Origin of the sequence: Acinetobacter sp. YH12128 (assembly GCF_013418655.1) — a bacterium.
In the GTDB taxonomy this organism is placed as follows: Bacteria; Pseudomonadota; Gammaproteobacteria; order Pseudomonadales; family Moraxellaceae; genus Acinetobacter; species Acinetobacter amyesii.
In genome coordinates this window covers 1-57671 of the sequence record NZ_VPBO01000023.1, presented here as the reverse complement: position 1 = coordinate 57671, position 57671 = coordinate 1, and the positions used below count along the sequence as shown (strand labels likewise).

The window sequence follows — 57671 nt, the reverse complement described above, 5'->3', positions numbered from 1 at the left end:
TGGTAGATATGACTATGGTGGGCGGACTGATTGTAATGGTGATGTTTTCAGGCTATGAAAACTTTGTTTCGCAATTAAAAATTAATGAATCGACCAATCGCTTGAACTGGCTCGGCACCATGGATGCCAATTCATTAAAACTCAAAGTTGCAGCATCAATCGTGGCAATTTCTTCGATTCATTTATTACGTATTTTTATGGATGCGAAAAACATCCCTAATGACAAAATCATGTGGTACATCATCATGCATTTAACCTTTGTTTTTTCTGCTTTTATGATGGGATATTTGGATAAAATCAGTAAGCACTAATCTAAAAACAAGTCCAATGAAGCCATTTGCGATCATGGCTTCTCGTCAAATTTTAAATCTAGTTATTCATCTAGTTCACTCATTTGCCTTAAACGCTCAAGATCCAATATCACGATTTGTCCATAATTCCACGCGATCACTTGTGTTTGGACAAATTGCTGCAGATGTTTATTCAACGTTTGGCGTGAAATATTAAAAGACTCTGCAAATTCCTGCTGACTGAGTCTCAAAGGAATTTCCTGCCGACATCCATATTGCTCATAGAGTCGAATCAAATGTCTAGCAATACGCTGCTCTAGCGTTGCCGTTCGCAAATAACGATTATGCTCAAACATCAAATACATGCGTCGACTGAGAGATTGCACGACATTCCAAAGCGCCTTCGGATCACGCTGTAAAACTGCTAAAAACCTTGTTCCAGAAATGATTGCCACCTCGACGTGTGTCGCAGCAAAATAATCATAATTCAAAGGCTTTTGTTGTAAGAGTGCGACAAAATTAAATACCGACTGGCGACGAATATAATCATTGACAATCAATTCACCATTATTTTGCAACCAACCAATTTGTAGCGTACCTGAAAGCAAAATATAAATATCTTGCACGATTTGTTGTTGTTTTAAGATGTGCTGCTGCGCATGAAACCGTGAATATTTCACCTGTTGCACAAGCTGTTCTAAAGTCTGATCGCTAAAGCCCTGAAAGATGTCTTCATTACGTAAAATTTGCAACAAATGCTGTTGGGCGGTGTTCTTTTGATCGCTCACGTCTATAAAAAAATGCCTAAGATCTCATTGATCTTAGGCAAGTGCTTAAAAATGTAAAACCATTGTTTTTCGCATTATTTATCTGTTTTTATGCTGTTTTAAATGACGCTCTCATACTTAAGATGCTTTCTCATAAATACGGCCTGCTTCTGAACGCAAGTTTGAAATATCGGTGTTTTGAATATTTTTCAGTACAGTACTCGGCTGACCATTTACATCGACAGGTACATCACCCTCAATGGTGACACGTGAGGCGATACGTAACTCATCACCATAGTCATTGATGGCACGATGCTGCGTTGCACGATTGTCCCAAATGGCAACATCACCAACCGCCCAGCGCCAACGCACAATATTTTCCCATTGCACGATTTGCTCTTGAAACAGTTTAAATAAACGACGTGACTGTGCCGGACTATATCCACTGAAGCGTTTAAAGAAGTGACCTAAAACCAAACTTTTTTCACCTGTTTCAGGATGTACACGCACCAATGGATGCTCGGTTTCCACTTCTACCGCGGTACGGAATAAATGGCGACCTTCTTCATTGTACTGACCTTTGGGAGTCGCATAGTCATAACTATTACTATGCACCGCGCGTAATTGTTCCGCCAGTTTTTGCAGCTCCGGACTTAAATCTTCATAAGCCGTCACGGTATTGGCCCAAACTGTATCGCCACCATGTTCAGGTGCAACTACATTTCTTAAAATTGTGGCTTTGGGATAATTGGGTAAAAATGTAATATCGGTATGCCATGAATCTGCGCGCCCACCACGTGAGTCAATTGACAACGTATGTGCTGTACCATCTTTGAGTGGCACACTTGGGTGATTCAACGGATTTCCTAAAAGTCGTGCAAAGGCTTCTTGTTCTAAATCGGTGAGATCTTGCTGCCCACGCACAAATACAACTTTATATTTTAATAGTGCATGATTAAATTCATCGACCACGCTTTTGTCTAAACTTCCAGACAACTGAATGCCAGAAATTTCGGCACCAATACGACCGGTTACAGGTTTTACTTCAATATGCTGATATTGATAGTCTGGATTGTAATGATTCGATTCTAATTGTGTCATAGGGCTCTACCTTATTCTTCAAATTATTAAGCAACGATGGTGTTGTTGAAATAAAGTGTGCCGACTTCGTGCCCATGACTCTGTCAATTATTTGACAGTTTTCCCAAGTTAAACTGCTATGGTTGTAATGAAATCTGCTTAACAACATTTACACATTTCATATCTAAAAATGCAATAAAGAAAAAATAAAAAAGCCATCGGTATCGATGGCTTTGTGTGCGGAATTTATCTGTACATCGCAGCGGAATTATAGATAATTCCCTTCACGCTCAGGTTGATAGAGCACTTTAATGATTTTGACTTTCATGGTATGACCATCAGGCTGCGGCCATTCTATTTCCTGCCCTTCAGCCAAACCTAAAATGGCAGCGCCCACTGGAGCCAAAACATTGACTTGACCTTTATCGCCACGAAAATCATGTGGATAGACCAGTGTAATTTCGGTTGCTTCTGTCGCAGGTGCAATGTTAATGAGAACTTTGGCATTCATACTCACCACATTGGCAGGGACATCTTGTGGAGCAACCACTTCAGCGCGCGCCATCTCATCTTCCAAATGCTCCATCGTCGGCGTCAACTTAGACTGATGCTCCAACATGGTTTCTAAGCGATGTAAATCTTGTTCTGAAAGAATAATATTGGGTTTTTTCATATAAAGTTCCTTTGCGACCTTGCCAACAGATCTATAGCGATGGGCAAATTTTTTGTTATCTCTTATTCCGTTATATCAGAAATATAAATGTTTAGATAACTTTTGAATTTTTCTGATGACATAAAAAAAGCCCCCTTGAGGGGGCTTTTCTCAAGTCTGTTTTATTTTGCGTAAACTGGGAATTTAGCGCAAACAGCAGCAACTTTTTCTTTCACTGCAGCAATCACAGCTTCGTCACCTTTGCTGTCTAGAACGTCAGCGATCCAGCCTGCAAGGTCACGTACTTCAGCTTCGCCAAAACCACGTGTTGTTACAGCAGGAGTACCGATCCGGATACCAGAAGTCACGAATGGAGAACGTGGATCGTTTGGTACTGAGTTTTTGTTCACAGTAATGTGAGCAGCACCTAACCAAGCATCGGCATCTTTACCAGTAATGTCTTGTTTAATTAAAGATAATAAGAACAAATGGTTCTTAGTACCGCCAGAAACAACATCATAACCACGTTCGATTAGAACTTCAGCCATTGCTTGCGCATTCTTAACAACTTGTTGTTGGTAAGCTTTATATTCAGGCGCCATTGCTTCTTTGAAGCAGATCGCTTTAGCCGCTACAGCGTGAACTAAAGGACCACCTTGGTTACCTGGGAATACAGCTGATTGTAATTTTTTCTCGATTTCTTCGTTTGCTTTCGCAAGGATTAAACCAGAACGTGGACCACGAAGTGTTTTATGAGTAGTCGTTGTTGTTACGTCAGCAATTTGTACTGGGCTTGGGTAAACACCAGCAGCAACAAGACCAGCTACGTGAGCCATATCTACGAATAAGTAAGCACCAACTTTGTCCGCGATATCTCGGAAACGTTGCCAATCAACAACTTGGCTATACGCAGAGAAACCAGCCACGATCATTTTTGGCTTGTGTTCTTCAGCTAAACGTTCAACTTCTTCATAGTCGATTTCGCCAGTTTCTGGGTTCAAACCGTATTGAATTGCGTTGTAAGTTTTACCAGAGAAGCTAACTTTAGCACCGTGAGTCAAGTGACCACCGTGAGCCAAGCTCATACCTAAAACTGTATCGCCTGGGTTAAGTAGCGCAAGGTAAACTGCAGAGTTTGCTTGTGAACCAGCGTGTGGTTGAACGTTTGCATAATCTGCACCAAACAATTCTTTAGCACGGTCAATGGCCAATTGTTCGATCACGTCTACATACTCGCAACCGCCATAGTAGCGTTTACCAGGGTAGCCTTCTGCATATTTGTTAGTAAGTTTTGAACCTTGAGCTTCCATTACTGCAGGTGAACAGTAGTTTTCTGAAGCGATTAACTCAATGTGCGCTTCTTGGCGAGCATCTTCATTCGAGATCGCTTGAGCTAATTCAGGGTCAAATTGAGCAATAGAGGTGTTGGCAAACATTAGCGAGGTCCTATTAAATTAGGGCTTTTAAGCCGTGCTAAGATTGGCGCGTATTGTAGCATGAAGTTTTAGAAATAAGAGAGGGAAGTTTGTGCTGTTTTTAAATAAATAATGCCCGTGTTGAATGTACACGAGCACTATTTAAGTCAAATCAACTTATTGATTTGGCATGAGAGTCTCTACATCTTGCACAAAATTTGCCAGATTATCGGTATAAATACTAATATGATCTGCTGTCGCTTGCTCACGATAGTCAATTGATGTTCCAGGCTTAGCCAGGCTAATCATAAATTTAGTCGCATCTGCTGGAATGGTCTGATCCGCTTTACCTTGATAAATGATGATCGGCGTTTTCACCGCTGTCGTTAAAGGCTGTGAACCTTCACTCATAAAGTTTTGGATTGGCTTTAAAGTTAAGAAATCTGACTGCGTGCGTCCATAGTTATCCAAAGTCGTGTTCTGACTCGCATAACTGAGCATGTCATCTTGAATTAACTTGGTTAACTCACCTGAACACACTGTTTCAGCTTGAGGTGCAATCGCAGCCAAATGTCCACTAAATACTTTTGAATAATCCACACTGTTTTTATGTCCTTGCATACCGGCAATGATTTGCGCAGTAAAACTGTCTAAAGGTGCATAGATCATACTTTGCACAGTTGCAGGTTTACCTACTGCTAACTTCTCGCCTGCGTCAAGAATGAGCGCAAGATTATTTGCAGGTGCTATGGCAATCGTTCCCTTATAATTTAAGTCAGCACGCGATGCGAATTCAGCTGCACCTAATACGGCTTGACCACCTTGAGAATGTCCGATCGAAAGCCAATCCTTCGACACCGTTTTACCTTGACTGGTTAAGTAACTTCGAGCAGCGACAACGGCATCGGTAATCGAAAAGGCTTCACTTTTTAGATTCAGATAAGGATGGTTTTCACGTCCACTAGGTTCCCCTAATCCTTCATAATCAGGTGCCACAACGACATATCCTTTTGCCAATAACATTTGCAATAAATATTCAGTGCCTTGCAAACCTTGTCGGCTCGGTGCGCATTTATCAGCCACACCGGTCGTTCCATGTGCCCAAGCCACAATTTTCCAACCACCTGCCGGAGCAACAGTTTTTGGGGTAAAGACTAAGGCTGTGGCTTGAACAACTTTGCCATCTACTCCTAGCATTTTATAGGTCATCAAACGGCTGTCTGCACTCACAGCAGACATATTGTCTTGACTATAGGCGGTTGTAGTTACCACTGGATTTTTGATCTGATTGAGATCAGCGTTTGTTTCAGGGTTACTAAATTGTTGGTCATTACTATCATTACCGCAGGCTGCTAAAAATAGCGCACTGCTGACTAAAACCGTTAAACGCAGCATTTTCATTCCATGATCATTTTGTTTGTTGTTTTAAAGTCAATTTTTCATTGAATATGAATCATTAAATACATGGAACAAACTTTTGTTCAAGCCTAATTTTTAAGCAACTACTCTTATTTTAATATACTAAAATAACCTTGAATTAACACTTTGTTTTAACTTGATATTAATCAACAGTATCCGAATACATCAGCCACCCCGATCTCAGAAAAATGGCTGAACTTATATTTCTGATCATTGGATACAGATTGGGCTATTTTTCGGAGGTTAAAGCAAAATGTAAAATCAACAAAAATGCTGTACCCCCTGCCAACTACACAAACATATGCACAAAAGTAAAGCCGAAAAACCACCATGCCATTGATCGTGAACATACTCTAGTGCTTAATCCACTTAGCGACATTTTTGGATATCAAGATGGACAAAAGCCTTTAAAACAAGTCGATTTAGAAGATGGTTTAGCTTTGTCCCGCTGTAAAGGTTTTATTTCGGCAGATGCGATAAAAGCAGATTATTTAAACACTGCGCAGCCATCTTCATAATATTCCTACAAATAATCACAGCATGGGTTTGTCAGTATGGATGTGATCATGTACATTCATAAACATTATTCAACATGCTGGAACTGGACATGCAAGCCATCATTCTCGACACAGAAACCCATACACTAAATGGACAACCCATCGAGATTGCCTATGCTCCAATTCAGGTGGCAGATGCCAAAATCACCTTAGATAAATCTAAAATTTTTGATCAACTATATCGTTGTGATGAAGCGATTTCTTTTGCAGCGATGGCTGTTCATCATATTTTAGAATCAGATCTTGAAGGTCAGCCCCACTACAGCAGTTTTGAACTCCCATCAGAGACGACATATATCATTGGGCATAATATCGACTACGATATTCGAGCGCTCGAAAAATGCGGTGTAGATAGTTCAAAAATCAAAGCCATTTGTACCCTTGCGCTAGCTCGTCGTGTTTGGCCTGATGCAGAAGCGCATAATATTTCTGCCTTGATATATATGATCACCAAAGGCAGTGAAAAAGCCCGTGAAATGATCCGTAAAGCTCACCGCGCAGATATGGATATTATTTTAACTGCCAATATTTTGATGCATATTGTGCATCACTTAAAAATCAACAGCATCGAAGAATTATACGAAGCTTCGGAAGATGCTCGCATTCCACGCAGTATTAATTTTGGTAAACACCGTGGTACCGCAATTGCAGAATTACCTGCGGACTATGTGCAATGGCTATTACGTCAAGATGACTTAGACCCTTATTTGCGCAAAGCTTTAGAAAACTCTGCTGTCATTACTCTATAAATCATTGATTGTTTAATATTTTCTTAATATTACTGTCATTATCACTGCATAGGATTGCCTTAATTCTTTTGAGCTATGGAATTAAGGCATGTTCAACTATCAAAAAACTGAGCTGGGTTTTCAAACTTTAAAAGACCGACAGCTCGCATTAAATGCAAGACAACGTCGTCTGCTACTCTTAATTGGTAGTGATGACTTTAACCAAATGCCAGTGCATTATCAGCAGCGGATTGCTGAAGAGACATTGCTCGAGCAACTAATGGAACTTGGGCTGATTCAGCCAATTACAGCACATGATCATCAACGCCTTCAAAAATCCGATTTTTCTGCTTTTAATACTCCTAAAAAAGCGCCTAGCAATACGTCCGATCTCAATAACCTTAGCCTTGCATCTGATCTCACAGCGCAAGAACATGTGACTTTTAATGAACTTTCAATGCCTACAATGGAAGTTCCTCAGACTCAGACACAGTACGCACTGACGACCTCCCTACCAATGGATGCGATGGGCTCTACACCCCATCAATTCCCACAATCCACACCTGAAACTACGACAACAAACAATCCTGTATTGCCAGAAAAAACCGTTGATTTCATCGAGCACGATTTTGATGAGTTACAGAATTTTATGTGCAGTTACTTACAGCGTTATTGTGGGCTGATGGCAAAAAAATTAATGCTTAATATTCAACAGGCCACGGACATTGCAGAATTAAAAGCCTGTCAGATGCAATGGATAACCTGTCTAAATGAATCCAATATTCAACCTAAACTCTTACAACATGCATTACAGCAAATTAATTACAGTCTAAAAAATCTGCAACAACTGGTTTAACTTAGAGACTTTTCCTCACTTCTCATTCAAAAAACAACTTAATGAGGTGAGTTATTCTTCACAAATATCAATATAAAGAATTGAATTTTATTAACTTTATCGATTCACTTATTTCTTTTATGGTTTTAACTGCTGTTTTATACGACCTTCCCCTAATGTCAATCAACAGTAAAAAATCGCAAGAATAAAACCGACCTCCCAGCGTTTGAGCATGTCAATGTCACAACAATTTTGTTTAGAATTTGATTCTTTCGATAATCCTATGCAACTCAGCAAAATTGGCAATTGGGTATTTACCTTCTTAACCTCACAAGACGAATTGCCTAATGTTCAATTGGCCATTACCTATGTCATGCCACGAAAAATTAGTGATGAATTACAACCTCGACGAGTGGTCATTCAAAATACCGCCATTGAAACAATTTGGCGTATAGAACAAGTCGAATGCTTCAACAGCCAAACGAACCAAGAACTCACCTTTACAGCAGCGGAACCTCAAGCTCAATTGGTTTTAAACAGTATCATTGAGGAATTTGCCCGTTATGATGTCCCATTGGTATTCAAGCCGCTTTAATTTAAAGCGAATTCCAACTTATTTTTCATAAAGATTTAAGCTGTCTCAATGATTTAACCAAAGTTAGCTAGACAGACATTAAATGAAAAATAATCCATACAGATTATTATTGCTCAATTCGTATACACTATTCCTGCTCAATAATTTTTGACCATGGATAATAAAAATGAATTTAGCCAATTATTCTAATGATCAGGCACTCATCCTTTTCAACCTATATAGCAGCCTAGAACAATGTCTAGATGCGATTGGACATCTGCACCTTGGCCCTAAACTAGTGCTGACCGACCATGATGTATCGAAAGATCATATGATCGTGCAACGTTTTCAAGCTGGGGTTTTAACTCAAGAAATCCAAGTACGTAAACAAGACGTTGAACTGTCTTCTAGCAACCCGATGACGCGCTATCAGTTACTTTCATATATTTTGAATCAATTTAAAGCAGATCAAACAGCTTAAATTTCAGTCTCTAAAAATAAAAAACTCACCATAAGGTGAGTTTTTTTTATTCATTCAATTTAAGCTTCTAAAAGCTTGTAAATACTGTCCGATTTTTGACTTTCAAAAAGTAGTTCGATACTGGGTAGGATGATTTCACCTGCAATAATGATATGTTCAATGCGATGAAATAGCGCTCGAGAATCTTCTTCTGAAGGATTACGCACCAAAGCTTGTGCTTCATAAACCTGACTAAATTGGTCTTTCACTTTAATATCGATCATCTGTGTCATAGTGACGTCTCTACTTGTTTTAATAATTGAATTTTTTATATCACACCTTTACGCAACAACCTGCTTTGTAAATGTTAGATTTCATGGCAATGTAAACTTATTTTACTTTAGTAAATATATATCAATAACATAGATTGACTATTTAATTATTGTTTGACAAAAACACTATATTTTCACATTTTGAAAGACATTAAAAAGCCCGCATTGCTGCGGGCTCTATGTTGGAAGGCTAGTGCTGATTTCTTGTTTGTAACATTCAAAAACATCTTAAATATTACTAAACTCAACGAGCTGTCATTGATCCGTCCAACTTATTGGTAGCGTCGTTTTATGACCTACCGTGATTTAAATATAGCACTTTTTTACCCCTTGCCAAGGGGGCGTGACACTTCTAAACATTTGATCAAATAAAATACAATTGATATTTTTTCAAAATAAGCGATCATAGCTCGGCCCAATGCTTGTGAAAGATTTAAATAAATAGGCCATTAAAAATAAATTCAACACTATCAATCTATAAACATTCTTTTCTCTTACTTTTAATTCAACCTTTGACAACCCTTGCATTAATTTCTGACTTGAATTTTAAGTCTGATATCCATTTTTAGCATTGCTTAAAAATACTAATGAATAAGATTGCCGTCTCAAATTAAAATCTAAGACAAAAAAAAGCCTCTGTATCACTACAGAGGCTTTTTTGAATATGGCGGAAGCGGTGAGATTCGAACTCACGGAGGACTCGCGCCCTCGTCGGTTTTCAAGACCGGTGCATTAAACCGCTCTGCCACGCTTCCATGTGCGCCATAATACGGAGGTTTTATTCATCTGACAAGTAAAAATTACAACTAAACCTTTCAAATGAATATTGTTTCGCCAAATCCTTAAAGTTTAGCCGCGAGCTCCGCACCTTCACGTATTGCGCGTTTTGCATCTAACTCTGCTGCTAGTTTTGCACCACCAATAATATGGTAATTGGCAAGGGTTTTCTCACCCTGTTCTGGCATCAAATGCTTTACCGATTCCTGACCTGCACAAACGACAATCGTATCTACACGTAATAATTGATCATGCCCTTCATATTCAACCCAAAGACCTTCATCAGTAATGGCTTTGTATTGAACACCACGCAGCATACGAACCGCATTTTTCTTTAATTGTGCACGATGTACCCAGCCTGATGTTTTACCTAACCCAGCACCAATTGCAGTTGTTTTACGTTGTAATAAGTAGATTTCACGAACAGGAGGTTCGAGCTCAGCAGCCTGCATACCACCTTCTGTTATGTAGTTTGGATTTGGATCAACACCCCACTCCCGCTGCCAATCCGCTAAAGGCATTGGTTGTGGCTGATGTGGTGGTTTGAGTAAAAATTCAGATACATCAAAGCCAATGCCGCCTGCACCAATCACAGCAACTTTATTGCCCACAGCTGCGCCTTTCAGCACTTCTGCATAAGACAAGACATTCGGTGCATCACTACCTTCAATTTTTAAGCTGCGAGGAACCACACCTGTTGCAATAACAACTTCCTCAAACCCTTCACGTTCAAGCTGTTCACGGTTTACACGCGTATTTAAACGCAAATCCACACCCGTTTTTTCGATTTGAACTTTAAAGTAGCGAATCGTTTCGTGAAATTCTTCTTTGCCCGGAACGACTTTCGCCAAATTAAATTGACCACCTACCTCTGCACCAGCTTCAAATAGTGTCACCGCATGGCCTCGGCTTGCCGCTACCGTTGCAGCAGACATCCCAGCAACGCCACCACCGACGACTGCAATACGCTTCGGTTTTTTGGTCTTTAAAAAAACCAATTCAGTTTCATATGCCGCTCGTGGGTTGACCAAACACGTCGCACGCTGATTTTTAAAAGTATGATCTAAACAGGCTTGGTTACAGGCAATACAGGTATTAATTTCATCGACACGGTTGGTCGCCGTTTTATTTACCCAAAACGGATCTGCCAAGAATGGACGTGCCATCTGCACCATATCCGCCTTGCCTGAAGCTAAAATTTCTTCAGCAGTATCTGGCATATTGATACGGTTGGACGCAATGACAGGGATCGCAACATGTTTTTTGACTTCAGCGGTATAGTCCACAAACGCTGCGCGAGGCACTGAGGTCACAATTGTCGGAATACGTGCTTCATGCCAACCAATCCCCGTGTTCAATAACGTCACACCTGCTGCTTCCAATGCTTTAGCAACAGTAATGACTTCTGCCATGGTGTTCCCATCATGAACCAAATCAAGCAATGACAAACGGAAGCAGATAATAAATTTCTCACCCACTTCAGCACGTATTGATTTTACAATATCAACCGCAAGGCGCATACGATTTTCAATTTCACCACCCCAACGGTCTGTCCGTTGGTTGACATGACGGCTTAAAAACTGATTCAGCAAGTAGCCTTCTGAACCCATAATTTCTACACCATCATAGCCGGCCTTATGTGCAAGGCTTGCCGTTTTGACATAATCATCAATGGTTGAAAGAATTTGTTTGTCCGTTAATTGACGCGGTTTAAACGGTGAAATCGGAGATTTAATCGGACTTGCTGACACTGCAAAAGGCTGATAGCCATAACGCCCAGCATGCAAGATTTGCATTAAAATTTTGGCGCCATGTTTATGTACGGCATGGGTCACCAAGCGATGCGGAGCGATATCACCTAACGTATTCATGGTACCGCCAGCAGGTAACAGCCAACCTTGACGGTTTGGCGAAATACCGCCTGTAATAATCAGGCCGACACCACCTTTCGCACGCTCACCAAAATAAGCTGCAAGCTTAGGATAATTATAAAAACGATCTTCCAGCCCACTATGCATGGACCCCATCACGACACGGTTTTTAATCGTGGTAAAACCCAAATGTAAAGGCTTTAAAATATTTGCATAGCTAGTCGTTGTCATGCTGAATCCTTATTTTGGCTTTGCAACTTGTTGCATAACACTTTAGCGGTTTTTTTATATTTTGGGATGACAATTTAGAAAATATTCTTCGCCTTTATGGTCAATACCTCCGGATATATTAATCCTTTAACCATAAAAAAAGCCGTGTACTTTCACATCACGGCATGTTGTTTTTTAAAGCATTATTTCCAGTTTTTCAGCTTGCTGGTTTGTCCAATCCCCACATTAAAGCTATTAGTCGGATCCAGCTTTTGATAATGATTTTTTAATGCAGGCTTCGCCACATACAAATGTCCAACATTGTGTTCCGCAGGATATTCAGCGCCACGATCATCGAGTAAATGCCACATTGCATGTTCCATTGCCAAAGGGTCTACACCTTTTTTCACAATATAATCTTGATGAAAAACATGACAGAGAAAATGTCCATAATAAAGTTTATGGATAATTTGCTCATCCATGGCTTTCGGCAAAGTTTCCACCCATTCACGATCATTGCGACGTAATGCAATATCTAAAGCCACTATATCTTCAACTTCTGAACGATGCGTATCACGATAACGAATGGCAGCACCTGCCACCGCAAAACGATGTAAAAATGCCTTGCTTCCTTCTTCATCCGTACATTTAAAATAATTACCTGAGGTTTTATCTAAAAAATACGTTTTCAAATACTCATCAACTTGATCAACATCCTGATTTTCAATACGAATCATCAAATGATGCTCATATAAATCACGAAATTCATTCATACGTTTTGGCAGATGATTCGGTATAAATTTAGTGACGAGTTGTAAAACTTTATCCGACAAACCTCGCAAGCCCAGTTTTTCTAAATAGCCATCGACTTTATCTTTCATGGCAAAAGCAGCAGGAACTTTTGCAGTGCCAAATTTTTCAATAAATACAAAAGAGTCTTTGCCATATTCAGCCCCAATATCGTATGCCACGCGATGAATGTACTCACCCGCAATCGGGAGGCGTGCAAGATCTTTTAATAGAAAACGACGAATTTCTGTTAAGTCATCTTGCGAATTGGTTCCCACATAAAACACCTGACTAGGAATTTTTTCAAAGGTATCTAAGCGTACTGCAAAGACGCAGACCTTACCTGCTGAACCTGATGCTTCAAATAGTCGACTCGGATCTGCATTAAAACGTGCAGGTGTATTTTCATCGACTTGTTTAACATCATGTGAGTAGCGTTGATCTGATGCACAGCAACTTGAATTATTCACAATGTCATTGATTTGATAATTTTTATTTTCCAGCGCTGTGAGGATTTCTTCAGGCGTATTGCCAAGATTGACACCTAGATGATTGACCAACTCTAACTCACCTGACTCATTCACTTGTGCATACAGTGCAAGCTCTGTATAGGCAGGACCGCGGCGTACCAAAGCCCCCCCTGAGTTATTGCATACGCCGCCCAAAACCGATGCGCCAATACAAGAAGAACCAATCACCGAATGAGGTTCACGATTATATGGCAGCAAATCTTTTTCAAGTTTGTCTAATGTTGCACCCGGTAGACAAATCACTTGCTTGCCTTCATTAATCACTTGGATGCCAACCAAACGGCGAGTACTTATCAGCACCACAGGACGGTCATAGTCATCACCAAAAGGCGTTGAACCACCTGTCAAACCAGTATTGGCGGCTTGCATAATCACAATACAATTTGCATCCACAGCCGCTTGCAACACATGCCATTGCTCAAGTAATGAGCCCGGTGTAACCACAGCCAGTACTTTCCCTGCACCGTAACGACGACCTTGGCGGTATAAACGTGTATCTTTATCTTCAGTTAAAACGTGTTGCTTACCGACGATGTTGATGAGGTTTTGAATGGTTTGTAATGATTGAGTTTGCATGCTCGTAGAATTTTCCATTTTCAATATTTTCTCTCCTCGCTAAAGAGGAATTGCATTGTTGTGCAATGAAAAAATATTGATTTAAATAATTTAAACAACGTAGGTTTATTTGCACATATCAAAAGTTTTTAGTCATTGTTATTAAAATCTATAATGAATACCCCTTCTCCCTTTGGGATGAGTAGCAGTGCTACGCAAGAGGGTTAGGAGAATTATTCAATAAATACCTCTCGCTAACCCTCTCCTACAAAGAGAGGGAACTTTCATTGCTAATTTTTTTGATGACGAATAACTTTCCAAGAGATCTATTCAAAAAATCACCCAGCCAACTCTTTCTCTAACTTCACTAAACAGTCAGACGTAATATCAGCAATGGTTTTCGCGCCCGTTAAAGTCATGGCAACACGCATTTCTTTATCAATCAGTTCTAAAAGATTTGAAACGCCCGCTCCACCCGCAGCACCTAAAGCATAAACAAAGGCACGACCAAGCATACAGGTATCTGCACCCAACGCCAGCATACGCACAACATCTAGACCATTACGAATACCCGAATCCGCGAGGATTTTAATATCACCTTTGACTACATCTGCAATTGGTGGAAGTGCGCGTGCAGAAGATAAAACGCCATCGAGCTGACGACCACCATGGTTTGAAACCACAATCCCATCTGCACCGAAACGCACTGCATCTTTGGCATCTTCAGGATCCAAAATTCCTTTAATGACCATTGGCCCATCCCAAAACTCACGAATCCACTCAAGGTCTTTCCACGAAATAGACGGATCAAAGTTAGAACCTAACCAACCAATATAATCTTCCAAACCTGTTGGTTTACCCAAGTATTTAGAAATATTCCCCAAGTCATGTGGACGACCTAACAACCCCACATTCCACGCCCAGTGTGGGTGGAAACACGACTGCATATAACGACGCATGGCTGCATTTGGACCACTCATCCCCGAGTGCGCATCACGGTAACGCGCGCCCGGAACAGGCATATCCACGGTAAACACCAGAGTTGAACAGCCAGCTGCTTTGGCACGTTCTAAAGCATTTTTCATAAAGCCACGGTCACGTAGCACATATAACTGAAACCACATGGGACGCTGAATCGCTGGCGACACCTCTTCAATAGGACATACTGAAACGGTAGACAGCGTAAATGGAATGCCCTTTTTATCTGCGGCTACTGCTGCTTGAACTTCGCCGCGGCGTGCATACATTCCCGTTAAACCCACAGGTGATAAAGCCACAGGCATTGATAAGGTTTCATTAAACAGTTGGGTTTCTAAACTCAGCTGTGACATGTCATTCAGCACACGTTGACGCAACGCTATTTTTGATAAATCTTCTACATTACGCTTTAAGGTATATTCGGCATACGCCCCGCCATCGATGTAATGAAATAAAAATGGCGGTAAACGACGACGTGCCGCTTCACGATAGTCATTGGCAGAAGAAATAATCATGCTTATATCCTGTTTAATCGACTGGCACGCTGACGACGAGCTTCTTCTTCATCAATCATGCGCACCTGTTGTACTACAAACTCAATGTGTCCACAGACTGCTTTACGTGCAGCTTCAGGATCACGACGTTCAATTGCATTCATGACTTGGAAGTGCTGATCATGCAATTGATCAAATCGGTGTGCTTCGCTATAAACTTTTCGACGACCTAAAACGACATTAAATTGCAACAGATCAAATAGACCACGCATCATCTGAATCAACACTAAATTATGTGATGCTTCAGCAATTGCTAAATGAAATTTGGCATCTGCACGCGCTGCTTCATCGTCATTCCCTAAAGCCTGAAAATGATTGATCTGATCATAATAATGTCGGATATGTGCCAAGTCCTCTGCTGTAGCACGTTGTGCCGCATACCATGCAGTACCACCTTCTAAAATAATGCGCGCCTCTTGCACATCAAAACGGTAGGCAGGGTCTTCACTAATCAAACTGCTGATGGGCTGCACAATTTGATAACTCGACCAAGTCGCTGGTAATTGCTTTAAAAAAGTCCCCGCACCCACTTTACTGACCAACACGCCCATGCTAGTCAATTGAGAAATCGCCTCGCGTAAAGAGGTGCGTGAGACGCCAAGTTGTTCACACAATTTCCGTTCAGCAGGCAGACGATCTCCAACTTGCATATTGCTTTGTTCAATCAATACACGAAGACTTTGAACAGTTTTATCAGAGACTTTCATCTGCTTTCCTTAACGTTGTTACACAATTCGTGTTATGGAATCATCCAAGGGAACACATAAGCTTGTAGGGTGATTAAAATCCCCATCATGATTGTGAACGTTATACTGTGTTTTACGGTAAAACGGAATAAATCCGACTCTTTACCTACCAACCCGACTGCCGCACATGCAATTGCAATTGACTGTGGTGAAATCATTTTCCCTGTCACACCGCCACTGGTATTAGCAGCAACGAGTAATACTTCTGGCACACCGATTTGTTGTGCAGTAGTCGCCTGCAATGCTGCAAATAGCGCATTGGCTGACGTATCTGAACCCGTGAGGAATACACCAAGCCATCCTAAAAATGGCGAGAAGAAGGTAAAGGCTTGACCTGTATGTGCAAGGGCCAAAGCCAAGGTCGAAGACATACCTGAATAGTTGGCGATAAAAGCAAAAGACAACACCATCCCAATCGAATAAATTGGAATTTTTAATTCATTAATGGTTTCACCAAAGGTCACAATCGCGTCTTTCGGCTTCATTTTTAAGAAAATAATGGTAATGATCGCAGCAATGACAATTGCCGTACCTGTTGCCGAAAACCAATCAAATTTATAGATGGCATCGTAGTCCTTCATTTCAGGTACGACTGGCGGCATCTTTTGAACCAATTGGTGTAAGAATGGCACTTTGATCGAAATAACCAAATCATGTAAAGCACCGTCTTTGGTAAATAAATCCTTAAACGGTTTAATACTCCAGATCGTGACCATCACCGTTAAGATCGCAAATGGCGACCACGCTTTTGCAATTTGACCCAAGCTATATTTTTGCTGTTTTTGTGCAGCCACATCTTCACTCATCGTCGCATCTTGATCTGCAAAGCGGAAAATATGTTTAGGCTGCCAATATTTAAATAAAATCGTTAATGACACTAAAGAGGCAATCGCCGCAGTAATATCGGGTAATTCAGGACCGACAAAGTTCGAGGTTAGGTACTGTGCAATCGCAAAGCTACTCGCCCCAACCACAACCGCAGGCCAAGTTTCCTTCACACCGCGCCAGCCATCCATAATCGCCATAATCCAAAACAGTACAATCGGCACCATAAATGGCAGCTGTCGACCAACCATCTGACTGATTTCCATCGTATCTACACCAGACACTTGTCCAGCAACGATAATTGGAATACCCATCGCACCAAAAGCCACTGGCGCAGTATTGACGATCAGACAAAGACCTGCCGCATATAAAGGTTTAAAGCCTAAACCTACCAATAGTGCTGCGGTAATCGCCACAGGAGCACCAAAGCCCGCAGCACCTTCTAGGAAAGTACCGAAAGCAAAGCCGACTAATAGCATCTGTAAACGTTGATCTTCAGTAATGGAAAGTATCGAAGAACGGATGATGTCAAACTGCCCTGTTTTGACTGAGATTTTATACAGGAACACCGCACCAATAATGATCCATGCGATCGGCCATAAACCATAGAAAAAGCCGTAGACCATCGAAGCCAATGCCATAAGCGCAGGCATGTCATAGGCAAATAAAGACACCAACAGTGCCAGTACAACGGTCATCGTACCTGCCACACTGCCTTTTAAACGAAATACAGCAAGCGCCAAGAAAAAAAAGATAATCGGAATGAGCGCAATTAAACTTGATATCCATATATTCCCCATTGGGTCATATATTTGCTGCCATTGAAGCATTGTCATCTCCTTGAAATGCTTACTAAGATTTAATTATTGAGCAATATCAGCATGTGGTCTTTTTACATTGGTATGACCAATATAAATATTAAAAACATAAAAACTCATACTATTGCTGAAATACTCCGCAATTTTTAATTATTTCAACTCAATCATTCAAGCTTTTCTTATTTTTGGTATGACCAATATAAAATACAAAAACATTATTTTTCCGTTTAAAAACCTCCATATCAACTTTTAAATAATTGTTTTGTAGTTATTATTTATGAATGTATTTTATGAAATATACTTTAGTCTAATAACCACGCTTTGTTTGACCTCAGTCTCATTTCAATGAAAAGCATAAAAACCAAATTAACTCAATATTGGTATGACCATTTATTTAAATCTAATAGATTTCTTTATATTTGCATCCTATTCCATTCAGAAAATGCATTTTCCGCCTGCAAAAACTAGATGAAGTATTCAACAATAGATTTCAACGATCATTTTTTTCCACCTCATCGCTTGTATCTCATGATTTTTTAGAAAAACCCCGCAGAAAAGTGCTACAATCATGCACATATATGTATTCTTTCAGGCCACCCATTCTCGGTGCCTATATTTATATCGTTAGGATTAACAATGACTGATAATGCAACTATCTTGCAGAATGTCCCAGTTGGCAAAAAAGTTGGTATTGCCTTCTCTGGTGGTCTAGATACTTCAGCTGCGCTTTTGTGGATGAAACAAAAAGGTGCAGAACCTTATGCTTACACAGCAAACTTAGGTCAACCTGATGAAGACGACTACGATGCGATTCCAAAAAAAGCGGAAGCGTATGGCGCAGTTAAAGCTCGCTTAGTTGATTGTCGTTTACAACTTGCATTAGAAGGTATTGCGGCTATTCAATGTGGCGCTTTCCACATTTCAACTGGTGGTATGCCTTATTTCAACACGACTCCTCTTGGTCGTGCAGTTACAGGTACGATGCTTGTAACCGCAATGAAAGAAGATGACGTAAACATCTGGGGTGACGGTTCGACTTATAAAGGTAACGACATTGAACGTTTCTACCGTTATGGTCTATTGACTAACCCAGCACTTAAAATTTACAAACCGTGGTTAGACCAAACCTTTATTGACGAATTAGGTGGCCGTGCAGAAATGTCACAGTTCCTAATCGACAACGGTTTTGACTATAAAATGTCAAAAGAGAAAGCGTACTCAACTGACTCAAACATGTTAGGTGCGACTCACGAAGCAAAAGATCTTGAATACCTTAATGCGGGTATCAAAATCGTAGACCCAATCATGGGCGTTGCTTTCTGGAAAGATGACGTAGAAGTTAAAGCTGAAGAAGTTTCTGTAACTTTCGAAGAAGGCTTCCCTGTTGCATTAAATGGCAAACGCATCGAAAACCCAGTTGAGTTCATTCTTGAAGCCAACCGTATCGGTGGTCGTCATGGTCTAGGTATGTCTGACCAAATCGAAAACCGTATCATTGAAGCAAAATCTCGTGGTATTTACGAAGCTCCGGGTATGGCGCTTCTTCATATTGCTTATGAGCGTCTTGTGACTGGTATTCATAACGAAGACACCATCGAACAATACCGTATTAACGGTCTGCGTTTAGGTCGTCTTCTTTACCAAGGTCGTTGGTTCGATTCTCAATCATTAATGCTTCGTGAAACTGCGCAGCGTTGGGTTGCTAAAGCAATCACTGGTACTGTGACTTTAGAACTTCGTCGTGGTAATGACTACACTATTCTAAACACTGAATCTCCTAACCTCACTTATGAAGCTGAGCGTTTAACTATGGAGAAAGGTGACTCTATGTTTAGCCCTGCTGACCGTATCGGTCAATTGACTATGCGTAACTTGGATATCACAGATACTCGCGCTAAATTAGGTATCTACACAAACTCTGGCTTACTTGCAGTAGGTACAGGTTCTGCAGTACCTCAATTAAAAGACAAAAACAAATAAGATTTGTTGAGTCATAAAAAACCGCGCATTTTGCGCGGTTTTTTATTGCCGATTTCAGAGAAGTTCTCAATTTTATTAAACATTAAGCCACATGTGCTGAACGAATCGACTGATAGTAAATTTGATTCCGGCCTAATTGTTTCGCACGATACAACGCCTGATCGGCAATATTTAACAGTTCATCCTTCGTCATATTTTCAGCACGATATACCGTAATACCCAAACTAATAGTGACGTGATTTGAAACCTGTGATTTGGCATGTGGAATTTCTAAACGATCGATTGCTTTATAAATATTTGACGCTACCGCATAAGCACCATGCGCATCGGTTTCAGGCAATAAAACCACAAATTCTTCACCACCATATCGCGCTACAAAATCCATATGTCGAATGGCATTTTTAATGGTTTTGGCAATGGTTGAAATTACATCATCGCCTTTTTGATGACCGTAGAAATCGTTATAGTTTTTAAAATGATCAACATCGATAAATAGCACAGCAAGCGAGGTGTTATTACGTCGAGATTGCTCATAAAATGTATCAAGCATTTCATCAAAAGTACGTCGGTTTGAAATCTTGGTTAATTCATCATGCTGACTTAAATGTAAAAGCTCTGTGGTATGAATACGATGGATTTTTTCACTAATATCCGCGCGCAGCATATTCAAAAATATCATCCGTTCACGCGCACAGAGCATCTTACTGATTGCAAAACCCAATACACAGCTTCCAATCAGTACACGCCCCAACACCATCACATCAAATTTCACTTCTAATGAAAAAAGCATCAACATGGTGACCACAGCAGCCAACAATCCAGACATCAACATTTGGACTGGTTTAACCCCCGTCAAAATATAGCTCAAGATGTAAATCATACAAAGGATCATCATGGCCTGATGTTTAAGTGCTTCGGTATACACGGTCATGGTGAGCCAAGACATTGAAATAACTGCCCAAAACACTACAAACATACTAGCATGTGAAAAATAAGGCTTCAGACGGTCGTAACGAGCAAAGGCATATAAAGTCAGAAGACACAGCGCACCATTGAGCTGACCAAGCAAACAACGAATAAAATCATGCACAAAATGCTGTTGATTAATTATCCAGTAATCTCCGGGAATGATCAGCATCGTGAGCACAAAGTAGATCAACACTCCCATCCAAAAAAAATGACGTATGTTGGTTTGCGCACGATCGAGGCTTAAAGTCCAAAATTGAGTTTCCAGTTTTTTAGGAAACATTTCCCCTACACGACGAGTTTGCCGTGTAATCAGTTCCTCTATTTTTTCTTTATCGTATTGCAACTTTGCAAGGTTATACTTGTATTCCATTTCCAAGCATTTATCTAATTCTTTTAGTCATTTAAAAATACCACAGTTTTATTCTTTATTTATATCTGTTCAGTCATTTGTACAGAAATCTCGTTACCATTTTCACATTATTTGCATTATCATTTGTTTTATTTCCAAGCTTGGAATCGCTGTGAATACGATTACTCTTCTTCAGCCAGATGATTGGCATGCACATTTACGTGACGGTCTAGCCCTAAAGCGTACAGTTCCTGATTTAGCACAACAATTCTCTCGCGCGATTTGTATGCCAAACACCGTACCACCGGTAAAAACCGTTGAAGAAGCAAATGCATACCGTGAACGTATCATGGCACATGTTCCTGAAGGCGTTCACTTTGACCCGCGCATGGTGCTCTATTTCACAGACAACACACCTGCAAGTGAAGTTAAAAAAATTAAAGAATCTGAGCATGTTAATGCCATTAAGCTCTATCCAGCAGGTGCAACCACGAACTCAGACAGTGGTGTCAGCGACATTAGTAAAGTCTATGGTGTGATTGAGCAACTCGAAGAGCACCAAGTGCCATTACTGTTACATGGTGAAGTGACACATAACCATGTCGATATTTTTGACCGTGAAAAACGTTTCCTTGATGAAGTACTTTCTCCACTGTTAAAACAGTTCCCTAAATTAAAATTGGTGCTAGAACACATCACCACCAGTGAAGCTGCGCATTTTGTATTAGAACAAGACCGTAATGTCGCTGCGACAATCACACCGCAACATTTATTGTTTAACCGTAATGATATGTTGGTGGGTGGTATTAAACCGCATTTCTATTGCCTACCGATATTAAAACGTCAAACCCATCAGCAAACTTTGCTTGAAGTCGCGACCAGTGCGAACCCTAAATTTTTCTTAGGTACAGACAGTGCGCCGCACTCAAAAAATGCTAAAGAAAATGCATGTGGCTGTGCAGGATGTTATAGTGCACCAACAGCAATTGAGCTATACGCTCAAGCATTTGATCAAGTCGGTAAAATCGACCGTTTAGAAGGTTTTGCAAGCCACTTTGGTGCAGACTTCTACGGACTCCCTCGAAATACCAATACCATTACTTTGGTAAAAGAAGATCAAGTGATCCCTGAAAGTTTAGACTACTTGGATGGCGAAAAAATTATTCCGTTGTATGCGGGTAAGACCATCCAATGGAGAAAAGTGTGACAGATGAAACTCGACCAGTCATTGGTCAACGTTTCCGTGGATTCCTACCTGTTGTTGTCGATGTCGAAACAGCAGGTTTTAATTCACAGACCGATGCCTTACTGGAAATTGCAGCTATTCCTATTGTGTATGATGCAGAAGGTAATTTTGTACCGGGTGAAGCCCACCATGCACATATCAATCCGTTTGAAGGTGCCAACCTTGACCGTCGCTCACTGGATTTTATTGGTGTAGATCCATTTAATCCGATGCGTATGGCCATGGCTGAAGATGAGAAATCAGCATTAAAACGTATTTTTAAGTCAGTGAATGAAGTACGTCGCCAACAGAACTGCACACACGCGGTTTTAGTTGGTCATAATGCCCATTTTGACTTAGGTTTTGTACAGGCAGCGATTGCACGTACAGGGACAAAAAATCAAAATCCTTTCCATAGTTTTTCCGTATTCGATACAGTGACTTTGAGCGCTGTAATGTTTGGACAAACTGTGCTGGCAAAATCATGTATTCAGGCAGGTATTGAGTTTGATGGCAAAGAAGCACACTCTGCACTTTACGATACTCAGAAGACCGCTGAACTGTTCTGTTATATTTTGAACAAACTCGGCCCTCACCTACTTGACACTATGATGGCGGATCAATAAGATACCGCCATCTTCTAAACGTCCCTATCGTCTAGAGGCCTAGGACATCGCCCTTTCACGGCGGTAACCGGGGTTCGAATCCCCGTAGGGACGCCAATTCTTATTCAGACTTTCTCCAAGCTGATTATTCAAGTCTATTGAATACACATCACCATCTCTTCTGATTATTCAAAATTTTCATTGAATTCGCTGTGTATTAAAAAATCACTTATTGCAAATAATTCTCATTTCTATTGATTATTTTTATAAAGTTAATGATAATCGCTATCGTTTTTATCTGCATAATTGTTGACAGCCATGCGCTTTGCCTATTCTCCCCTCAATCTCGCAATTTTGACTGCTTTAGCATCTCAAGCTTATGCTAATGAAATTGATACAACTCAATTTATTCAAAGCAATAATCTCAAAATGTCGCCGATTGAAGTTGAAGTCAAAGCCAAGCCAGAAGTAGGTACAACCGTCTACTCCAAAGAAGATTTAGAAAAAACGCCGAATAGTTCGAAAAATATCACAGACTTTTTAAAAGTTAATCCAAATGTGCAGTTTAGCCGTGAACAACGTTCTGCAGATTCACAGGCTGAGCTACGACCATCCGAGATATCTATTAATGGCGCGCAAACTTACCGAAATAAATTTGTAATTAACGGCGTCAATACCACCAATAACCTTGACCCTCTGGCAAGCGGCAACTCCTATTCAGGCAAGCTTGATGGTGGCTCACAAGGGATTGCCCTAAATACCGATTTAATTTGTAAATTAGAATTGATCGATAGTAATGTTTCTGCAGCATACGGCGAATTTACAGGTGGTGTAGTTAATGCTGAAACTTGTGCACCAAATACTGAAATTGGCAAAATCCACGGCTCCGTTACTTACGACTACACGGAAAGTGATTGGTCACGTTATCATTTTACCGATGAAGAAGAAGCTGCAGAGTTTGAAGATCCAACATCATCAAATAATAAAGAATATAAAAAACACGGCCTAAGCCTGAATCTATACAGCAAACTCTCTGAACAATGGGGCATCAATAGTTATGCCTCTAAACGTGAATCCATCGTTCCAGTAATGAGTGGTTTAGAAGATCGCAGTAAAGTCAAAAGCGAGCGTATTAATATCAACTTAGGGACTACCCTTTTTTACACACCTTCGGACACAACCAAAGCGAAGTTTGGCTTTGATTTAGGGGATTTGGACAGTCTAAATTTCGTTGATAAGCGAATAAATTCAAAAAGTATTAGCAATACAGAAACGTTGACATTTTTTGGTGAATTAGAAAGTAAACTCAATAATTCAACATTAAAACAAAATATTAGCTATCAAACGCTAAGCCAAGCACGTGAAAATGATTCAACTACCGGCATTCTTTGGAAGCAAACACCAACTAAAAACTGGAGTTCCAATCCAGGTGAAGGTGCCACAAGTAGTGATATTGAATTACACCAAGATACATTTTCGTATAGTCTAAAAAATGCGTTTGATACCATTCAGATTGGCAACAGCATGCAACAATTAAGCTTTGGTATGGGCTATGACTATTCTAAAGTTGCATGGGAACGGCCTAACGATGCCTATATGTATAATCAGCCTAAGACTTTTACATCTAGTTCAGGCATTAGCTGTACGGCAGGTGATATTCTTTGTGATGAAGCAACGGATGAAAATAACTATCAAGGCCAATATCAAACAAATGGCAAGTATTATCAAAAAGGTAAAGTTAATATTGACCAACAACGTGTGCATACCTTCATTGAAAACACATCGACTTGGGATAATTTTTCAGCGCGTATAGGTTTACGTGCAGATTATGACAGCTTGTCGAAAAATTTAAATATTGCACCTCGTACTGCCTTTAACTATAAGCCGCTAAAAAATGATCTTTTGTCCTTCACTACGGGATGGAATCGATATTATGCAAACTATACCTTAGCCACTGAACTGCAAGATCAGCCTGCATTTTTGGAATACAATTTAAAACGCACAAAAAATCAAACTGAAGACTATTGGACTCAAACTGGGTTATCAGATTTAATATTAGCTAATTCCAATATTCAACGTGCCAATTTAAAGACCCCTTATGCTGACGAAATTGTGTTTGCCATTAATAGCCAAGTTAAAAACTGGAACCTTGGTCTGAAATGGGTGAATCGCGATAGCAAAGATGAAATCACAAAAAATCGTTTTATTGATCCAACAACCAGCAATACCATCGATCATTTTAAATACAGTAATAGTGGTAAAGCAAAAGCTGACATTTACACACTCACACTCAGAAATACGCTGCCAGTCGTATATAAAAACTCTCTGCACGGGTTTAACTTTGGCTTTGATTACACTGAATCAGAAAAAAATTATTTAGACTATTCTGAGTCATATAACGTTAACAGTAATACGGCTGCTGAAGATCGCGATATTATCTTTAACGGCAGCCTCATCCAATTTAATGAACGTCCTGTTGAAAATTTCAATCAGCCTTGGACTGCTCGTTTTGGTTGGGACATTGAGTTTTCAAATTTACCATTAAAGATTAATAACTTCTTAAGCTACAAATCTGAATATAAAGATACGTATAAACTAAAAAACAAAGTTGAACATGATGGTGTCCTGTTGGAAGCCTATGCTACAGATACGATTAGACCTCGATTTAGTTGGGATATGCGTACCACTTATGATTTCAATTTCGCTAAAGACTACAAAGCAATATTCGGTTTAACCATTAACAATATTATCAATCGACATAATATCTATACCACCCCAGGTATTAGTGAGTCGACCAACAGACTTAGATCTGAAATTGGACGACAGTTCATTGCTGATGTCACATTTAAATTTTAAACTTTCCCCTATCAAGCGCGCCTCAAAACGCGCTTGATTCATTTTTAAATAGACTAAAACATGAAAAAAATAATCTTACTCTTTGGCCTGTGCATAGTATGTCTCGGTATCTTCATCTACATTTTTAGACCCGAAGCCAGCCTACCGATAAATCATTCAAATACTGTTGAGCACGATGCCAATCAGACAAATCAAACAGCATTGAATGATGACCAAGAATCTTCTATTCCCGAAACCAACGATCATGACACTCAAATACAAGCGAAAAAAACCAAAAAATTGAGCGAAGAAGCAATACAGTATTACCGAACAGCAAGTAAATACGGTTGGGAGTCAATCGTTCGTGATTTTGAAAATGGAACCATCCTAAAAAGTAAAATGCCTAAAGGGGAAATAGAAAAACTTTGCGAAATTGCACTGAGTCAAAGCACTGCCGATAAAACCAAACGCTTATTTAAAGCAAATTGCAAACCACTCAATGGCCGTTCATCCTCTATGATTATTAATGGCGCATTAACCAATGCAGAAGGCAAAATAGATCAAAACGAAATCATTGAAAAATTAAAACTCTACAAGTCGGAAAATGTTTTACAAACACACGTTACGTATAAATTTGGCCCGTATGAAGAAAAAAGCTCTTTGCAATCCAAAGCAATTGGCTGGGGGCTTGAAGACGTTTCTGATTATTTGCTGAGTATTGGAGTCGATTACACGGGCGTGGATGGTAATTTAATTTTAGACAATATCAAAGGCCGTAACCCTTCTGTGAGTTTGGTTCAAAAACTACTGAATGCAGGAATCGAGCCCAATAGTAACGTTTATAAACAAATGGAACAGAATGACTTTTCAACCAAATATCCTGACGTTTACAATTTATTAAAAGCACACAAACCATGAAAAACATCGTTATTACCAGCTGCCTGCTAATGAGTATGCATTGCTTTGCAAATGCTCCAGTGCCACAAAATCACGCTACCAATGCACCATCAGTGAAAAACATTCACGACTTTAAAAAGATCAAAGGGATGACAAATGATGCATCTCGTTATTATAAATTTATAAACATATATGGTTGGTCAGCCATAGTGCAGGAATTTGAAAATAAAAATATTCAAAACAGTAAAATGAAAAATAAAGAAGTTAAAAAAATGTGTGACACAGCGCATCTTATACTTCCACTTCAAGATATCAAGCGACTGATTGCTGCTGATTGCAAACCCAGCTCAAACGATGTGACTTTTAACACCATCAATAGGATTTTAAAAAATGGCGATGGTTCTATTAATGAACAAGAAATTATTGCCAAATTAGAATTTTATAATGCATTAGGATTATTAAAAACACATCAAACATACGGCCGTGGCTATCGTGCAGAAACATATAATTTACTCTACAAAGCTGCCGGTTTTGGTTTGCCTAATGTTTTTGATTATCTACTTAATATTAGACTCACAGTAAAATATACCGATGGTAACTTACTGAATACACATTTTGATGGTCGCTCCCCACAACTCGCTTTAACCCAAAAAATTTTAAAACTGGGTGTTGAGCCAAATGCTTCAACCATCACGATCATGCAACAACGGAACTTTAAACAACACTACCCCGACATTTACCAAGTCATCCTGTCCAATCTAGAACAGAAAAACCGTAAACTTTAATTAATTACAGCCTGACTGGTTTTGTTTATACTTCAGCTTGATCTATTTTGATGTAAGAACACCCTATGTTTAAAAAGTTGCTCTTGGTTTTAGCCATCTTATTTCCATCTGCACTCTATCTGTATATTGTGAGCCGCGATGACAACAAAGCCCCTGTAGCTGAACAAACTCAAGTACCTGCAACTTCTGAAGCTGAGTATCAGACTCCTGACCATTAATCCAATGGTCAGTGCTAAAGATTTAAATTTTAGATCAGTATTATCACATTATAAGAAAAATTCGATTTATCAATCATTTCACTGCATTCAATCATAAAATATACCTTTCATTCAATTTTCATTTCACTATGCAATCTCCCTCTGAACCTTCGCAACACTCGTCTGCTGAAGGTAAAAGTCCATCGCTTAAACGTGCGATGACGACTCGACACCTTGTGATGCTCTCACTTGGTGGTGCAATTGGTACTGGTTTGTTTATGGGTTCAGGTGAAGTTATTTCACAAGCTGGGCCTTTAGGCGCTGTTCTTGCCTATATTATTGGCGGTTTGATTGCCTACATGGTCATGCTCTGTTTGGGTGAACTTGCCGTACATTTACCTGTTTCTGGCTCTTTTGGTGCTTTTGCGACTAATTATATTGGCCCGGGTACCGGTTATATGGTGTCTTGGATGTACTGGTTGGGCTGGTCTGCCACCTTAGGTACAGAATTTACTGCGGCGGCTATTTTGATGCAGGAATGGTTTCCACAAACCTCTATTTGGTTATGGACACTGATCTTTGCAGCTGGCGTACTGATCTCTAATCTAAGTTCTACACGTGCGTTTGCAGAGTCAGAATTTTGGTTATCAATGGTGAAAGTTGCAACAGTGTTGATTTTCATCATCCTTGGTTTTGCCTGCATCTTTGGTTTCGTACCTTTCCAAGGCTATGAATCAGCTCCAATGTTCCACAATTTGACTGAACATGGTTGGCTGCCAAATGGTTTGTTCCCACTGTTTGCCACATTATTGATTGTGAACTTTGCCTTTAATGGTACAGAAATGATTGGTATCGCTGCAGGTGAAACTGAAAACCCTGAAAAGAATGTGCCTAAAGCCATTCATGCTGCGGTATGGCGCTTAATCATTTTCTTTGTCGGCACTATTATCGTCATCAGTTCACTGTTGACCTATACCGATGCAGGTTTAAATGTTGGTGGACATGGCGGCTTAAGTAGTAGCCCATTCGTTTCCGTATTTAACCTGATGGGCATTCCCTATGCAGAAGACTTAATTCGTTTCGTCATTATTACGGCTTTACTCTCTACAGCTAACTCTGGTTTATATGCTGCATCACGTATGATGTGGGCGCTGTCTGCACAAAAACAATTACCACGTGCTTTCGGAAAATTAAGCAAAACTGGTGTGCCTTATATTGCTGTATTGGTCACTATGATCGGTGGTTTACCGGGTCTATTGTCAGAACAATTTGGCGCAGATGTGATCTTCAAAAACTTGATGGGGATTGCCGCTTTCACCATGGTGATCGTGTGGATGAGTATTTGTTGGAGTCAATTTAACTTCCGTCGCCAATGGCTGAAACAAGGTCATAGCGTGTCAGAACTTAAATTCCGTACACCATGGTTCCCACTGGTTCCAATCCTTGGCTTTGTCTGCTGTACCGCAACAGGTTTAAGTATGGCTGCAGATCCTGAAATGCTTTCAGGCTTTATTGGATGCTTGATCTTTATGGCGGCATGTTATGCAGGTTATTATTGGTTATATCATAATCAAGATTAAGCTGATTTAATGATTAATCTTTAAAGCGAATCCAAAGCCATTGGGTTCGCTTTTTTATTTTCAAAGCCTTTCTTTTCTATAATTTATTAATCGTTGATTTATATGTTTAAATAACAGACAAATGAGCTGAGATTTAAATTTTTTCTTTGACTCACATCATGTTTATTCATACTATGACAGCACCTCAAAACGTCCCTATCGTCTAGAGGCCTAGGACATCGCCCTTTCACGGCGGTAACCGGGGTTCGAATCCCCGTAGGGACGCCAATTCTTCTGTCAGCTCTGACAAACTTAAAGTTTATTTATCTATAATTTATATTAATTGATTGCATCATCATTGCATTCTTCTCTACAATTACTCGCTTCATTATTTGATTCTCCTTTTTCTCTATGCAGTCATCTCATTCTCCGAATGATGCTTCGCATCAGGGCAATTCTGCGCCGTTAAAACGCGCTATGAGTACTCGACATCTGGTGATGATTTCGCTTGGCGGCGCAATCGGTACTGGTTTATTTCTTGGTTCGGGTGAAGTCATTGCACAAACGGGGCCTGTAGGTGCCATTATTTCGTATTTTTTAGGCGGTATTATCGCCTATATGGTGATGCTTTGCTTAGGCGAGCTCGCTGTACATATGCCAGAATCAGGTTCATTTGGCGCTTATGCTAAACGCTATATCGGACCGGGTACGGGCTATACCATCACTTGGCTGTATTGGCTGACATGGTCAGTAACGCTAGGAACTGAATTTACTGCTGCTGCACTTTTAATGCAGGAATGGTTCCCAGACAGCTCTATGTGGATGTGGACCCTAATCTTTGGTGCTTTTGTATTCTGCTTGAATATGATTTCAACCAAATGGTTTGCTGAATCTGAATTTTGGCTAGCCTTAGTCAAAGTGATTACCGTTGTTGCCTTTATTATTTTAGGTCTATTGGCCATTTTTGGTGTTTTAGGCTATCGAGGCTATGAAGCTGCACCGCTGTTTAGCAACCTCACTGCACAAGGATGGTTCCCTGAAGGCTTGTTCCCAATCTTCGCTACAATGTTGATTGTTAACTTTGCATTCTCAGGTACTGAACTGATTGGTGTTGCTGCGGGTGAAACCAAAGATCCAGCGAAAAATGTGCCTAAAGCCATTAACACGGCGATTTTCCGCTTATTGATTTTCTTTGTGGGTACCATTGTTGTTATTACTGCACTATTACCACACCAAGAGGCCGGCTTATCTGCCGAAGGTGTAAGTAGTTCACCTTTCGTAACGGTATTCCAGCACATTGGTATTCCTTATGCAGAAGACATTATCCGCTTTGTCATTATCACAGCCCTACTTTCTGCTGCAAACTCAGGTTTATTTGCTGCATCTCGAATGATGTGGTCATTGTCCTATAGTAAGCAATTACCTGCAGTGTTCTCTAAAGTGAACTCGCGGGGTATTCCTTATGTTGCCGTGATTGTGACCATGATCGGTGGTATGCCGGGCTTACTTTCTGAGCAATTTGCACCAGAAACCATCTTCAAAAACTTGTTAGGTGTCGCGGCATTTACCATGGTGGTGGTATGGATGAGTATTTGTTTAAGCCAATTCAACTTCCGCCGTCAGTGGTATAAAGAAGGCAAAACTGCAAAAGATTTAGCTTTTGCTGCACCACTCTTCCCAATCGTGCCGATACTCGGTTTTGTATTCTGTCTTATTACCTGTATTAGTATGGTATTTGACCCAGAAATGTTAACTGGCTTTATCTGCTGTATGATCTTCATTGTGGCGTGTTATATCAGCTACTACACCTTGTATCACAACAAAGATTGATCTGCGTTGTCATACCAAACACGATAAAAGAGTAACTTCGGTTGCTCTTTTTTTATGGCTATATTTTAATAAAAGTAGAATAAAAACTGGTCCGTCGATGAGGTGCAATATGCAGATCATCTTTATCCATGGCATGAATCAACAACAACAAACTGCACGTACGCTCGAACAGCATTGGCTTGCACTGTTGTCTCAAGGCTTAAAGCAAAGCCATCAAGAGACTTTTTTATCGTATATACAGCACCATATGCGCATGCCTTTTTATGGAGACTTACTCACGCGTTATCATTTGCAGAATATGCTTCAAGCCAGCACCTTGACACCTCAAACGTGGCCACATTTTCCGTTTATCCATCGCACTGAACTCCCAGAAAAATCACCAAAAGTACTTGAGCATCATGCTGTACAAAATAATCTACCTGACATCACCCTCAATGATGCTATTGGATTAAGCCAATCATTCAAATCGATCACTGCACTTGGCAAAGATCTTGTCCTACGCGATTTTGCAGTTTTAATGAATTATTTCCCAAAATTACATGCCACACTTTTGCATAAATTTTTGGTCGAAACTTATCTCTATTTATCCAATCCACACTTTATTCAGGCAGTTCATACTCGTCTGCATGAGCAATTACATCAAACGAAACCCACCCTGTTGATTGCACATTCGCTAGGTAGCGTGATTGCGTATCATTTTTTACTGTTACATCCTGAACTCAACATACAGCGCTTTATCACCTTGGGCTCACCTTTGGCTTTTCGTGTCATCCAAGCCCACTTACCTCAGCCTTTACAGCGACCTGATGCAATTTCAGGCGATTGGTTAAACTTTTATTCACATGATGATTTTCTCAGCGCTTTTCCACTGAGTCAGGCACCATTTGATTTTCAACCCGCCATTATCAACCAGCAAATTCAGACATCGATTGAACACCCACACGATATTGCTGGATATTTAACGCATCCAGAAGTTATTGCTACAATCTTACAAGTGTTGAAAAAACCGACATAAATAATGTATTTTTCAAACATTTTTAGCAAATTGTTTTAATTTTATGCACTCAACAACAAAAACTGAATTTATTTATAGAAAAGCGTTTGACACCCCCCGATTTTCACCCTAATATACGCCCACCTCTGAAACGTCCCTATCGTCTAGAGGCCTAGGACATCGCCCTTTCACGGCGGTAACCGGGGTTCGAATCCCCGTAGGGACGCCAATTTTCAGAAGTACATTTTATTAAGTCCCTATCGTCTAGAGGCCTAGGACATCGCCCTTTCACGGCGGTAACCGGGGTTCGAATCCCCGTAGGGACGCCATTATTTAGTCTAAAAACTTAGACTGAAATAAACGGTTTTAAAATTTGCTTTCTGTACTGTCCCTATCGTCTAGAGGCCTAGGACATCGCCCTTTCACGGCGGTAACCGGGGTTCGAATCCCCGTAGGGACGCCATATTCGAGTTGGTTTTAATCACTCATTAAAAAGCTCAAGCATTGCGACTTGGGCTTTTTTATTGCCTTAATTTCTAAATATTTCTTTTAAAAGTTTTGAATCATAAATGGCCTTAGGGGCAATCACCTGCTCATTCAGCGGAATATTTTGACCATAGCGCTGCCGCATTAGACGCTGGACTTCATTTTGTTTTAAATCAAATTGTTTCAGTTGTTGTAATGGAGAAAGTTCGATTCCTAAAGCATGCTGATAAGCTTTCCAAACAATTTCAGAACAGTAAATTGCACGGTCATCCCATTCAAAATATATATCATAGGGTTTGCCCAAGTACTTTTCTGCATGTTGTACCAACTTCGTTTTCTGCGGCACATTTAAGGGTTGTTTGAGCCTTTTTACGACATAGTGAGCATTCTCCCCACGCGTGATCCATTGATTTAAAGCGGTATATTGCACAGGTTGAATAGCTTCGAGCACCCAGGTTTGGTTATTTTTATTTACGATCATGCCCATGTGACTATAGGGCGAATGTGTGGCCTTTTGAATGCTTAAACTTTGCTGTGACTTTGAGATATGAAAAATGATATCCCCCGTCTGAAATACGGACTGGGCATAGAGGGCAGAACTGAGCCCCGAAAGAATGACTATTAATATTAAAATTTTAGACATTTTTATTGTAAGCAATATTGATATGAATAAAGGCAACCATAACATGGATGTATGCCGATTGCCCTTATTCTAATAATTCAATGATTGATTAAGCCGACTTACGTGAATTGACTTGCCCTTTAATGACCGCTGTTAAATTTCCTTTGAGATATTTAAAAAACACTTTTAACGGTGAAAGTTTAGGATTTGGCTGTTTGCCTTCACCAATCGATTTAAACTGAGCGGCATACCAAATAATTTCCATAATCGCCATTTTATCAATCATCGGTATGCCAGTTTTAATTTTGTCCACACCGTAACGAACATCCTGCCCCGCCAATAAACGATCAGCCAAATCGACTTCTACAGCGAAAGGACGTGCAATACCAATAAAATCACAAGCTCCACTGTCTAGTGCAGCATTCATGCCTTGCACGGTTCTAAACCCGCCGGTAACCATTAACGCGCATTTCACTTCTTTACGGATATTGTCCGCAAAATCGAGGAAATAAGCTTCACGAGCAATGGTACTGGCTTTACGTTTTTCTGCTTTAGCACCCGCCATCGCTGGCGCTTCATAGGAACCACCCGAGATTTCAATCATATCAATCCCTGCGGCATCGATTGCCTTAAAGACCTCAATCACATCTGCTTCGCTAATTCCGCCGCGTTGGAAATCAGCAGAATTCAGTTTGACCGAAATGATAAAATCATCGGTCGTCGCTGCGCGAACTGCCTTATAGATTTCAAGCAAAAAGCGCATGCGATTTTCATTTGAACCGCCCCACTGATCTTGACGTTTATTGGTCAGTGGCGACAAAAACTGACTAATTAAATAACCATGCGCACCATGCAATTGCACGCCTTCGAAGCCTGCCTTTTCACAAATGTGTGCGGCACGTGCAAAACGCTGAATAATATCTAAAATTTCATCTTCACGAAGTTCGCGCGGTGTTCCAAAAGTTGTAGCTAACATCGGACTAAATGGTACAGCGGACGGCGCAACCGTTTCCTTATTTAAACCTTTAGGACATTGACGGCCCGGATGTGAAAGTTGAACCAATTGCACCATGCCGTGCTTCTTACCTAACTCAGCCCACTGTGTTAACTGTGCTAAATCTCGCTCAGTTTCAGCGACCACAACCCCCGGCTCATTTTTAGCACAAAAATCCACCATGACATTACCGGTAATGGCACAGCCTAAACCACCCTTCGCCCAAGCTTCATATAACCCAAAATGTAAGTGATTGGGTTGGCCTGCGGTATTGGCCAATGCTTCACTCATTGCACCTTTGATGATGCGATTTTTAAACGTGGTATTACGAATTTTAAAGCTTTCAGCTAAATGGCTCATGACAATGTCCAAAATGAAATAATAAGTCCTGAGTATTTACTCTAATTACTATTTTCTAAAGGTCAAGGATATTTTGACAATGACACTTGTCAAAATATCCATAAGTTTGATTTTAGTATTGGCTGGCTTCAATTAATTTACGGGTATAGTCCGTTTGTGGTCGTGCAAATAGATCTGCGGTGTCTTGAAATTCCATGACTTTGGCATGGCGCAGTACCAACACTTTTTGACACAGGGCTTTGACCACGTGTAAATCGTGACTGATAAATAAATAACTCATATTAAATTCTTGCTGCAAACGCCGTAGCAGCTTCACGATGGCTTTTTGTGTCGTCCGATCTAGTGCCGATGTGGGTTCATCGAGTATCAATAATTTAGGACGTAATACCAACGCACGTGCTAAGGCGACTCTCTGCCGTTGCCCACCCGATAATTCATGTGGATAACGCTGCTTAAATGAGCTGGCTAATTCGACTTTCTGCAAAGCTTCATCTATACGCTGTACAATTTCATTTGCAGATAAATGCTGTAAGGCCAAACCTTCGCCAATGGTTTGCTCTACATTGAGCCGTGGATTTAAACTACTGAATGGATCTTGAAAGACAATTTGAAATTCACGACGTAAAGGTCTGAGCTGTTTTTCTGAAAGTTGATGGATGGCGTGTTGATTTAACATAATTTCGCCATCACTTTCTATGAGCCGAGCAATAGCCAATGCTAGGGAGCTTTTCCCTGAACCACTCTCTCCAACAATACCGATCGACTCACCTTCAGCCACTGTTAAATCCAAAGCCTCTACCGCAACGACATAATCTTTGATGCGGTTCAATAAGCCTTGTTTGACTGGGAACTTCACTCCTAATTGGTGTAATTTTAAAAGTGTCTGCGTTTGTGAAACCTGTATTGCTTTACCAAAATCATGGTCTAATAGATTTTTGGTATACGCCTGCTTCGGTTGCTCAAAAATTTCCTGAACATCTCCTTGTTCCACCACTTGTCCACGATTCATCACAATCACATGTTCGGCATAGCGCTTGACCAAATTCAGGTCATGGCTAATTAAAATCATGGCCATATTACGCTGCTGTTGTAGCGACTTTAATAAATTTAAGATTTGCGCTTGCAAAGTGACATCTAAAGCCGTGGTTGGCTCATCAGCGATTAAAATATCAGGATCTAAGGCCAATGCCATGGCAATCATGACACGTTGTCGCTGCCCCCCAGATAACTCATGTGGGTATCGTCTTAACTTATCTTCAGCATCAGGAATACCAACACCATTTAATAATTCTATAACCCGCTGCCGAGTTTTTGCCTTCGACCATCCCTGTAACAACAGTGACTCACCAACAATCTTTTCAACCCGATGTAAGGGATTTAAAGCTGTCATCGGCTCTTGAAAAATCATGGCAATTTTCTGTCCACGAATGTTTCGGTGCTGCTCAGGACTCAGTCCAAGAATATTTTGTCCATTCAGGCTGACGCTGCCTGTGACCTGCAGATCACTCGACAACAAACCGAGTATAGCTAGGCTGCTAATCGATTTACCTGAGCCGCTTTCTCCAACAATCGCTATCGTTTCACCTGCATGCAATTTAAAATTTAGATCATCAACCAAGACCTGTGCTGCATGTGAAATATGTAAATGTTCCACCTCTAACACGATGGGAGGTACATTAACTTGATGATTATTGACCTCTAGGATCGAATGCATCACGTGTCGCCTCCCCAATGTAAATCAATAAAGACAGCACGATCGCTAAGGTAAAAAACCCCGATAAGGCTAGCCATGGTGCATTCAGATTGTTTTTCCCTTGAAGCAATAACTCACCTAATGACGCTGCATCAGGCGGTAAGCCATAACCTAAGAAATCCAAGGCTGTCAGTGCAGTAATATTTGCCGTAAGCATGAAAGGTAGCTGTGAAAGACTGGAACTCATCGCATTTGGTAAAATATGCCGAAACATAATCGTACTATCTGTGACGCCAAGACTTCGTGCTGCACGGACATAATCAAAATTACGAGCACGTAAAAACTCTGCACGAACCAAGCCGACTAAAGTGGGCCAGCCAAACAACAGCATAATGACAAAGAGCCAATACACACTCGGTGTAAACATACTGACTAAAATCATTACCATGAATAGCATCGGGAGCCCACCCCAGACTTCTAAAATCCGTTGACCAATGAGGTCTATCCACCCACCATAATAGCCTTGTATCGCCCCAACCATGATGCCCAATATTGCTGAAGCAAAAGTTAATACAAAACCAAACAGGAGCGACACACGTAATCCATATAAAATTCGCGCCAGCACATCACGCCCTTGGTCATCGGTACCGAGCCAATTTTGTGCAGTTGGTGCAGATGGTACGGGCACAGCCAGTTCTAAATTCGGTGTTTGATAGGAAAATTTAATTAGTGGCCATACAGCCCAGCCTTTCTCTTCAATCAGTTGCTGAACGACAGGATCTTTATAATCAGCCTCAGTTTCAAATACCCCACCGAATGCGGTCTCTGGATAGCTTTTTAGTACGGGCACATATAAAGAATCATCGTATTTGACCAAGAGCGGTTTATCATTGGCAATAAACTCGACAGCTAGAGACAACATAAAAATCAAGGCAAAGCTGATAAAGCATGTAAAACCTAATTTATTGTCTTTAAAACGTTGAAATCGCGCTTGCATGATCGGAGACATTATTTTGCCCCCTGCGAATCAAAATTAATTCGTGGATCAATCATTTGATACATGACATCACTGATTAATCTTAAGATCAGCCCCATCAAGGTAAAAATAAACAAGGTGCCAAAAATCACTGGATAATCGCGTTGTACGATGGCTTCAAACCCCAACAATCCCAGGCCATCTAGATTGAAAATAATTTCAATAAATAGATTTCCCACAAAGAAGATGCCAATCAAGGCTTCTGGTAGACCAGCAATAACAATGAGCATTGCATTACGAAATACATGCCCATACAGCACACGTGATTCGGTCAAACCTTTAGAACGAGCAGCAAGAACATATTGCTTATTTAGTTCTTCCATAAAAGAGTATTTGGTCAGATAAGTTAAGCCAGCAAAACCACCAATCACCATGGCAAACAAAGGCAACGCCATATGCCAAAAATAATCTGCAATTTTGCCAAATACACTTAACTCAGTAAAATTCTCTGAAACTAAACCTTGTAGAGGAAACCACTGAAAATATGAACCACCTGCAAAAAATACAATGAGTAAAATGGCAAAGGCAAAAGCAGGAATGGCGTAGCCGATAGCCAATAAAATAGACGTACTTTTATCAAATAACAGACCATGTTGACGGGCTTTTTTAATGCCTAATGGAATAGACACCATATAGATCAGCAAGGTACTCCATAAGCCAAGGGATAAAGATACTGGCAGTTTTTCCCAAAGCAGCTGAGTGACAGGCTTATCTTTAAAGAAACTGGTACCAAAATCTAGTGTCACATAGCCCTTTAACATGAGCCAAAAACGTTCGAATAATGGTTTATCGAAACCATATTGCGCTTCGATTTTTGCCACCATTTCTTCACTGAGGCCTTTTGCACCTTGGTATTTACTGCCTGTCGTCGCAGTTTCACCACCACCCGTGTTTCCCATGCCTTGAAAGGATTCTGCTTGCTGTATAGCCTGCTCAACAGGTCCTCCTGGCGCAATCTGAATCACGACAAAGTTAATCAGTAAAATGAAAAACAATGTTGGAATAATCAGGAGCAATCTTTTTAAAATATATGTGCCCATGTTGCTTTCACATTCCTAGTCATTCAGGTGTATTTATTGCTGCCGTAGATATTGTGTTATTTGCTTGGCTTGAGCTACATCACTCCACCAATAGTCAATCCCTACAGAAAGTTTAGGTTTGACATAAGGTTGCTTATACATATGCCAATAGGCAAACCAGTTTTCACTTTGCCCAAACATTGGGATTTGATAATAACCCGCTCTAAGCAGGCGGTCTAAAACACGCGTACGAACAATCAATTCCTCCCGATTTGGAGCATTGATCACCTGTTGAATGAGCTTATCGATCACAGGATTTTTAATCCCAGCATAATTATAATTACCCACTTGATCGGCTGCTTGACTGCCCCAAAGTTGAGCTTGCTCACCCGCTGGAGTGAGCGATTGAGGCATTTCATCCACGATCATATCAAAGTCAATATTTCGCATACGCTCGGTGTATTGCGGTCCATCGACTTGTCGTAATAACACCTGAATACCTAAACGTTTCAAATTTCGTATAAATGGCATTAAGGTTCGCTGCAAATCTTGTTGCTGAATCAAAAGTTCAAATTTCACAGGCTGAGATTTTGCATCCACCAATCTGCCGTCTTGATAACGATAACCCGCATTCAATAACAGTTGGCGTGCATGCAGAAGGTTTTTTCGATTAAATCCACTGCCATCAGAAACAGGATATTGCCAATTGGATAAAACCCCCTGTCGTTGAATAGGATCAAGTTGCGATAACATCGGTTTTAAAATATCCAACTCTTGGATAGAGGGTTTTCCCTTTGCTTCTAACACACTATTACTAAAATAACTCTGTAAACGCTGATACTGCCCATAAAACAACGCTCTATTTTGCCATTCAAAATCATAAGCAAAAGTTAAAGCTTGCCGAAAGCGAATATCACTAAATGGCGCACGACGGGTATTAAATACGAGACTTTTTGTGGGAATCGGTCGTTCATGTTTAAAGCGATATTTGACAATTTTACCGTCTTTAAAAGCAGGAAAATTGTACGCTCCCACCCAATTACGTGCGGTCTTTTCCTCATATAACGTAAATTGACCCGCTTTAAAGCCTTCAAAGGCGATGTCTGGGCTGCGGTAATATACATATTTCAGATGGTTAAAATTATACCGACCACGATTGACAGCTAATTTCTGCCCCCAATAGTCTGGATTGCGCTTGTAGCGAATACTCCTACCTGCATCGATCTTCTCAATCGTGTAAGGGCCAGAGCCTAAAATGGGCTGCAATGTAATTTGAGTAAAATCTTTTTTTGCCCAATCCTTTTTGGAATAAATCGGCATTTGCGCCAAAATCATGGGCATATCCGTATTATGTCCAGATTTAAAACTCATCCTCACCTGATATTTAGATAAAATATCTGTTTTGTCCAAATCCGCTAGGTACATTTGTAGACCGGGATTTGATTTAGTTTGGAAGGTATCAAAACTAAACTTCACATCATCAGCTGTTAAGGCACTCCCATCACTAAATCGTGCTTTGGAGTTTAAATGAAAAATAACAAAATTAGTTTTTTTCGGGTCAAATGTCACTTTTTCGGCAAGTAACGGATACATCACGCCCGGCTCATCTAAAGATGAACTCATCAAACTATCAAATAGATAATTGATACCTTCAACAGAACGCCCTTTTCCATTCATGCTGTTTAAATTATCAAAACTCCCAATACTCGAAGTCGTGATATAGCCCCCTTTAGTGGCAAAAGGATTGGCATAGGGCATTGCCTGTAATTGATGATATTGAGGGCTACTATGTATGGCAAGAAAAGGCGTGGTCTGCAATGCAGCCCACGCCCCTGTTGAAAGTATGCTCAAGGTCATACCAAACACGTAACGCGAAGTTGAAGCAGAATACATTCAACTTAACTCCTTAATGTTTGGACTCAGTTCGGTACTTTTATCACTTCACCAATACGTAACTGAGCAGACGGTTGCATATCATTCATTTCAGCGAGTTTTGATGTATCTAGTCCATAACGACTTGCCAAACCAATCAGCGTATCCCCGCGTTTAATACGGTATTCACTGATGGTTTTAGGAACTTGTAAATTTTGACCAACACGAAGCCCAGCACGCGGGTTCAAGTTATTTAACTCAGCCAATGCTGCCACAGTTAACCCCGTCCGACTAGCAATCGAATTTAAAGACTCGCCTGATTTCACAGTATAGCTTTCAGTATTTGCTGGTTTCACATTGCTCGTAGAGGATTTAGCTTCCGTTTTTTTGGTTTCAGTTGCTTTACTAGCTACATCAGCAGGTAGTTCACCATCTACTTTTAAACGCTGCCCTACACGAATCGCACTATTGGTATTTAGGCCATTTAATTCAGCTAAATAACGCAATTGAAGATGATATTTCTTCGCAATCACACCCAGCGTTTCACCTGATTTCACCACATGAAAATCGGTCGCTTCAACAGAATTCGTTCGTGTATTGGTTTTGCTTTCAGTTTTGGTCGGCTCAACTTTAGTTTCTACTTTAACCGGTGCAACATCACCTGTTAATTTTAATTTCTGCCCAACACGTAGACCTGAACTACGCTCTATGCCATTTAAATTCGCGACATAGTCCATGCCCAAATCATAGCGGCTAGCAATACCTGTCAGTGTATCGCCAGACTGCACCACATAAGTATCTGGAACAGTTGAACTTGCAGGTACTTTAATACTTTGCCCAGCCATCAGCCCACTGTTTGCCGACATGTCATTTAAACTCGCCAATTCAGACAAACTGATTTTTGACTGCGTCGCAATGCTGTAAAGCGTATCACCACGCTGAACTTTATAGCTTTCAACTTTATAAGCAGGATCAACTTTGACATTTTCAATGCGATTTACGACTTTGCTTTCAAGCTTTTCAACTTTGCTCTCAACCTCGGCTACTGCTTGTAATGGCACATTAATTTTTTGCCCCACCATCAAACTACTGCCAGCCGTTAAGCCTATTGTTAAATCTGCCAACTCTTGATTTGACAGCGCATAACGATCTGCAATGAGTTTTAGATATTCACCACGTTTTACCGTGTAGGATTTTGTTTGAACTTTTGCAGATTTTTCGACAACTTGAGCTGCTTTCTTGTTAGCTTCCAATTTTGCTTTAGATGCAGGTGTTTCTTTTAAGGACAATTTCTGCCCAACATATAAACCACTCGTGGTGGTTAAACCATTGTAGTCTGCGAGTTGCTTCGTACTTAAACCAAATTGACTCGCAACAGCTGTAAGACTGTCATTTGCTTTCACTACGTAGCTATCTGCTATAGGCTTGGCTTTCGACTCTTCGTTATTTTGAACAATCGGTTTCGCATCATATAAATAGATGGTCGTACCGACATACAAAGTCGAATCTGGCGAAATTTGGTTCCAAGCTGCAATATCACGCCAATTCACGCCATTTTTCATCGCGATCAACGCTAAAGTGTCACCTGCCAAAACTGTATAAGTACTGCGTTTACCTTTAGGTGGTACAACTACAATTTCAGAATCTGTACGAATGACATTTTTACCTTGGTTGCGTTTGGCTTCTTCAGAATCAGCACCTGTATTTTCAGCCACGCTTTTCGGGTAAGAGAAACCTTTGGTCAGTTCTTTACCTTGTTGATCCGCAATCGACTGGCTGGTCTGAATCGCTGTCAACTTAATCTTACCATCATAAGGATCGACAATTTCAGTGCCCTTCGGCGCAATAGCTTTAATTTCCTGAACGACTTCTTCTTGTTCTGCTTTGGTCGCTACTGGTTTTAACACCTCATCAACTGTTTTGGTCTCACCTTCGGCTTTAATAGCCGCCATGATTTGCTCACGCTCATTTGCGCTGAGTGGTGGCTCGACAGACACGGCTTTCACAGGAGTCGAAGGTGTTACAGCGACTGGTATACGCGGCGCACTTGGAATATCACTATTCGATGCAAATGCAGCTAAAGCAGATGATCCCATTGGTGTTTTGCCTTTCGTTCCTGACGGAATACTTGGCGTTACCGTTGCAGCGACTACAGGTGGTTTGGCAGAAGCTGTCACTGTCGGCTGTGTGGTCAGCGTAGGTGGCGTCACTTTAGCGGGCTGAATAGTTTTACTATTTAATTCCGGCGGAGTAACACGTGACGGTGTTATTTCAACATTATTTTTTGGTAAGTTATAAGTTGAATTACTTGCCCAATAACCTGATGAACCACCTGATTGTAATTTTTTCAAACGTGCATCGACTGATGGACTCACATCCGCAGGAATTAAAATCCGCATTGGGCTGCTGCTATCAATCACATCGCCACGATGACCCGGGTTTAGTGCATAAAGTTCTGCACGACTTAAACCAGTAATAGATGCAATTTCATTTAAATTTGCAGGCCCTACAGCCACTTCACGAAAATGTGGACGGTTAGCAATTGGCGGTAAACTTACGCCATAAGCACTTGGATTTTTAATAATTTGAGCAACAGCCAAGAAACGTGGGACATAGTTCATGGTTTCTTGTGGCAGTTTTAACGACCAATAATCGGTTGGCAAACCTGCTGCACGGTTACGGTTAATCGCTTGTTGAATACGCCCCGGCCCTGCATTATAAGAAGCCAAAGCCAATTCCCACGAACCGAACTGGTTATGTAGCGCACCTAAAAACTCATAAGCTGCACGCGTAGATTCAACTACGTCACGACGACCATCATACATTGAGGTTTGTTTTAAGCCGTAAATACGTCCAGTACTTGGAATAAACTGCCATAAACCTGCTGCGGCAGCACTTGAAGTTGCTGCTGGGTCATAAGAACTTTCAATCACTGGCAATAACGCCAACTCAGTCGGCAAACCACGACGTTCTGCTTCTTTAACCGTGTGATATAAATAACGGGACGCACGCGCACTTAAACGGTCAATATACGGTTGACGTGAAATAAACCAACCACGCTGTGCTTCAATTCGCGTATCCCAGTGGTTCAAATCCATTTTGAAACCAACGGTCATTCGCTTCCAAACATCACCGTGCTTTAGTACTAAAAGGCGGTCGCCTTCTACGGCACGCATGTCTGTTGCAGAAAGTAAATCTTCGAGTGAATCTAAACTATTGGCATCGAGAAAGTTTGAGCCAACTTGTTTACTTGCTGAGTTCTGCTTAGTCGTTTGCGATGAAGAACAGCCCGTCAGACCAAGAGCTGCGAGCGCAGAACCCAAGACTGTAAATTTAAAAATTTGTGGTAACGTAGGCTGCCAGACAGTCGCAGTTGATTTATACATAAAAAAATCCAGACAACTCATATAAAATTTATTTTTTAGATATGCCATTGTAGTGAAGCAGAACACAGACACAAGGCGTTAATTTAACGCTATTTCAGTATAAATGTTACAAGAAATTAAAAAAATCGCCAGAAATGGATTTCTCTCTGTCATTTGCGTTATAGAATATACGGTTCTGAATGCTTGTTTTTCTCCGGATTTGATTTATGTCTCAAACAATCACGCTTTATGTTGATGGTGCATGTAAAGGCAACCCTGGCTTAGGGGGTTGGGGGGCCTATATCATCCGTGAAACTGGAGAAGAAAAACTCTGCGGCGGCGAAGCTGAAACCACCAATAACCGTATGGAATTGACTGCTGCAATTGAAGGCATTCAACACTGTCCGTCCGATGCAAAACTGATTATTTGGACAGACTCTAACTATGTCAAACAAGGCATTACCGAGTGGATACATGGTTGGAAAAAGAAAAACTGGAAAGATGTTAAAAATCCTGATCTGTGGAAATTACTGGATGCAACTTGTCAGGGTCGGGAAATTGAATGGAACTGGATTAAAGGGCATGCAGGCCATCCGGGAAATGAAATGGCTGATCAATTGGCCAATCTAGGCGCAGAAAAAACCCTCGAACGCATCAAACAAGCAGCATCTACAGCTGAAGCACCTAAAAAAAAAGCTGAACCTGACTGGCTATTAAATGATCCGTTTGGACTCGAATTTGCTGATAGTGATGATGAAGAAGAAATCTCTGAAGAAGCTACGATTTCAAATGAAAGCATTGTTGACGCTTCAATTCAGGAATCTTCAATTGCTCAGCCGCTAGAAATTGCTCCGTCACTTGAAATCGCTGCTGAGACAGCGAACAATGCAGAGCAGATTGATGACATTGCGATAGAACAACAAACAACTGACACTGCTTCAACGTTGAGCGCAGCTGCTCCTATACAGTCTAAACAAGCTGCTGAAATCCATCCGATGATTGTCATTACACCAGCAACCGTCGATGTATCTGGCCCACGACAATTAATTTTGGATACGGAAACTACGGGTTTCTATTTCCAAGATGGCGACCGCATTATTGAAGTCGGTGCGGTGGAAATGATTAACCGTAAACTGACCGGCAGCTCAATTCATATTTATATCAACCCGCAAAAACCTGTCGGCGAATCTGAAAATATTCACGGAATCAGTGATGACTTTCTAAAAGACAAACCACTGTATGCTGAAATTGCTGATGTATTATTTGACTATCTAAAAGGCGCAGAAATCATTGCGCATAATGCAACCTTCGATATGAACTTCCTTGATATGGAGTTCAAACGCGCAGGTTTTGTGGCCTTATCGGAAGTTTGCGAAGTTACCGATACCTTGGCTATGGCCAAAGCCAAGCATCCAGGCCAGAAAAACTCACTCGATGCGTTGGTGCGTCGCTATGAAATTCCACAACGAGACCGTACCTTCCATGGTGCCTTACTCGATGCTGAAATTCTGTCTGACGTTTACCTAGCAATGACGGGCGGTCAGGTATCCTTTGATATCGATGCACTGACCCACTCGCAAAATGAAGATGGTTCGCAAACCCGCGCCGCTGTTGAAATTGAATTACCAGTGATTTTACCTTCAGCAGATGAACTTGAAGCCCATGAGACATGGGTCAAACAATTTGAAGAAAAACATGGTACACCTTGCCTTTTTGCGAAATAAAATCTAAATTTCGTGTTACTTTTTGTATATAAACAATTCTTACATACGCTATAGTAAAACCATAAACATGGACCGCCTTAAGGGGCGGTTAATAAACAAGATAAAACATCTAGGAAAGGTGCAGATACATGTCTTACCAAACCTCTATCCATTTTGATCCAACGGCTTTGCTGATAATAAAAAATGAGGTTGATAACTCAATCAAGTTAGTCGAATCAGCAGTCAGCACCTTAGTTGAAGATCAAACTTTACCTTTCGGGATTGATGATGCACTGATTCAATTTGAACAATGTGCTCAAGTATTAGCTTTAGTTGATATGCCAAGTTTGGCAAAAATCGCTCAATATTCAGCAGAGTTAATGCGCAAGATCATGGGGAATCCTGCGCAAATTAACACTCAAAATGTCATCGCACTGAGCGAAGGCACAACCATGCTGAAACGCTATATCGAATTTATCTGCCTGCGTGAAGTTAAAATTCCACAGTTCCTACTCGACAGTCTGAATCGTCTAGAACTGTCTTTGGGTAAACCTCTAACGTCGGAAGGCCAACACATTGAGTCCCTACTCGATTGTATTACTCCTGACTTTGACTTACCTCAAGCGCCTGCACTTGAAAAATCAAAATACGTTCACCGTCTGTATAAGTTGGCGTTGAATAAATTGATTAAACAAGAAGAAACTGAGCTGGATCTGCAAGCGATTAAATTGGTCGGTACGTATTTAGCAGGTCTTTCAGACAAACATCCAAGCAAACAATACTGGAACTTGGTTTTTGTTGCGTTTAATCAAATTGATCAAATCTTAATTACCGATGCTCGTTTACGTACCTTGGTAAGCATTGAACGCAATATGGCTCAATATTTTGCAGGAACTGAGCGCTTTAAAGCATCCATTTCTGATTTAGCCAATGTCTTAAGTCTAAGCATTAGCCAAGAAGATGACATTTCTCATCATATTCGTGGCAAGTTAAATATCGGTGAAGATCTTCTTACCGACACCCAATTGCAAGTTTTCAGTCGTCATTTATATGGTCCTGACTTCGAAACCATGCATACCATTGGTGAATTGGTTACGACTGAAATGACGCAAATTCGTAATGATATTGAATTTAACTATCAAAATATGACGCCTGAAAAAACCCAAGAACTTCAAGCGAAATTGAACGAATTGGCAAATATTTTCAAAGTCTTGAACTTAAATGAAGCTTATAACGACCTGTCGCGTCAAGCTGCGTCATTAGGTAATGCTGAGATTTTACAAGATGAAAGCTTTGCCCAGCAGTTGATGAACAATATCTTGTCTGCCATGAACTCGATTGGTGTGCTTGAGCGTCATCACACCTCTAGCCGCTTACAACTTCGTGTGAATAATATGAATATTTCACTCGACCGTTTAGATGAAGCACATGCTGCCCTGTTAAATGAGACCAAGGTTTTAATTGATGCTGCTAGCCAATCTTTGGTTCAGTATTTACAAAACCAAGATTTAACACAACTTGAAGCGACTGCAACTCAATTCCGCGAAATTGGTGGTGCAATGTTGTTCCTCAATGCAGATGCAGCTCAAAATGCGCTGAATTCAACTGCTCAATTCATTTTGAAACGAGTTGAATCATCAACAGCGATTGATGCAAATGAAGTGAATCAAGCATTAGATTCATTGGCAAGTGCTGACATGCTCATTGACAATTTAAAGAACAAACAACCTGTATTACACACGATGTTTAAGGTAGCATTGGACAGTAGCGAAAAACTGAAATCTGCAGCAGCCTAATGTCTAAATTGTCACTTGCCTATATCTTTAAACAACAGCAATTGTTGGTCGATGAAAACTTTCAACTTCCAGAAGTTGAGCAACTCGCAAGTGATTTAAATATAGGTACGGGTGATCAAGTGATTGCCCGTGACCTCCTCGAAGATGAGCCTATTCCTCAAGGCTTACAACTCATTCCAATACGTCAGCTTTTGCAACTCTGGAATGTCAAAGAGTTTGAACAAGCTAGTCGTGCAATTCAACTTTTAGAATGGCGTCGTAATCATAAATTTTGTAGCCATTGCGGTACAGCAACTGAAGTTCACGCGACTGAATATGCAATGGTATGCCCTGCCTGTGGCTATCACCAATATCCACGGGTCAATCCCTGCGTCATTACCGTTATTACACGTGGCAAGGACGAAATCCTCTTAGCAAAAAATGCGCGTAACGCACGGCAAATGTATGGCTTAATTGCCGGTTTTGTTGAAGTTGGCGAAACTTTAGAGGAAGCTGTACGTCGCGAAACCTTGGAAGAAGTTGGCATACAGGTTAAAAATATCCAGTACTTAGCTAGCCAACCTTGGCCTTTCCCGAGTAATTTAATGATTGCTTTTAAAGCCGAATATGCAGCTGGTGAATTACAGTTACAAGAAGAAGAAATTGCGGATGCCGCATTTTTCAAGTTTGATCATCTGCCAGAAATCCCCTTTAAAGGTAGTATTGCCCACGCCATGATTATGCATGCGATACATGGAACAGCGGTAGCTGATGATACAGAGGCTTGGCTTTAATCAAGCAGCAAAAGGTATTTACAAAAAAATAAACCGCAATAGATTTGCGGTTTATCCATACCATTTACAGCTCTCTAAACCTTCGGGCTAATTTCATCTAAAACACGCATAATTTCAGCTTTGGTTTTAAAGAAACGACTAAATAAGCTCGATACTGACCCAATCATCGTGATATGACCGACACGAGGAATTTCTATTAACTGACTGTGATTTCCCAATGCCTTTAATTGACGGTCTAAATCTTCACTATTATTTACCCCAACAATATCGTCATTCGCGGCAGTAAATAAGTAGTGTTTTACTTTGTTAGATTCAACAAAATAATACGGCATCACTTGCTGATATGGGACATCTTGATCGAAAGCCTCAGCACAAATTGGGTCACCTTTATAGTCAAAATGATAAGGCCCAGCCAAGCCGACAATGGCACGAATGTTTTCACGGATTTGTAATTGATATGGCTGAGGATGGTACAGCGCAGACATGACATTAAATGCCCCTGCTGAATGCCCCATCAACACCAAATCTTCTAGTTCGATCTGCAACTTATGCTGTGATTGCGTCAAATAGTTTAATGCTAGACTCAAATCATCAATTGATGCAGGAAAAATATGTTCTGGTGCAAGTTGATAGTTTATAACCGCAACATCAAAACCTTCTTTAGCAAAGGCTTCACCAATAAAACCATAGTCTTTTTTATCACCATGCATCCATGCGCCACCATGTACAAATACAATCAGTGGGCGCTTTTGACGTGGTTGCTCAGTACGATATAAATCCAAACGATGACGGGCTTTTAAGCCATACGCAATATTACTTTGGATGCTATAACCTTTTTTAGGTGTGAGCCGATTGAGTGCAAGACTACCAAAATCATAGATTCTAAAGTCTCGATAAAGTGATTTTGCCAGCTCCACCTTTTGTTGAAGCTGTTGTGACCAAAGCTGAAACTTGCTCGACATAGATTTTCGATACTAAATAATTGAGATTTATTGTGCGTGGTTTGGATCAACTGCATCTGGATCAATGGCAACGGGCGTTTGTACTTCAGGCTGCACATTACTAACAGTTGGTGTGGTAAAGCTCGAGTTGATACTACGCTCTTGTGGATTTGAGCTTTGTTCAACATTGTCAATTAAAGTGACAATTCGCGTTACATTACCCACTTGTTGCAAGATTTGATTTAAGTCTGTGATTTCCGCACTGTTTAAACGGCCCATCACATAAAGAACAGCATCTTCAGTATGAATGTGTACTTTGCTGTCAGATACCACAGGCGCTTTCATAATTAGCCCACGGGTATTAGCTGTTACAGCTGTATCTTGCATAATAGTGCTGTAGCTAATTTGGTTGCCCACAGTAATATAATTATGTACGGTTTTAACATCACTCATTGAACGAACATTTTCTTCAGCCAATTCTTTTAAGTGATTATCAGGCACTTGGCCTGTTAACAACACATTGCCATGAAAGCTTTCAATATTGACACGAGATTGTTTAAAACGACTGTCTAATTTATATAAATTAATTTTTGCAGTACGAACAATAGATGAGTCAATAAATACTTGCCCCAAAGAGCGTGCACCACTTTCCGTTCCTACAGGTGCTGAGCCTGTACCATTTGAAATAAAACTCGCACATCCTGATAAACTCGCGACACAAAGCATCGTCATTGCAATACGCTTAACCACTCAGCACAACTCCTAAAATTTTTACACCGGTATTTTTCTATGCATTTACACAGTTTCTTTTATCAGAGATTAATCAACTCTTGATCAAAAGTAAAAGCATTTTCAATCCATTGCTGATCATACGGGTATTTTGAAAAGTCTTGCTGTAGTGTTTTTGCAAAGTGTTGATAAAAATCAAAACAAATCACATCAAAGCGACAATAATAATCATAAAAATGTGACTGTTCATTTAAAAAATGCAACGCGGTCTTCATCATTTTACGTTGTTTGTGAATCGAGATTGTTTCTATCGCTTGCGCATATTGGGTATTTGAACGCGCTTTAACTTCAATAAAAACCAAATCCTTTTCTCGAGCCACGATCAAATCAATTTCGCCATAACGACTATGTAAATTACGTTGTACCAAGACATAATTTTGCTGCTGTGCCCATGTTAGCGCTTGCTGCTCTGCCCACTGGCCTAAGTTCATCATATCCACACCCTCAATCTAACTTTTCCTATTAAATTGAAATCGGCTCAATACCCTTTTTAGTTCGTTGATAGCAATGTGGAATACGGTGAATTTGATTGTCACTGATTTTAATTAATCCTGTCCTGCCCTGAAATTCTAAACTTTTTAATTTGGGCTCTTGTAAATATTGCTTCGCGATATGCCACGCGTCACCACCGAAAGCCATTAAACGTTGATATGGCATCGCAACAGGATTATGTTCATAAGCCCGCATTACATCTGACCACTTCGCATCATACAATGCTGGTGCATCACAAAACTTCACCCCCATTGGTACTGGTTGATCGGCCTCAATTGCATTGGCCAACGTGTAAATTTGCTTTTTAGGTAAATTATTTTGACTATTTAACCACTGATTATTACCGAGCAATAACACCCCCTGATATTTCTTTATTTTTGCAGGCAATTGATCAATAACATGTAATGGCAGAGGTGTTTGACTCATGAGCACCATTAACATCAGTTCATGCTCATCCTCTGTCCCTGGCTGCCTGAACACCATCACTTCTTTTAATTGATCTTTTTCAAAAATATTTTTTAAAGCTACAGCATCATCACGTTTGGCCAAACTATATTGCCAAACATTGGTGATTTGATTTGAAGATTCATTTAATGCAAGTACACGGACTTTCGGTTTGGCCTTGACCAAGGCTTCGACGTCTTGACGTGCAAGTGGTCCAATGACCAGTTGTGTTTTTTTATTGACGTGTTTTTTTAATAAAGCTGCGATCTGCTTTTGATCCGAATTAATAAATTTTACGGGTACTTTATAGTCGGATGAATTATACGCGCTGTTGAAACCCTGCTTAATACTGGATGCAGCTCGCGCCATAGGGCCAGATTCAGGTAGAATGACCAATACGTCTGCTTGTGCTGCTGAAATTAAACTGCTTAGCAAGCAAAAAACCATTATTTTTTTCTTATTATCCAACATGGAGAAACCTATGAGTGCTCAGTTATTTGTTGTTGCGACTCCAATCGGGCACTTAGATGATATTAGTTATCGTGCAATTGATGTTTTGAAGTCGGTTAAAATTATTGCCGCTGAGGATACACGAACTTCAGCACAATTACTTAAACATTTTAGTATCAATACACCTTTAACCGCCTGCCACGACCATAACGAAAGCAACAAAATAGACCAGCTGATTGAACGCCTCGAAAAGGGTGAAAATATGGCGCTGATTAGTGATGCAGGCACACCATTGATCAGTGACCCCGGCTTTAAACTGGTTCGTGCTGCACAAGAAAAAAATATTCGTGTCATTCCTGTGCCGGGTGCCTGTGCTGCCATTGCAGCTCTCAGTGCTGTCGGCCTACCCAGTGACCGTTTTAGTTTCGAAGGCTTTTTACCGTCTAAACAGTCACAACGTCTTTTAGCACTGGAAAAACTGAAAGACGAAACTCAAACCATGATTATTTATGAAGCGCCGCACCGTATTGTGGATTGCCTAAAAGATATGTCGAATGTCTTTGGTGCAGATCGTCCTGTGGGCTTTGCACGTGAAATTACCAAAACATTTGAAACTATTAAAAAAATGTCTTTGGGCGAATTGGTTCATTTTGTCGAATCTGATCACAATCAGCAAAAAGGCGAAATCGTATTGGTGATTGGTGGTGCGACCGAAGAAAAAGACCTAGAGCAAGAAAAGTTAGACAAATTGTTGACCCGTTTACTTCAAGACTTGTCCGTTAAAGCTGCCTCTCAGTTGGCTGCAGATTTAACTGGGATTAAAAAGAAAGTGGCCTATCAACGTGCTTTAGAATTAACCCAAGCGAACGATTAAGCTTAATTTTTTTTATTTTTAATTTGAACCGCTTATGGGACCTACGGGTTCCATAAGCTATCCCATACAATAATTTAAATAGAATGAAAAAAGTTGCTTATAACATGTCCATAAATCTGTCTGTCAAAAAACCGCTGATGTTCATTCTCTTTAATCTGGTTTGGCTCACCGCCCTTGCACATATTATTTATACTGGCATTCAACCCTATCCGCACTATATTAGTGGCGAGCAAATGACGGCCGATCATAGCGCGATTGCGATGGTCTGTGGATATTGTTCCCTCTATTTTGTAGTCGGTAATTTACTGAAACTGAGCCAATTTTGGGATAGGCATCGCTATTGGGCTTATGTCGTTTTGAGTGCGGTATTACTTTTTCAATCTTTTGTCGCTGCTGTGGCGACCATGCATGCACCACCGTATATTGCTGCATTTATTATCAATTGTATGTTTTTGCTTTTACTGCATTTTGTGTTCTATCCTATTTACGCGATCAGTCGTAAATATATGAAGCCAAAGACGACTTAAAATAACTTCACAACGTCATAACTAAACATGCTTAGTTTAAAAATGAATGACCTTCAGCCTCGCACAAGCGAATGAAGCAAAAAAAACACCACATGACGTGGTGTTTTTTCATTTTTAATCTTTTGCCGATTCGTCTGGAGGGACTTCGGTAATACGACCACCACGCGCTAAGAACGCAGCAACTTCATCTTCAAGCGCCTGACGTTGTTTTAGTTTTGCAGTCACTGTTAATGTTTCAGCTTCAGAGGTGTCACCATCAGAAGCAGAATCAGCTGCGTCACCTGCACCTTTTTCAGCTGCTTGTGCTTCATCTTCATCAACTACTGAATCTTCTGGATCATCATAATCGTTCATATCAGTCATTGTGTTCTCCCCGCGAATGACTTCTGTTTGCCAGCGAATGGCTGGTTTTAAATTAACAGAAATTTAGCAATCTCTGAGCATTTCGACTAGTACCCACAACCAAAAAATCGTATCTTTTTTAATCAAAATCGTAACCTTGTTTATACGACTGTCTAAAAAATATCAGACTTTGACCTAAGCTGCGTAGATTGTCTCTTTTAAAATACTCAGACCATTGGCTTGAGCCATAAACGCATCTTTTAGAACAGTCTGATTTTCCACTTGTTTTAAACCAAAGTTTCGCGCCCACACCACAGGTGAAAAAGTGGTGGTTTCTAACCAACCAATCGCGGACATACTATGCATCATGGCATCGTTTTGCCCTTTACGGCGGTGCTCATAGCGCTTCAAACTTTGTTCATGTGCCCACACACCTCGTTTTTTATCGGTCAAAAGCACATCGCAAAGCACCGCTGCATCTAAACAGCCAATATTCACGCCTTGTCCTGCAAGCGGATGAATCACATGGGCCGCATCTCCAATCAGCGCTAGACCATCATGAACATATTGCTGTGCAGCTCGTGCCTTCAATGGAAATTTAGCACGTGGCGTTGCTTCTAAGACTTCGCCGAGCATGTGATGGCTTTCTCGAGTGAGCAACGCAGTAAATTCAACATCGGATAAAGCCACATATTCATCGGCATAATCATCTGGTAAGGTCCACACAATCGATTGCCAATAACCGCTTTCTTCTTTTTTCAGACTCGCCATCGGCAAAAATGCTAAAGGGCCAGTTTCTAAGAAAATTTGACGTGCTAAATGCTGATGCGGTTGGGAGGTTTTAATTGCACAGCTCACACCGGCTTGCTTATAGTCCAATACATCTAGATCGATGAAAGCTTGCTCACGGACAAATGAGTTTGCACCATCTGCACCTATCACCAGTTTTGTTTTGAGCTGGGTACCATCTGCGAGGTGAATGATCCACACACCAACGCCACGCTCAACTCGACTGACCTTAACTTGGGTTCGGTAGTCTTCAAGCTGTTCTAGCATTTTTTCTTGAATGGCTAAATTCAATACACTTGGTTCAACCATTGAACCTAAAGCTTGCTCAACTGATGGTGTTTGCTCTGCCACATGACCAAAATTGATTTCTCCATAGCCATTTTTATTCCACACCTGCATACCAGTATAAGGCTGCTGACGGGCAAGCTTTTCCCAAACACCCACAGTCTTGAGTAAATGAATGGTGGCTTGACTGAGCGCCAAAACTCGAGGATTCGCAACACTTTTGGTTTTTTCTGCATCCAAAATAGGTGCCGCATCCAATACCGTAGCCTGCACACCGCCTTGCGCCAACAGCAATGCCGTTAAGCCACCGACCAAGCCGCCGCCGACAATCACGGCATCCAGTACATTTGTTTGATTTAAACTCATGCTTTTAGCCCCATTGCATAATTCGCGACCAAAGGCTTAATCCCCGGAATGGTATCAAAGGCAACTAATCCAGTATTGCGAATCAATTTTAAAAATGGGTTCTGGTTGCTAAAACCACGAACAACTGAATCACAGAATTTAATCACCCGCTGCTGATCGGTCAGGCGCGATTTTTCATAATCAAGCAACATAGCTGCATCACCCAGATCTGCATTTTTTTCAACTTGCTCTTTTAAATAACGGCGTAGTACATAGGCATCGCGCATACATAAGTTAAAGCCCTGACCAGCAACTGGGTGAATGGTATGTGCAGCATTTCCCATGAGCACTACACGACCTACAGCTTGTTTCTCTGCAAGTACTTGCGACAATGGGAAGCTGAAACGTTTACCAGTTTTTTGGAATTTACCTGCACGGTCGCCATAGGTTTCTTGTAAAGCATCTAAGAAGTGCTGATCATTTTCATCACCCATCCACTCGCCTTCAGTTCCTTTAGGAACAGGCCAAACCACTGAGCGACGGTATTCACCTGGAAGTGGCAGCAGCGCTAGCGGACCAAGCGGACTAAAACGCTCGAAACCGACATAACCATGCGGTTTAGAGGTTTGTACTGTAGTGACAATCGCCACTTGGTCATAATCATGCACCGATGCGCCAATACCTAAGGCTTTACGGCAGAATGAATCACGGCCATCGGCGGCAATCACAATTTTAGATTGTAGTTTGAGCTGTTCTTTAGCACGCTTTGCTTCAATATAGGCATGGTCTGCATCCTGCGTCAGCGAAGTCACTTGTACGCCGTCAATTAATTCTATCAGCGGTTCTTTTTTGACTTCTGTGAGCAGCACACGGCCGAGCCATGCATTTTCAATAACTTGTCCAAAGCTTTCGACTTTTTCTTGTTCTGCTTTGAGTCTTGCCTTACCAAAACTGCCTTGCTCTGTAATATTCACTTCTAAAATAGGTGTGGCGTGTTCCTGCAAAGCATCCCAGAGGCCTAGTTCTTGATAAATTTGCACCGTACGGCGTGACAAGGCGCTGTTTCGTGCATCAAAACTCGAGTGATAAGGCTCAAGGTTTGCATCATCATAATTGGGGTATTTAGTGGCTTCTAAAAGTTTTACGCCAATTTTGTCTTTGGCCAACATGAGTGCCAGACTTAAACCGACCATACCACCACCAACTATGATGACTTCTTGCTGCATGCTTGTTTCCTTTTTTATCAAGTATTCGAATTTAGGACATTCACTCGAAATACATATAATCTGTAATGAATTTTATCTTACATCAAGGGCATGATTTTTTATAATGAAATACAAATTAGTTGCAGGTATTTGCACTGATTAAATACAAAATTAATCATCTCTTGCCGTAAATATTGATCTTTAAAAAAAGAGAAAATCACAATAAAAATGGCTAAGCCCATCAGAATCAACCATCATTTGCGTAAATCAGCGTCATTTGAACATGTCATGTTTTGATGCATTCAAAAGGATGATATCAAGCTAACAACCTGATGATCAGCATTTAGCAATTGCTCAATTATTTGAATAAGTGATTGCAGCTGCAGAAACCACTTATGTTACACCATTCGGTTTAATGAGCTTTTCATTACACAACATTTTCTGGATATATTCCGCAGCAGAATATATCCAGAAAATGTAATTTTTGTTGTGTTATTGGCGCCTTATCCTAAAGTTGATGCACGTACCAAGCTTTAATTTGAGTTAGGTACAGAGCAACTCTAAAGCGATGTTGAGCACTATTATTCAAACAGGTTTTAGCGCCAACTTTACCTTGGCATGGTGTGAAAATACTATGGCGCAAACCTTAGAAAATACGCTGCAAACCAATAATTGAGAAAGATTTACCCACCAAGCTGAGTTGTAGATTCATACCGATGTGACTGAGACAGCGAAAAAAAATCAACAAACAAACATTAGTGAATGGCTGTAATTATGATTATATGCACCCGAGTGTATGGTCCAATATGCTATAGATCTGATTTCACATGCTGAATATGCTGAACCGGCAACCGGCAACCGGCAACCGGCAACCGGCAACCGGCAACCGGCAACCGGACATTTGGCCGTATATGAAAAACCGGAAGAGTTTTTAAAATTAGCGACAGAATTTTTACAAAAGTCTTAATCGCAAAGTGAAGCTAAAAAGCCGATCAATGGATCGGCTTTTTTTATATTTATTTAATATTTTCCATGATTTGGTCAAAATATTGCGCTCATGTATTCAATTTATTTTCATAGCAATAGATAAAGATATAGAACACAAAAGACAGAAATGATCTCCTTAATACGGAATAATTTAAATGAATGGCTTAAGCATTAAAATGCTGGATTAATTTCTGCAATCGAATTTCTGCATCTTGATTAAAAGCATTCGCCGCTTGGTGATACCAGCGTTTCGCCATCTTTAAATCTTGAGCTGCGCCATTGCCTAGCTCATACATTAAGCCAATTTTATAGGGAGCAATTGCACAGCCTTGTTTTGCCGATTGCTTGTACAAGTTCATAGCTAGATTATAATCTTGATCAAGAATTTCGCCCTTTTCATATATTTCAGCAAGGGCCGTTCTTGCGTTTATATTTCCCTTTTCCACTGACTGATTCAGCAGAGCTAAAGCGATATGAACCTCTGTTTTACATGGTTTTCTGAACAACAGCACCGCTAACTTCAGCATCGCTGCATCATCCCCCTGATCAGCCGCTTTTTGATACCATCCTTGTGCTGTAACATCATTTTTTTCGACGCCGCATCCCGTTTCATACATTTCACCCAATTTAATTTGGGCTGCAATATCCCCTCTTGAGGCTAAACTCAAATAATCATCATAAGTACGCTGATTGTTATACTTAAACTTTATTTTCTTTACTGGATTATAATCACTATCAAAGATTTCAAAACCGACATAGTTTTTAAAGAGTTCAATCAATAACTGCCGAACCAATTGAGTATGATAAATTAAATGATCCTTTTCGCTAAAATAATAATACTGATAATAGCTTTCCAAATCTTCATTGATTTCTTCTTTTAAACTGTTTAAATCAGTCGTCCATTTTTTTTGAACTTTGCCATTTTCAACATATTCGTAAAAATATCTTGTTGAAAAGTTTAACCATTCCTTTTCAAAATCTTGTCTTTCTCCATCCATGTAAAGTTCCTCTTCTTCCGCTTGAATGACACATCTGATTTCTGCACCCTCTTTATAAAGCGCATAGCTATAGCTTGAATTTGTGTCTGCAAAATCAAAGAAGATCATCCATTTCATCGGCAACTTACTGCTCAGCAAACTGCTCCATTTTTCAGGTTCAGTAAAAGCAAAATGTGCTAATCCGGCACTATTGATACAAACAATATGATCCGTCAGCCACTCTATATCTAATGCAGATTTTGAGTTTTCTTCAAAATAAACCAGCCAATCATTTACCAGTCTTTCAATATCCTGTTGATTGCCATTAAAGGGAATAACCACTCCAGCTTTTCTAACACCCATAATTATGATTAAAATAAAAAATTTATACGATTAGGGTCTGTTGACATTTGTTGATTAAAAAAATAGCGAGATAGTAAAATTAAATCGCCAAACCCAATTTTACACTCGCTATGCCTCGAACAATGCTAAATGATCAACACTGGTCCAAGTTACTT

At 40.5% G+C, this 57671-nt stretch carries 49 protein-coding genes and 6 tRNA genes (1 of these 55 running past the window's edge); 27 read left to right on the top strand and 28 right to left on the bottom strand.

The features are described from left to right. Positions 1-311, top strand: partial view of a TIGR00645 family protein gene (locus tag FTU64_RS12725; RefSeq protein WP_078189122.1) — the 3' portion only. Its footprint begins 178 nt before the window's first position; 311 of the gene's 489 nt are visible here — the last part of the coding sequence; its start codon lies beyond the left edge, outside the window; the stop codon is at positions 309-311. 62 nt (positions 312-373) lie between these two features. On the opposite strand, the gene FTU64_RS12720 is transcribed toward FTU64_RS12725, so the two are convergent. From FTU64_RS12720 to FTU64_RS12700, 5 genes are all read right to left on the bottom strand, one after another. Continuing rightward, entirely contained in the window at positions 374-1078 is a 705-nt protein-coding gene (locus FTU64_RS12720) for a Crp/Fnr family transcriptional regulator (RefSeq protein ID WP_180051207.1), read from the bottom strand. 117 nt (positions 1079-1195) lie between these two features. Beyond that, positions 1196-2158, bottom strand: coding sequence for a TauD/TfdA family dioxygenase (locus FTU64_RS12715; RefSeq protein WP_180009479.1), 963 nt, complete (start codon positions 2156-2158; stop codon positions 1196-1198). Between the two features lie 247 nt (positions 2159-2405). Beyond that, the gene (gene rnk / locus FTU64_RS12710; RefSeq protein ID WP_078192900.1) at positions 2406-2810 is read right to left on the bottom strand and encodes a nucleoside diphosphate kinase regulator; all 405 of its coding nucleotides are present in this window, start codon (positions 2808-2810) and stop codon (positions 2406-2408) included. Positions 2811-2971: 161 nt separating this feature from the next. Beyond that, complete coding sequence (gene glyA / locus FTU64_RS12705) at positions 2972-4225, bottom strand: serine hydroxymethyltransferase (RefSeq protein ID WP_111885761.1); 1254 nt, start codon at positions 4223-4225, stop codon at positions 2972-2974. A gap of 156 nt (positions 4226-4381) precedes the next feature. Continuing rightward, positions 4382-5605, bottom strand: coding sequence for an alpha/beta fold hydrolase (locus FTU64_RS12700; protein WP_180055958.1), 1224 nt, complete (start codon positions 5603-5605; stop codon positions 4382-4384). 206 nt (positions 5606-5811) lie between these two features. Between FTU64_RS12700 and FTU64_RS12695 the strand changes: the two genes are divergently transcribed. The 5 genes from FTU64_RS12695 (at position 5812) to FTU64_RS12675 (ending at position 8798) form a co-directional block, all read left to right on the top strand. Beyond that, positions 5812-6141 (top strand): hypothetical protein, encoded by a 330-nt coding sequence (locus FTU64_RS12695; protein ID WP_180008264.1) that lies wholly within the window; start codon positions 5812-5814, stop codon positions 6139-6141. Positions 6142-6230: 89 nt separating this feature from the next. Then, positions 6231-6929, top strand: coding sequence for a 3'-5' exonuclease (locus FTU64_RS12690; protein WP_180004204.1), 699 nt, complete (start codon positions 6231-6233; stop codon positions 6927-6929). 88 nt (positions 6930-7017) lie between these two features. After that, on the top strand, positions 7018-7764 hold the full coding sequence (locus FTU64_RS12685) for a hypothetical protein (protein WP_180055959.1): 747 nt from the start codon (positions 7018-7020) through the stop codon (positions 7762-7764). Positions 7765-7981: 217 nt separating this feature from the next. Further along, positions 7982-8338 (top strand): hypothetical protein, encoded by a 357-nt coding sequence (locus FTU64_RS12680; RefSeq protein WP_180008268.1) that lies wholly within the window; start codon positions 7982-7984, stop codon positions 8336-8338. Between the two features lie 166 nt (positions 8339-8504). Continuing rightward, positions 8505-8798 (top strand): hypothetical protein, encoded by a 294-nt coding sequence (locus FTU64_RS12675; RefSeq protein ID WP_111885765.1) that lies wholly within the window; start codon positions 8505-8507, stop codon positions 8796-8798. Positions 8799-8857: 59 nt separating this feature from the next. Here FTU64_RS12675 and FTU64_RS12670 read toward each other — a convergent pair whose 3' ends face one another. The 7 genes from FTU64_RS12670 to lldP form a co-directional block, all read right to left on the bottom strand. Further along, entirely contained in the window at positions 8858-9070 is a 213-nt protein-coding gene (locus FTU64_RS12670) for a hypothetical protein (protein ID WP_078189132.1), read from the bottom strand. A 704-nt stretch (positions 9071-9774) separates the two neighbouring features. After that, positions 9775-9864, bottom strand: a tRNA-Ser gene (locus FTU64_RS12665). 87 nt (positions 9865-9951) lie between these two features. Continuing rightward, positions 9952-11988, bottom strand: coding sequence for an NADPH-dependent 2,4-dienoyl-CoA reductase (locus tag FTU64_RS12660; RefSeq protein WP_180055960.1), 2037 nt, complete (start codon positions 11986-11988; stop codon positions 9952-9954). Positions 11989-12170: 182 nt separating this feature from the next. Continuing rightward, positions 12171-13862 carry a D-lactate dehydrogenase gene (gene dld / locus FTU64_RS12655; RefSeq protein WP_180059897.1) on the bottom strand — a complete coding sequence of 564 codons (1692 nt, stop codon included), beginning with the start codon at positions 13860-13862 and terminating at the stop codon, positions 12171-12173. Positions 13863-14179: 317 nt separating this feature from the next. Next, positions 14180-15334: an FMN-dependent L-lactate dehydrogenase LldD gene (gene lldD, locus FTU64_RS12650; protein ID WP_180059895.1), complete on the bottom strand. Its 1155-nt coding sequence runs from the start codon at positions 15332-15334 to the stop codon at positions 14180-14182. A gap of 2 nt (positions 15335-15336) precedes the next feature. Then, positions 15337-16080, bottom strand: a complete 744-nt coding sequence (gene lldR / locus FTU64_RS12645) for a transcriptional regulator LldR (protein WP_180004196.1) — start codon at positions 16078-16080, stop codon at positions 15337-15339. Between the two features lie 32 nt (positions 16081-16112). Then, on the bottom strand, positions 16113-17780 hold the full coding sequence (gene lldP, locus FTU64_RS12640; protein WP_180059893.1) for an L-lactate permease: 1668 nt from the start codon (positions 17778-17780) through the stop codon (positions 16113-16115). 618 nt (positions 17781-18398) lie between these two features. Between lldP and argG the strand changes: the two genes are divergently transcribed. Beyond that, positions 18399-19742, top strand: coding sequence for an argininosuccinate synthase (gene argG / locus FTU64_RS12635; RefSeq protein WP_078192912.1), 1344 nt, complete (start codon positions 18399-18401; stop codon positions 19740-19742). Between the two features lie 82 nt (positions 19743-19824). On the opposite strand, the gene FTU64_RS12630 is transcribed toward argG, so the two are convergent. Then, complete coding sequence (locus tag FTU64_RS12630; protein WP_180055963.1) at positions 19825-21081, bottom strand: diguanylate cyclase; 1257 nt, start codon at positions 21079-21081, stop codon at positions 19825-19827. 151 nt (positions 21082-21232) lie between these two features. Here FTU64_RS12630 and pyrC point away from each other — a divergent pair, with 151 nt between their 5' ends. The 14 genes from pyrC (at position 21233) to FTU64_RS12560 (ending at position 32450) form a co-directional block, all read left to right on the top strand. Then, positions 21233-22267, top strand: coding sequence for a dihydroorotase (gene pyrC, locus FTU64_RS12625; protein WP_111885770.1), 1035 nt, complete (start codon positions 21233-21235; stop codon positions 22265-22267). After that, the gene (gene rnt / locus FTU64_RS12620) at positions 22252-22911 is read left to right on the top strand and encodes a ribonuclease T (RefSeq protein ID WP_078192915.1); all 660 of its coding nucleotides are present in this window, start codon (positions 22252-22254) and stop codon (positions 22909-22911) included. The genes pyrC and rnt overlap by 16 nt, the downstream gene beginning before the upstream one ends. Before the next feature lie 20 nt (positions 22912-22931). After that, positions 22932-23007: transfer RNA gene (locus tag FTU64_RS12615), tRNA-Glu, on the top strand. Positions 23008-23208: 201 nt separating this feature from the next. After that, positions 23209-25746, top strand: coding sequence for a TonB-dependent receptor plug domain-containing protein (locus FTU64_RS12610; RefSeq protein ID WP_180059891.1), 2538 nt, complete (start codon positions 23209-23211; stop codon positions 25744-25746). 60 nt (positions 25747-25806) lie between these two features. Further along, on the top strand, positions 25807-26643 hold the full coding sequence (locus tag FTU64_RS12605; protein ID WP_180055965.1) for a hypothetical protein: 837 nt from the start codon (positions 25807-25809) through the stop codon (positions 26641-26643). Continuing rightward, the gene (locus FTU64_RS12600; protein WP_180020781.1) at positions 26640-27407 is read left to right on the top strand and encodes a hypothetical protein; all 768 of its coding nucleotides are present in this window, start codon (positions 26640-26642) and stop codon (positions 27405-27407) included. The genes FTU64_RS12605 and FTU64_RS12600 overlap by 4 nt, the downstream gene beginning before the upstream one ends. Before the next feature lie 65 nt (positions 27408-27472). Next, positions 27473-27625, top strand: a complete 153-nt coding sequence (locus tag FTU64_RS12595; protein ID WP_168379378.1) for a hypothetical protein — start codon at positions 27473-27475, stop codon at positions 27623-27625. Between the two features lie 128 nt (positions 27626-27753). After that, the gene (locus tag FTU64_RS12590; RefSeq protein WP_180059889.1) at positions 27754-29184 is read left to right on the top strand and encodes an amino acid permease; all 1431 of its coding nucleotides are present in this window, start codon (positions 27754-27756) and stop codon (positions 29182-29184) included. A 191-nt stretch (positions 29185-29375) separates the two neighbouring features. Next, positions 29376-29451 (top strand) — tRNA-Glu (locus FTU64_RS12585). A 123-nt stretch (positions 29452-29574) separates the two neighbouring features. After that, entirely contained in the window at positions 29575-30993 is a 1419-nt protein-coding gene (locus tag FTU64_RS12580; RefSeq protein WP_078189154.1) for an amino acid permease, read from the top strand. A gap of 109 nt (positions 30994-31102) precedes the next feature. Next, positions 31103-32008 carry an alpha/beta fold hydrolase gene (locus FTU64_RS12575; RefSeq protein ID WP_180040730.1) on the top strand — a complete coding sequence of 302 codons (906 nt, stop codon included), beginning with the start codon at positions 31103-31105 and terminating at the stop codon, positions 32006-32008. A 132-nt stretch (positions 32009-32140) separates the two neighbouring features. Continuing rightward, positions 32141-32216, top strand: a tRNA-Glu gene (locus FTU64_RS12570). A gap of 24 nt (positions 32217-32240) precedes the next feature. Beyond that, positions 32241-32316, top strand: a tRNA-Glu gene (locus tag FTU64_RS12565). Between the two features lie 58 nt (positions 32317-32374). Then, positions 32375-32450, top strand: a tRNA-Glu gene (locus FTU64_RS12560). Between the two features lie 66 nt (positions 32451-32516). On the opposite strand, the gene FTU64_RS12555 is transcribed toward FTU64_RS12560, so the two are convergent. From FTU64_RS12555 to FTU64_RS12525, 7 genes are all read right to left on the bottom strand, one after another. Beyond that, positions 32517-33116: a YiiX family permuted papain-like enzyme gene (locus tag FTU64_RS12555; protein WP_180040728.1), complete on the bottom strand. Its 600-nt coding sequence runs from the start codon at positions 33114-33116 to the stop codon at positions 32517-32519. An 88-nt stretch (positions 33117-33204) separates the two neighbouring features. After that, positions 33205-34449 (bottom strand): NADH:flavin oxidoreductase/NADH oxidase family protein, encoded by a 1245-nt coding sequence (locus FTU64_RS12550; protein ID WP_180055968.1) that lies wholly within the window; start codon positions 34447-34449, stop codon positions 33205-33207. Positions 34450-34561: 112 nt separating this feature from the next. After that, positions 34562-36163: an ABC transporter ATP-binding protein gene (locus FTU64_RS12545; RefSeq protein WP_180055983.1), complete on the bottom strand. Its 1602-nt coding sequence runs from the start codon at positions 36161-36163 to the stop codon at positions 34562-34564. Further along, on the bottom strand, positions 36138-37151 hold the full coding sequence (locus FTU64_RS12540) for an ABC transporter permease (RefSeq protein WP_180055969.1): 1014 nt from the start codon (positions 37149-37151) through the stop codon (positions 36138-36140). Before FTU64_RS12540 ends, FTU64_RS12545 begins: the two co-directional genes overlap by 26 nt. Further along, complete coding sequence (locus FTU64_RS12535) at positions 37151-38218, bottom strand: microcin C ABC transporter permease YejB (protein WP_180008291.1); 1068 nt, start codon at positions 38216-38218, stop codon at positions 37151-37153. Before FTU64_RS12535 ends, FTU64_RS12540 begins: the two co-directional genes overlap by 1 nt. A 33-nt stretch (positions 38219-38251) precedes the next feature. Next, positions 38252-40054: an extracellular solute-binding protein gene (locus tag FTU64_RS12530; protein ID WP_257222254.1), complete on the bottom strand. Its 1803-nt coding sequence runs from the start codon at positions 40052-40054 to the stop codon at positions 38252-38254. A gap of 62 nt (positions 40055-40116) precedes the next feature. Then, positions 40117-43455: a LysM peptidoglycan-binding domain-containing protein gene (locus tag FTU64_RS12525; protein ID WP_180059887.1), complete on the bottom strand. Its 3339-nt coding sequence runs from the start codon at positions 43453-43455 to the stop codon at positions 40117-40119. Positions 43456-43661: 206 nt separating this feature from the next. Between FTU64_RS12525 and dnaQ the strand changes: the two genes are divergently transcribed. The 3 genes from dnaQ (at position 43662) to nudC (ending at position 47706) form a co-directional block, all read left to right on the top strand. Further along, a complete protein-coding gene (gene dnaQ / locus FTU64_RS12520; protein ID WP_180055972.1) occupies positions 43662-45158 on the top strand; it encodes a DNA polymerase III subunit epsilon in 1497 nt (498 codons plus the stop codon). A gap of 128 nt (positions 45159-45286) precedes the next feature. Next, a complete protein-coding gene (locus FTU64_RS12515; RefSeq protein ID WP_180055973.1) occupies positions 45287-46933 on the top strand; it encodes a chemotaxis protein in 1647 nt (548 codons plus the stop codon). Then, complete coding sequence (gene nudC / locus FTU64_RS12510) at positions 46933-47706, top strand: NAD(+) diphosphatase (RefSeq protein ID WP_067766050.1); 774 nt, start codon at positions 46933-46935, stop codon at positions 47704-47706. The genes FTU64_RS12515 and nudC overlap by 1 nt, the downstream gene beginning before the upstream one ends. 74 nt (positions 47707-47780) lie before the next feature. Here the strand turns inward: nudC and FTU64_RS12505 are convergent, their stop codons facing one another. The 4 genes from FTU64_RS12505 to FTU64_RS12490 form a co-directional block, all read right to left on the bottom strand. Beyond that, positions 47781-48668 (bottom strand): alpha/beta hydrolase, encoded by an 888-nt coding sequence (locus FTU64_RS12505; RefSeq protein WP_067766053.1) that lies wholly within the window; start codon positions 48666-48668, stop codon positions 47781-47783. Between the two features lie 27 nt (positions 48669-48695). Further along, positions 48696-49397, bottom strand: a complete 702-nt coding sequence (locus FTU64_RS12500; protein WP_180055974.1) for a BON domain-containing protein — start codon at positions 49395-49397, stop codon at positions 48696-48698. Positions 49398-49459: 62 nt separating this feature from the next. Beyond that, positions 49460-49867 carry a YraN family protein gene (locus tag FTU64_RS12495; RefSeq protein WP_067766314.1) on the bottom strand — a complete coding sequence of 136 codons (408 nt, stop codon included), beginning with the start codon at positions 49865-49867 and terminating at the stop codon, positions 49460-49462. A 31-nt stretch (positions 49868-49898) separates the two neighbouring features. Beyond that, a complete protein-coding gene (locus FTU64_RS12490; protein ID WP_180055975.1) occupies positions 49899-50843 on the bottom strand; it encodes a penicillin-binding protein activator in 945 nt (314 codons plus the stop codon). Between the two features lie 10 nt (positions 50844-50853). On the opposite strand from FTU64_RS12490, the gene rsmI reads away from it, so the two are divergent. Both rsmI and FTU64_RS12480 read left to right on the top strand, forming a co-directional pair. Next, positions 50854-51696, top strand: coding sequence for a 16S rRNA (cytidine(1402)-2'-O)-methyltransferase (rsmI, locus tag FTU64_RS12485; protein WP_180055976.1), 843 nt, complete (start codon positions 50854-50856; stop codon positions 51694-51696). A gap of 104 nt (positions 51697-51800) precedes the next feature. After that, the gene (locus tag FTU64_RS12480; RefSeq protein ID WP_180055977.1) at positions 51801-52223 is read left to right on the top strand and encodes a hypothetical protein; all 423 of its coding nucleotides are present in this window, start codon (positions 51801-51803) and stop codon (positions 52221-52223) included. Between the two features lie 114 nt (positions 52224-52337). On the opposite strand, the gene FTU64_RS12475 is transcribed toward FTU64_RS12480, so the two are convergent. The 3 genes from FTU64_RS12475 to ubiH form a co-directional block, all read right to left on the bottom strand. After that, a complete protein-coding gene (locus FTU64_RS12475) occupies positions 52338-52586 on the bottom strand; it encodes a hypothetical protein (protein ID WP_078189169.1) in 249 nt (82 codons plus the stop codon). Between the two features lie 174 nt (positions 52587-52760). Next, positions 52761-54005 (bottom strand): FAD-dependent monooxygenase, encoded by a 1245-nt coding sequence (locus FTU64_RS12470; RefSeq protein WP_180055978.1) that lies wholly within the window; start codon positions 54003-54005, stop codon positions 52761-52763. Next, entirely contained in the window at positions 54002-55210 is a 1209-nt protein-coding gene (gene ubiH / locus FTU64_RS12465) for a 2-octaprenyl-6-methoxyphenyl hydroxylase (RefSeq protein ID WP_180055979.1), read from the bottom strand. The genes FTU64_RS12470 and ubiH overlap by 4 nt, the downstream gene beginning before the upstream one ends. A 775-nt stretch (positions 55211-55985) precedes the next feature. Between ubiH and FTU64_RS12460 the strand changes: the two genes are divergently transcribed. Then, positions 55986-56156, top strand: coding sequence for a hypothetical protein (locus FTU64_RS12460; protein ID WP_180055980.1), 171 nt, complete (start codon positions 55986-55988; stop codon positions 56154-56156). A 184-nt stretch (positions 56157-56340) separates the two neighbouring features. Here the strand turns inward: FTU64_RS12460 and FTU64_RS12455 are convergent, their stop codons facing one another. Further along, positions 56341-57516 (bottom strand): tetratricopeptide repeat protein, encoded by a 1176-nt coding sequence (locus tag FTU64_RS12455; protein WP_180055981.1) that lies wholly within the window; start codon positions 57514-57516, stop codon positions 56341-56343. Positions 57517-57671 lie beyond the last annotated feature (155 nt).

Excerpts from the sequence above, each read along its gene's own strand:
- FTU64_RS12715 (WP_180009479.1), bottom strand. The coding sequence starts at position 2,158 with ATGACACAATTAGAATCGAATCATTACAATCCAGACTATCAATATCAG.
- rnk (WP_078192900.1), bottom strand. The coding sequence starts at position 2,810 with ATGAAAAAACCCAATATTATTCTTTCAGAACAAGATTTACATCGCTTA.
- glyA (WP_111885761.1), bottom strand. The coding sequence starts at position 4,225 with ATGTTTGCCAACACCTCTATTGCTCAATTTGACCCTGAATTAGCTCAA.
- FTU64_RS12700 (WP_180055958.1), bottom strand. The coding sequence starts at position 5,605 with ATGAAAATGCTGCGTTTAACGGTTTTAGTCAGCAGTGCGCTATTTTTA.
- FTU64_RS12695 (WP_180008264.1), top strand. The coding sequence starts at position 5,812 with ATGGCTGAACTTATATTTCTGATCATTGGATACAGATTGGGCTATTTT.
- FTU64_RS12690 (WP_180004204.1), top strand. The coding sequence starts at position 6,231 with ATGCAAGCCATCATTCTCGACACAGAAACCCATACACTAAATGGACAA.
- FTU64_RS12685 (WP_180055959.1), top strand. The coding sequence starts at position 7,018 with ATGTTCAACTATCAAAAAACTGAGCTGGGTTTTCAAACTTTAAAAGAC.
- FTU64_RS12680 (WP_180008268.1), top strand. The coding sequence starts at position 7,982 with ATGTCACAACAATTTTGTTTAGAATTTGATTCTTTCGATAATCCTATG.
- FTU64_RS12675 (WP_111885765.1), top strand. The coding sequence starts at position 8,505 with ATGAATTTAGCCAATTATTCTAATGATCAGGCACTCATCCTTTTCAAC.
- FTU64_RS12670 (WP_078189132.1), bottom strand. The coding sequence starts at position 9,070 with ATGACACAGATGATCGATATTAAAGTGAAAGACCAATTTAGTCAGGTT.
- FTU64_RS12660 (WP_180055960.1), bottom strand. The coding sequence starts at position 11,988 with ATGACAACGACTAGCTATGCAAATATTTTAAAGCCTTTACATTTGGGT.
- dld (WP_180059897.1), bottom strand. The coding sequence starts at position 13,862 with ATGCAAACTCAATCATTACAAACCATTCAAAACCTCATCAACATCGTC.
- lldD (WP_180059895.1), bottom strand. The coding sequence starts at position 15,334 with ATGATTATTTCTTCTGCCAATGACTATCGTGAAGCGGCACGTCGTCGT.
- lldR (WP_180004196.1), bottom strand. The coding sequence starts at position 16,080 with ATGAAAGTCTCTGATAAAACTGTTCAAAGTCTTCGTGTATTGATTGAA.
- lldP (WP_180059893.1), bottom strand. The coding sequence starts at position 17,780 with ATGACAATGCTTCAATGGCAGCAAATATATGACCCAATGGGGAATATA.
- argG (WP_078192912.1), top strand. The coding sequence starts at position 18,399 with ATGACTGATAATGCAACTATCTTGCAGAATGTCCCAGTTGGCAAAAAA.
- FTU64_RS12630 (WP_180055963.1), bottom strand. The coding sequence starts at position 21,081 with ATGGAATACAAGTATAACCTTGCAAAGTTGCAATACGATAAAGAAAAA.
- rnt (WP_078192915.1), top strand. The coding sequence starts at position 22,252 with ATGGAGAAAAGTGTGACAGATGAAACTCGACCAGTCATTGGTCAACGT.
- FTU64_RS12610 (WP_180059891.1), top strand. The coding sequence starts at position 23,209 with ATGCGCTTTGCCTATTCTCCCCTCAATCTCGCAATTTTGACTGCTTTA.
- FTU64_RS12605 (WP_180055965.1), top strand. The coding sequence starts at position 25,807 with ATGAAAAAAATAATCTTACTCTTTGGCCTGTGCATAGTATGTCTCGGT.
- FTU64_RS12600 (WP_180020781.1), top strand. The coding sequence starts at position 26,640 with ATGAAAAACATCGTTATTACCAGCTGCCTGCTAATGAGTATGCATTGC.
- FTU64_RS12595 (WP_168379378.1), top strand. The coding sequence starts at position 27,473 with ATGTTTAAAAAGTTGCTCTTGGTTTTAGCCATCTTATTTCCATCTGCA.
- FTU64_RS12590 (WP_180059889.1), top strand. The coding sequence starts at position 27,754 with ATGCAATCTCCCTCTGAACCTTCGCAACACTCGTCTGCTGAAGGTAAA.
- FTU64_RS12580 (WP_078189154.1), top strand. The coding sequence starts at position 29,575 with ATGCAGTCATCTCATTCTCCGAATGATGCTTCGCATCAGGGCAATTCT.
- FTU64_RS12575 (WP_180040730.1), top strand. The coding sequence starts at position 31,103 with ATGCAGATCATCTTTATCCATGGCATGAATCAACAACAACAAACTGCA.
- FTU64_RS12555 (WP_180040728.1), bottom strand. The coding sequence starts at position 33,116 with ATGTCTAAAATTTTAATATTAATAGTCATTCTTTCGGGGCTCAGTTCT.
- FTU64_RS12550 (WP_180055968.1), bottom strand. The coding sequence starts at position 34,449 with ATGAGCCATTTAGCTGAAAGCTTTAAAATTCGTAATACCACGTTTAAA.
- FTU64_RS12545 (WP_180055983.1), bottom strand. The coding sequence starts at position 36,163 with ATGCATTCGATCCTAGAGGTCAATAATCATCAAGTTAATGTACCTCCC.
- FTU64_RS12540 (WP_180055969.1), bottom strand. The coding sequence starts at position 37,151 with ATGTCTCCGATCATGCAAGCGCGATTTCAACGTTTTAAAGACAATAAA.
- FTU64_RS12535 (WP_180008291.1), bottom strand. The coding sequence starts at position 38,218 with ATGGGCACATATATTTTAAAAAGATTGCTCCTGATTATTCCAACATTG.
- FTU64_RS12530 (WP_257222254.1), bottom strand. The coding sequence starts at position 40,054 with ATGACCTTGAGCATACTTTCAACAGGGGCGTGGGCTGCATTGCAGACC.
- FTU64_RS12525 (WP_180059887.1), bottom strand. The coding sequence starts at position 43,455 with ATGTATAAATCAACTGCGACTGTCTGGCAGCCTACGTTACCACAAATT.
- dnaQ (WP_180055972.1), top strand. The coding sequence starts at position 43,662 with ATGTCTCAAACAATCACGCTTTATGTTGATGGTGCATGTAAAGGCAAC.
- FTU64_RS12515 (WP_180055973.1), top strand. The coding sequence starts at position 45,287 with ATGTCTTACCAAACCTCTATCCATTTTGATCCAACGGCTTTGCTGATA.
- nudC (WP_067766050.1), top strand. The coding sequence starts at position 46,933 with ATGTCTAAATTGTCACTTGCCTATATCTTTAAACAACAGCAATTGTTG.
- FTU64_RS12505 (WP_067766053.1), bottom strand. The coding sequence starts at position 48,668 with ATGTCGAGCAAGTTTCAGCTTTGGTCACAACAGCTTCAACAAAAGGTG.
- FTU64_RS12495 (WP_067766314.1), bottom strand. The coding sequence starts at position 49,867 with ATGAACTTAGGCCAGTGGGCAGAGCAGCAAGCGCTAACATGGGCACAG.
- FTU64_RS12490 (WP_180055975.1), bottom strand. The coding sequence starts at position 50,843 with ATGTTGGATAATAAGAAAAAAATAATGGTTTTTTGCTTGCTAAGCAGT.
- rsmI (WP_180055976.1), top strand. The coding sequence starts at position 50,854 with ATGAGTGCTCAGTTATTTGTTGTTGCGACTCCAATCGGGCACTTAGAT.
- FTU64_RS12480 (WP_180055977.1), top strand. The coding sequence starts at position 51,801 with ATGTCCATAAATCTGTCTGTCAAAAAACCGCTGATGTTCATTCTCTTT.
- FTU64_RS12475 (WP_078189169.1), bottom strand. The coding sequence starts at position 52,586 with ATGACTGATATGAACGATTATGATGATCCAGAAGATTCAGTAGTTGAT.
- FTU64_RS12470 (WP_180055978.1), bottom strand. The coding sequence starts at position 54,005 with ATGAGTTTAAATCAAACAAATGTACTGGATGCCGTGATTGTCGGCGGC.
- ubiH (WP_180055979.1), bottom strand. The coding sequence starts at position 55,210 with ATGCAGCAAGAAGTCATCATAGTTGGTGGTGGTATGGTCGGTTTAAGT.
- FTU64_RS12460 (WP_180055980.1), top strand. The coding sequence starts at position 55,986 with ATGGTCCAATATGCTATAGATCTGATTTCACATGCTGAATATGCTGAA.
- FTU64_RS12455 (WP_180055981.1), bottom strand. The coding sequence starts at position 57,516 with ATGGGTGTTAGAAAAGCTGGAGTGGTTATTCCCTTTAATGGCAATCAA.